The organism is Mesorhizobium sp. M1348, from assembly GCF_040317925.1.
Taxonomy (GTDB): Bacteria; Pseudomonadota; Alphaproteobacteria; order Rhizobiales; family Rhizobiaceae; genus Mesorhizobium.
In genome coordinates this window covers 1-55121 of sequence record NZ_JAMYLH010000024.1, presented here as the reverse complement: position 1 = coordinate 55121, position 55121 = coordinate 1, and the positions used below count along the sequence as shown (strand labels likewise).

Annotated in this window: 58 protein-coding genes (1 of these 58 running past the window's edge); 33 read left to right on the top strand and 25 right to left on the bottom strand. The window is 63.2% G+C overall.

The window, feature by feature from the left end:
* A protein-coding gene (locus NKH13_RS27615; RefSeq protein ID WP_352720701.1) for a polysaccharide deacetylase family protein crosses the window boundary here: on the bottom strand, window positions 1-712 show its 5' portion. 281 nt of this gene lie to the left of the window's left edge; 712 of the gene's 993 nt are visible here — the first part of the coding sequence; it begins with the start codon at window positions 710-712; its stop codon lies beyond the left edge, outside the window.
* Window positions 713-916: 204 nt separating this feature from the next.
* On the opposite strand from NKH13_RS27615, the gene NKH13_RS27610 reads away from it, so the two are divergent.
* A complete protein-coding gene (locus NKH13_RS27610; protein ID WP_023674063.1) occupies window positions 917-1582 on the top strand; it encodes a tetratricopeptide repeat protein in 666 nt (221 codons plus the stop codon).
* A 6-nt stretch (window positions 1583-1588) separates the two neighbouring features.
* A complete protein-coding gene (gene der, locus NKH13_RS27605; RefSeq protein ID WP_352720650.1) occupies window positions 1589-3022 on the top strand; it encodes a ribosome biogenesis GTPase Der in 1434 nt (477 codons plus the stop codon).
* 248 nt (window positions 3023-3270) lie between these two features.
* On the opposite strand, the gene NKH13_RS27600 is transcribed toward der, so the two are convergent.
* The gene (locus NKH13_RS27600; protein WP_352720648.1) at window positions 3271-4026 is read right to left on the bottom strand and encodes an SDR family NAD(P)-dependent oxidoreductase; all 756 of its coding nucleotides are present in this window, start codon (window positions 4024-4026) and stop codon (window positions 3271-3273) included.
* A gap of 188 nt (window positions 4027-4214) precedes the next feature.
* On the opposite strand from NKH13_RS27600, the gene NKH13_RS27595 reads away from it, so the two are divergent.
* The 6 genes from NKH13_RS27595 (at window position 4215) to NKH13_RS27570 (ending at window position 8317) form a co-directional block, all read left to right on the top strand.
* Window positions 4215-4787 (top strand): L,D-transpeptidase, encoded by a 573-nt coding sequence (locus NKH13_RS27595; protein WP_292659955.1) that lies wholly within the window; start codon window positions 4215-4217, stop codon window positions 4785-4787.
* Between the two features lie 199 nt (window positions 4788-4986).
* A complete protein-coding gene (locus tag NKH13_RS27590) occupies window positions 4987-5121 on the top strand; it encodes an ABC transporter (protein WP_292659957.1) in 135 nt (44 codons plus the stop codon).
* 148 nt (window positions 5122-5269) lie between these two features.
* Window positions 5270-5842: a hypothetical protein gene (locus NKH13_RS27585; RefSeq protein ID WP_352720699.1), complete on the top strand. Its 573-nt coding sequence runs from the start codon at window positions 5270-5272 to the stop codon at window positions 5840-5842.
* A 202-nt stretch (window positions 5843-6044) separates the two neighbouring features.
* A complete protein-coding gene (locus NKH13_RS27580) occupies window positions 6045-6632 on the top strand; it encodes a protein-S-isoprenylcysteine O-methyltransferase (RefSeq protein WP_352720697.1) in 588 nt (195 codons plus the stop codon).
* Between the two features lie 18 nt (window positions 6633-6650).
* Complete coding sequence (locus NKH13_RS27575; RefSeq protein ID WP_352720645.1) at window positions 6651-7430, top strand: hypothetical protein; 780 nt, start codon at window positions 6651-6653, stop codon at window positions 7428-7430.
* The gene (locus tag NKH13_RS27570; protein ID WP_352915800.1) at window positions 7427-8317 is read left to right on the top strand and encodes an SDR family NAD(P)-dependent oxidoreductase; all 891 of its coding nucleotides are present in this window, start codon (window positions 7427-7429) and stop codon (window positions 8315-8317) included. The genes NKH13_RS27575 and NKH13_RS27570 overlap by 4 nt, the downstream gene beginning before the upstream one ends.
* Window positions 8318-8768: 451 nt before the next feature.
* On the opposite strand, the gene NKH13_RS27565 is transcribed toward NKH13_RS27570, so the two are convergent.
* Window positions 8769-9686 carry a LysR substrate-binding domain-containing protein gene (locus NKH13_RS27565; protein WP_352915797.1) on the bottom strand — a complete coding sequence of 306 codons (918 nt, stop codon included), beginning with the start codon at window positions 9684-9686 and terminating at the stop codon, window positions 8769-8771.
* A gap of 120 nt (window positions 9687-9806) precedes the next feature.
* Between NKH13_RS27565 and NKH13_RS27560 the strand changes: the two genes are divergently transcribed.
* The 7 genes from NKH13_RS27560 (at window position 9807) to NKH13_RS27530 (ending at window position 15352) form a co-directional block, all read left to right on the top strand.
* Entirely contained in the window at window positions 9807-11126 is a 1320-nt protein-coding gene (locus tag NKH13_RS27560) for an MFS transporter (RefSeq protein ID WP_352720639.1), read from the top strand.
* 107 nt (window positions 11127-11233) lie between these two features.
* Window positions 11234-12418, top strand: a complete 1185-nt coding sequence (locus NKH13_RS27555; RefSeq protein WP_352720637.1) for a cell wall hydrolase — start codon at window positions 11234-11236, stop codon at window positions 12416-12418.
* A gap of 255 nt (window positions 12419-12673) precedes the next feature.
* On the top strand, window positions 12674-13072 hold the full coding sequence (locus NKH13_RS27550; RefSeq protein ID WP_352720635.1) for an AtpZ/AtpI family protein: 399 nt from the start codon (window positions 12674-12676) through the stop codon (window positions 13070-13072).
* Between the two features lie 70 nt (window positions 13073-13142).
* Entirely contained in the window at window positions 13143-13901 is a 759-nt protein-coding gene (locus tag NKH13_RS27545; RefSeq protein WP_352469059.1) for a F0F1 ATP synthase subunit A, read from the top strand.
* A 67-nt stretch (window positions 13902-13968) separates the two neighbouring features.
* Window positions 13969-14193 carry a F0F1 ATP synthase subunit C gene (locus NKH13_RS27540; protein WP_006206606.1) on the top strand — a complete coding sequence of 75 codons (225 nt, stop codon included), beginning with the start codon at window positions 13969-13971 and terminating at the stop codon, window positions 14191-14193.
* Between the two features lie 81 nt (window positions 14194-14274).
* Window positions 14275-14850, top strand: a complete 576-nt coding sequence (locus NKH13_RS27535) for a F0F1 ATP synthase subunit B (RefSeq protein ID WP_352720631.1) — start codon at window positions 14275-14277, stop codon at window positions 14848-14850.
* 10 nt (window positions 14851-14860) lie between these two features.
* A complete protein-coding gene (locus NKH13_RS27530) occupies window positions 14861-15352 on the top strand; it encodes a F0F1 ATP synthase subunit B (protein WP_352915794.1) in 492 nt (163 codons plus the stop codon).
* 247 nt (window positions 15353-15599) lie between these two features.
* On the opposite strand, the gene rnhB is transcribed toward NKH13_RS27530, so the two are convergent.
* Window positions 15600-16295, bottom strand: a complete 696-nt coding sequence (rnhB, locus tag NKH13_RS27525) for a ribonuclease HII (RefSeq protein ID WP_352720629.1) — start codon at window positions 16293-16295, stop codon at window positions 15600-15602.
* Window positions 16296-16463: 168 nt separating this feature from the next.
* Complete coding sequence (locus NKH13_RS27520) at window positions 16464-17618, bottom strand: PA0069 family radical SAM protein (RefSeq protein ID WP_352720627.1); 1155 nt, start codon at window positions 17616-17618, stop codon at window positions 16464-16466.
* 151 nt (window positions 17619-17769) lie between these two features.
* Here NKH13_RS27520 and NKH13_RS27515 point away from each other — a divergent pair, with 151 nt between their 5' ends.
* Both NKH13_RS27515 and NKH13_RS27510 read left to right on the top strand, forming a co-directional pair.
* Window positions 17770-18273 (top strand): glycosyltransferase, encoded by a 504-nt coding sequence (locus tag NKH13_RS27515; protein ID WP_292664385.1) that lies wholly within the window; start codon window positions 17770-17772, stop codon window positions 18271-18273.
* 182 nt (window positions 18274-18455) lie between these two features.
* Window positions 18456-19430, top strand: a complete 975-nt coding sequence (locus NKH13_RS27510) for a phytanoyl-CoA dioxygenase family protein (RefSeq protein WP_352720625.1) — start codon at window positions 18456-18458, stop codon at window positions 19428-19430.
* A 32-nt stretch (window positions 19431-19462) separates the two neighbouring features.
* Here the strand turns inward: NKH13_RS27510 and moaB are convergent, their stop codons facing one another.
* The 6 genes from moaB to NKH13_RS27480 form a co-directional block, all read right to left on the bottom strand.
* Entirely contained in the window at window positions 19463-20005 is a 543-nt protein-coding gene (gene moaB / locus NKH13_RS27505) for a molybdenum cofactor biosynthesis protein B (RefSeq protein ID WP_352720623.1), read from the bottom strand.
* Complete coding sequence (locus NKH13_RS27500; protein ID WP_352720621.1) at window positions 19992-20894, bottom strand: 4-(cytidine 5'-diphospho)-2-C-methyl-D-erythritol kinase; 903 nt, start codon at window positions 20892-20894, stop codon at window positions 19992-19994. The genes moaB and NKH13_RS27500 overlap by 14 nt, the downstream gene beginning before the upstream one ends.
* Before the next feature lie 26 nt (window positions 20895-20920).
* Entirely contained in the window at window positions 20921-21106 is a 186-nt protein-coding gene (locus NKH13_RS27495; protein ID WP_292665400.1) for a hypothetical protein, read from the bottom strand.
* Window positions 21107-21187: 81 nt separating this feature from the next.
* On the bottom strand, window positions 21188-22045 hold the full coding sequence (locus NKH13_RS27490) for a S49 family peptidase (RefSeq protein WP_352456850.1): 858 nt from the start codon (window positions 22043-22045) through the stop codon (window positions 21188-21190).
* Between the two features lie 87 nt (window positions 22046-22132).
* On the bottom strand, window positions 22133-22933 hold the full coding sequence (locus NKH13_RS27485) for a tRNA1(Val) (adenine(37)-N6)-methyltransferase (RefSeq protein ID WP_352720619.1): 801 nt from the start codon (window positions 22931-22933) through the stop codon (window positions 22133-22135).
* Window positions 22933-23157 carry a putative signal transducing protein gene (locus NKH13_RS27480; protein ID WP_023674082.1) on the bottom strand — a complete coding sequence of 75 codons (225 nt, stop codon included), beginning with the start codon at window positions 23155-23157 and terminating at the stop codon, window positions 22933-22935. Before NKH13_RS27480 ends, NKH13_RS27485 begins: the two co-directional genes overlap by 1 nt.
* Window positions 23158-23317: 160 nt before the next feature.
* Here NKH13_RS27480 and NKH13_RS27475 point away from each other — a divergent pair, with 160 nt between their 5' ends.
* Window positions 23318-24334, top strand: a complete 1017-nt coding sequence (locus NKH13_RS27475) for a polyprenyl synthetase family protein (protein WP_352469050.1) — start codon at window positions 23318-23320, stop codon at window positions 24332-24334.
* A 27-nt stretch (window positions 24335-24361) separates the two neighbouring features.
* Here NKH13_RS27475 and NKH13_RS27470 read toward each other — a convergent pair whose 3' ends face one another.
* Window positions 24362-25795, bottom strand: a complete 1434-nt coding sequence (locus NKH13_RS27470; protein WP_352720617.1) for an MFS transporter — start codon at window positions 25793-25795, stop codon at window positions 24362-24364.
* Window positions 25796-25900: 105 nt separating this feature from the next.
* On the opposite strand from NKH13_RS27470, the gene NKH13_RS27465 reads away from it, so the two are divergent.
* The 3 genes from NKH13_RS27465 to NKH13_RS27455 all read left to right on the top strand — a co-directional run bounded on the left by NKH13_RS27465 (window position 25901) and on the right by NKH13_RS27455 (window position 29627).
* A complete protein-coding gene (locus NKH13_RS27465; protein WP_352720615.1) occupies window positions 25901-26506 on the top strand; it encodes a TetR/AcrR family transcriptional regulator in 606 nt (201 codons plus the stop codon).
* Window positions 26507-26716: 210 nt separating this feature from the next.
* Window positions 26717-28495: a tetratricopeptide repeat protein gene (locus NKH13_RS27460; RefSeq protein ID WP_352720695.1), complete on the top strand. Its 1779-nt coding sequence runs from the start codon at window positions 26717-26719 to the stop codon at window positions 28493-28495.
* A gap of 64 nt (window positions 28496-28559) precedes the next feature.
* On the top strand, window positions 28560-29627 hold the full coding sequence (locus NKH13_RS27455) for a glycine--tRNA ligase subunit alpha (RefSeq protein ID WP_352720613.1): 1068 nt from the start codon (window positions 28560-28562) through the stop codon (window positions 29625-29627).
* Here the strand turns inward: NKH13_RS27455 and NKH13_RS27450 are convergent.
* Window positions 29624-29797 (bottom strand): hypothetical protein, encoded by a 174-nt coding sequence (locus NKH13_RS27450; RefSeq protein WP_352720611.1) that lies wholly within the window; start codon window positions 29795-29797, stop codon window positions 29624-29626. The two genes, NKH13_RS27455 and NKH13_RS27450, sit on opposite strands and share 4 nt — an antisense overlap.
* 263 nt (window positions 29798-30060) lie before the next feature.
* Here NKH13_RS27450 and glyS point away from each other — a divergent pair, with 263 nt between their 5' ends.
* On the top strand, window positions 30061-32655 hold the full coding sequence (glyS, locus tag NKH13_RS27445; protein ID WP_352720609.1) for a glycine--tRNA ligase subunit beta: 2595 nt from the start codon (window positions 30061-30063) through the stop codon (window positions 32653-32655).
* Window positions 32656-32787: 132 nt separating this feature from the next.
* Window positions 32788-33090: an ATPase gene (locus NKH13_RS27440; protein ID WP_352720607.1), complete on the top strand. Its 303-nt coding sequence runs from the start codon at window positions 32788-32790 to the stop codon at window positions 33088-33090.
* Between the two features lie 75 nt (window positions 33091-33165).
* Here the strand turns inward: NKH13_RS27440 and NKH13_RS27435 are convergent, their stop codons facing one another.
* A complete protein-coding gene (locus NKH13_RS27435; protein ID WP_352720605.1) occupies window positions 33166-33558 on the bottom strand; it encodes a hypothetical protein in 393 nt (130 codons plus the stop codon).
* Between the two features lie 200 nt (window positions 33559-33758).
* Between NKH13_RS27435 and NKH13_RS27430 the strand changes: the two genes are divergently transcribed.
* The 3 genes from NKH13_RS27430 to NKH13_RS27420 all read left to right on the top strand — a co-directional run bounded on the left by NKH13_RS27430 (window position 33759) and on the right by NKH13_RS27420 (window position 36940).
* Window positions 33759-34748: an L-threonylcarbamoyladenylate synthase gene (locus NKH13_RS27430; RefSeq protein WP_352720603.1), complete on the top strand. Its 990-nt coding sequence runs from the start codon at window positions 33759-33761 to the stop codon at window positions 34746-34748.
* A 9-nt stretch (window positions 34749-34757) separates the two neighbouring features.
* The gene (locus tag NKH13_RS27425; RefSeq protein ID WP_352720601.1) at window positions 34758-36188 is read left to right on the top strand and encodes an FAD-binding oxidoreductase; all 1431 of its coding nucleotides are present in this window, start codon (window positions 34758-34760) and stop codon (window positions 36186-36188) included.
* 185 nt (window positions 36189-36373) lie between these two features.
* Window positions 36374-36940 carry a DUF6101 family protein gene (locus NKH13_RS27420; RefSeq protein ID WP_023674094.1) on the top strand — a complete coding sequence of 189 codons (567 nt, stop codon included), beginning with the start codon at window positions 36374-36376 and terminating at the stop codon, window positions 36938-36940.
* Here the strand turns inward: NKH13_RS27420 and ubiA are convergent, their stop codons facing one another.
* Window positions 36941-37924 carry a 4-hydroxybenzoate octaprenyltransferase gene (gene ubiA, locus NKH13_RS27415; RefSeq protein WP_352720693.1) on the bottom strand — a complete coding sequence of 328 codons (984 nt, stop codon included), beginning with the start codon at window positions 37922-37924 and terminating at the stop codon, window positions 36941-36943.
* Window positions 37925-38079: 155 nt separating this feature from the next.
* Here ubiA and purD point away from each other — a divergent pair, with 155 nt between their 5' ends.
* Window positions 38080-39357 carry a phosphoribosylamine--glycine ligase gene (purD, locus tag NKH13_RS27410; protein ID WP_352720599.1) on the top strand — a complete coding sequence of 426 codons (1278 nt, stop codon included), beginning with the start codon at window positions 38080-38082 and terminating at the stop codon, window positions 39355-39357.
* Between the two features lie 20 nt (window positions 39358-39377).
* Here purD and NKH13_RS27405 read toward each other — a convergent pair whose 3' ends face one another.
* The 3 genes from NKH13_RS27405 to NKH13_RS27395 all read right to left on the bottom strand — a co-directional run bounded on the left by NKH13_RS27405 (window position 39378) and on the right by NKH13_RS27395 (window position 41467).
* The gene (locus tag NKH13_RS27405) at window positions 39378-40484 is read right to left on the bottom strand and encodes a glycoside hydrolase family 25 protein (RefSeq protein ID WP_352720597.1); all 1107 of its coding nucleotides are present in this window, start codon (window positions 40482-40484) and stop codon (window positions 39378-39380) included.
* 195 nt (window positions 40485-40679) lie between these two features.
* A complete protein-coding gene (locus NKH13_RS27400; protein WP_352915785.1) occupies window positions 40680-41183 on the bottom strand; it encodes a GNAT family N-acetyltransferase in 504 nt (167 codons plus the stop codon).
* On the bottom strand, window positions 41180-41467 hold the full coding sequence (locus NKH13_RS27395; protein WP_292664465.1) for a type II toxin-antitoxin system TacA family antitoxin: 288 nt from the start codon (window positions 41465-41467) through the stop codon (window positions 41180-41182). Before NKH13_RS27395 ends, NKH13_RS27400 begins: the two co-directional genes overlap by 4 nt.
* A 223-nt stretch (window positions 41468-41690) precedes the next feature.
* Between NKH13_RS27395 and NKH13_RS27390 the strand changes: the two genes are divergently transcribed.
* Window positions 41691-43454 carry an acyl-CoA dehydrogenase family protein gene (locus tag NKH13_RS27390; RefSeq protein WP_352720593.1) on the top strand — a complete coding sequence of 588 codons (1764 nt, stop codon included), beginning with the start codon at window positions 41691-41693 and terminating at the stop codon, window positions 43452-43454.
* 53 nt (window positions 43455-43507) lie between these two features.
* Window positions 43508-44260 (top strand): crotonase/enoyl-CoA hydratase family protein, encoded by a 753-nt coding sequence (locus NKH13_RS27385; protein ID WP_352720591.1) that lies wholly within the window; start codon window positions 43508-43510, stop codon window positions 44258-44260.
* A gap of 71 nt (window positions 44261-44331) precedes the next feature.
* Here the strand turns inward: NKH13_RS27385 and NKH13_RS27380 are convergent, their stop codons facing one another.
* The 3 genes from NKH13_RS27380 to pdxH form a co-directional block, all read right to left on the bottom strand.
* A complete protein-coding gene (locus NKH13_RS27380; RefSeq protein WP_023674100.1) occupies window positions 44332-44607 on the bottom strand; it encodes a hypothetical protein in 276 nt (91 codons plus the stop codon).
* 133 nt (window positions 44608-44740) lie between these two features.
* The gene (locus NKH13_RS27375; RefSeq protein ID WP_352915782.1) at window positions 44741-44986 is read right to left on the bottom strand and encodes a CopG family ribbon-helix-helix protein; all 246 of its coding nucleotides are present in this window, start codon (window positions 44984-44986) and stop codon (window positions 44741-44743) included.
* Window positions 44987-45155: 169 nt separating this feature from the next.
* On the bottom strand, window positions 45156-45773 hold the full coding sequence (pdxH, locus tag NKH13_RS27370; RefSeq protein ID WP_292663882.1) for a pyridoxamine 5'-phosphate oxidase: 618 nt from the start codon (window positions 45771-45773) through the stop codon (window positions 45156-45158).
* A gap of 39 nt (window positions 45774-45812) precedes the next feature.
* Here pdxH and NKH13_RS27365 point away from each other — a divergent pair, with 39 nt between their 5' ends.
* Both NKH13_RS27365 and NKH13_RS27360 read left to right on the top strand, forming a co-directional pair.
* Window positions 45813-46274, top strand: coding sequence for an RT0821/Lpp0805 family surface protein (locus NKH13_RS27365; protein ID WP_352720589.1), 462 nt, complete (start codon window positions 45813-45815; stop codon window positions 46272-46274).
* A 100-nt stretch (window positions 46275-46374) separates the two neighbouring features.
* Window positions 46375-47301, top strand: a complete 927-nt coding sequence (locus tag NKH13_RS27360) for a DnaJ C-terminal domain-containing protein (protein ID WP_352720587.1) — start codon at window positions 46375-46377, stop codon at window positions 47299-47301.
* A 140-nt stretch (window positions 47302-47441) separates the two neighbouring features.
* Here the strand turns inward: NKH13_RS27360 and NKH13_RS27355 are convergent, their stop codons facing one another.
* From NKH13_RS27355 to NKH13_RS27340, 4 genes are all read right to left on the bottom strand, one after another.
* Window positions 47442-48143 carry an adenylate/guanylate cyclase domain-containing protein gene (locus tag NKH13_RS27355; protein ID WP_352489592.1) on the bottom strand — a complete coding sequence of 234 codons (702 nt, stop codon included), beginning with the start codon at window positions 48141-48143 and terminating at the stop codon, window positions 47442-47444.
* A gap of 167 nt (window positions 48144-48310) precedes the next feature.
* Window positions 48311-49855: a S8 family serine peptidase gene (locus NKH13_RS27350; RefSeq protein WP_352720583.1), complete on the bottom strand. Its 1545-nt coding sequence runs from the start codon at window positions 49853-49855 to the stop codon at window positions 48311-48313.
* A 9-nt stretch (window positions 49856-49864) separates the two neighbouring features.
* A complete protein-coding gene (locus NKH13_RS27345; RefSeq protein WP_352720581.1) occupies window positions 49865-50887 on the bottom strand; it encodes a phosphatase PAP2 family protein in 1023 nt (340 codons plus the stop codon).
* Between the two features lie 83 nt (window positions 50888-50970).
* A complete protein-coding gene (locus NKH13_RS27340; protein ID WP_352915777.1) occupies window positions 50971-52551 on the bottom strand; it encodes a hypothetical protein in 1581 nt (526 codons plus the stop codon).
* A 556-nt stretch (window positions 52552-53107) separates the two neighbouring features.
* Here NKH13_RS27340 and fabI point away from each other — a divergent pair.
* Together fabI and NKH13_RS27330 are read left to right on the top strand one after the other, a co-directional pair.
* Window positions 53108-53926 (top strand): enoyl-ACP reductase FabI, encoded by an 819-nt coding sequence (fabI, locus tag NKH13_RS27335; protein ID WP_031211054.1) that lies wholly within the window; start codon window positions 53108-53110, stop codon window positions 53924-53926.
* A gap of 31 nt (window positions 53927-53957) precedes the next feature.
* Window positions 53958-54545, top strand: coding sequence for a histidine phosphatase family protein (locus NKH13_RS27330; protein WP_352720577.1), 588 nt, complete (start codon window positions 53958-53960; stop codon window positions 54543-54545).
* The last annotated feature ends 576 nt before the right edge of the window (window positions 54546-55121 follow it).

The window sequence follows — 55121 nt, the reverse complement described above, 5'->3', positions numbered from 1 at the left end:
GATTGTAATCCATGGCGATCACCCGCCTTGAGCTCGGCCCTTCCGGAATCTGCGGCAGCGAAAAGCGCGTGACGCCGTTGACGGTCGGCGGCTCGACCGGCCCACGCGAGACGCCGCTTGCGTCGAGTAGGAAGCCGGCCGCGGGCAGCGCCTCGTAGAGCGCCTTGTTTGCCGACAGATAAGGCGCGCGAAACCCGACCACCGATTTGCGGGCGAAATCGCGCCAGCCCTTCGGTTCAGGAGCAATGCCGTTGATCGAATAGGCGTTTTCGAGAATATGCCTGAATGAGCCGAACTCGCTCAGCCAGTCGGCTTTGCTCCAGTCCTTGCCGTCGAAATGGCCGCAGCCATGGCTGCCGATATCGTGGCCTTCGGAGGCGGCGAGGTCGATCTGCTCGAGCCGGTCGGCGACTTCCTGTCTGGAGGCGGCAAAGCCGATATTCGATTTGCCTTCTGTCTTGCCCGGCGCGGTGTATTCCTTGCGTGTCTCGGGCGACAGCAGGAACACGCAGGAGACGAAATAGGTGAAATGCGCACCGGTGCGCTGGGCCAGCGCCCGGCTGCGCTGCCACTGCGAAATGTCCCGGGCACTGTCGAACGAGATGATGATGATCTGCTTCGGTTTTGCCGGCGCCGCCGGCGGGTCGGCAAAAGCCGCGCCGGTTGCAAGCGCGGCAATCGAAAACGCAACAACGCGGGACAAACGGGGCAAAGGCATCTGACCGGATCAAGGAATGTAGAAGCACCGCCTACCGGTGAAATATGGCACGGATACGATCGACCCGTGCGGCCGCCTTTGGCGGCGACTGCCTCGTGAATAGGCGATTTTCCTGCCGAACCCCTTCCATGCCGGCAAAATTTCGCTAAAACGCGGGCTCATCAACCGCCCCGGCCGGGGCATGAATGGTTTTGATCCATGTCGGACGACAGTTTTATCCGCGAAGTCAACGAAGAGATTCGTCGCGACCAGGCGCATGCGCTGTGGGACCGTTTCGGTCCCGCCTTGCTCGTGCTGGCCGTGCTGGTGGTGCTTGGCACTGCTGCTGTCGTCGGCTACCGCTATTGGGACGAGACCCGCGCCAACCGCTCGGGCGATGCTTTTTCGCAGGCGCTCAAGCTCGCCAATGACGGCAAGAACGACGAGGCGCTTGCCGCTCTGGAGGCGTTGGAGAAGGACGGCTACGGCGCCTATCCGCTGCTCGCCCGCATGCGTGCGGCAACCGTCAAGGCGGACAAGGGCGACGTCGACGCCGCCGTCAAGGATTTCGACGAGGTCGCCGCCGACACCAAGATCCCCTCCGGTATTCGCGACATGGCTCGTCTCAGGGCAGCGCTGCTTCTGGTCGACCACGGCTCTTTCGCCGATGTCTCCAGCCGCGTCGAGGCGCTCACCGCCGACACCAACACACTGCGCCATACGGCGCGCGAAGCGCTTGGCCTTGCTGCCTGGAAGGAAGGCAAGGCGGCGGATGCATTGAAGCTGTTCGACCAGATCGCCGCCGATGACGGCGCCCCGCGCAACACGCGCGAGCGGGCGACTTTGATGTCGGAGCTGATCCGCGGCTCGGGCGGTGTATCGTAACAACGGATGACCTTCAAAGTCGCCATCATCGGCCGGCCTAACGTCGGCAAATCGACCCTTTTCAACCGGCTGGTGGGAAGGAAGCTGGCGCTTGTCGACGATACGCCGGGCGTCACCCGCGATCGTCGCGTCCATGCCGCCAAGCTCTACGATCTGCATTTCGACGTCATCGATACCGCCGGCTTCGAGGATGCGGCGGCCTCGACGCTGCCCGGCCGCATGCGCGCCCAGACCGAGATCGCCATCCGCGAGGCCGACCTGATCTTTTTCACAATCGATGCCAAGTCCGGGCTGATGCCCGACGACAAGACCTTCGCCGAGATCGTGCGCAAGTCCGGCAAGCCAGTTGTCGTCGTCGCCAACAAGGCCGAGGCGCGGGGCGCCCAGGGCGGCATGCTGGAGGCCTGGGAGCTCGGCCTTGGCGAGCCGATCCCGGTCTCGGCCGAACACGGCCAGGGCCTGCCTGATTTGCGCGACGCCGTGATCGCGGCACTTGGCGAGGCGCGCGCCTTCGGCGAGGACGAAGAGGCCGGCGAGGAGGAGGTCGCCGCCAGCGAGGTGCTGATCGGCGAGGACATCACCGACCCGGACGCCGAGCCGAGCTATGACGACACCAAGCCGATGCGCATCGCCGTCGTCGGCCGCCCCAATGCCGGCAAGTCGACGCTGATCAACGCGCTGATCGGCGAGGAGCGGCTGTTGACCGGCCCCGAGGCCGGCATCACCCGCGATTCCATCTCGGTCGACTGGGACTGGCATGGCCGCCGGTTGAAACTGTTCGACACCGCCGGCATGCGCCGTAAGGCCAGGATCCACGAAAAGCTGGAAGTGATGTCGGTGCAGGATGGCTTGCGCGCCATCCGCTTTGCCGAGATCGTCATCATCGTGCTCGACGCCACCATTCCCTTCGAGAAGCAGGATCTGCAGATCGCCGACCTGATCATCCGCGAGGGCCGTGCCCCGGTGATCGCCTTCAACAAATGGGACCTTGTTGATCATCCCCAGGAGTTGCTGGCCGAACTGCGCGAAAAAACCGAGCGGCTTCTTCCGCAGGCGCGCGGCATGCAGGCGGTGCCGGTCTCAGCCGAGACCGGGCGCGGTCTCGACAAGCTGATGGATGCGGTGATCAGGACGCATCGCGTTTGGAACAGTCGTGTCTCGACCGGCAAGCTCAACCGCTGGCTGGAAGGCATCCTGGCACATCATCCGCCGCCCGCCGTCGCCGGGCGTCGGCTGAAGATCAAATATGTCACGCAAGCCAAGACGCGGCCGCCGGGCTTCGTCGTCTCCTGCTCACGCCCCGATGCGATGCCGCAATCCTACGTCCGCTATCTCTCGAACAGCCTGCGCGAGGCTTTCGACATGCCCGGCGTGCCGATCCGCATCGCCTTGCGCACCTCGGACAATCCTTTTGCCAGCAGGGCGAAGAAGCGCCACTGACCGCCACGTCTTCTGGGCGCCCGCATCAGGTACGCTCCGCCGGCCGCTCGCGGGCAGCGCCTGCACATTTTCGGGCAGGCGATTCCACCGCCACCTGCAGCAGGATGTCGGCAAGTCGCGCCGCCACCGGGTCTGGCTCGGCCTCCCTTGCGACGCGGGAACAGCGCCATCTCAGGCAGTGTGGGCAGTCCGGCGATCTGCGTCATTGCCCTGACAATAGCCAGCACGAGTGGGGACAGCCACTGCACCTAATGGGCGGTGTAAGCTCCGTCCACCAGATGGTAGCTCCCAGTGATAAAGCTGGCCTGGTCGGACAAGAGGAAGCACACAAGAGCCGCTACTTCTTCCGGTTTCCCGCGCCTGCCCATCGGCTGCAGGCCTGCCATGCGCCGGGTGGCTAATGCCTCCATTTGCTCCGATAAAAGAGGCGTTTCGATCAAGCCGGGGCCGACTACATTGATCCGGATGCCCATCCTCGCATATTCGATCGCCGCAACTTTGGTTAGTCCAACGACTCCGTGTTTCGCTGCCGTGTATGCGGACGCAGTTGGCAAGCCGACGGAACCGAGAACGGAGGACATGTTCACGATGGCGCCTCCGCCTCGATCCAGCATGGCGGCGATTTCGTACTTCATGCTGTAGAAAACGCCATTAAGATTGACGTTTATCAGCTTGTGCCAGTTGTCGAGCGGATAGTCTGCTGTTGCTTTTCGAACGCCGTCGATACCTGCATTGTTTACCGCCATATCCAGTCCGCCGCATTTCTGGACAGTGAACTCGATCAGCTTTTCCACGGCTGCCGCATCCGTGACATCTACCGCAAAGTCGTAGGCCCGGCCTCCTTGCGAGCTTATTTCGGCGGCTTTGCAGTGCGCGGCCTCGGCATCAAGGTCGGCGACAACAACCTCGGCTCCTTCTTGCGCGAGTTGCCGTGAAACAGCCGCCCCTATTCCGGAGCCTGCGCCGGTCACAATCGCGACTTTACCGTGGAAGTCAGGCTTCATCGTCTCTGTCCTATGCCCATTTGACATAACCGAACAGAGGCAGACGGTTATCGCAAGAAGTTTCGCTCCAATTCGCTTGTTAATCCTGTGAATTCATTTTTGCCACCACACAGCGAGACTTGGCCCGCAGGCCTTGGAATGGTAGAGACGAGGGCGGCGGTAGATGACCAGTTTCCTAGCAGGTACAAATGGAAGAACACCACATTGCGCGCCGGGGGCTCGTGCTGGGTAGTCTGGCTCTGATGATCTCCGGATGCACGTCGATTTCATCCGCGTTCGGACCAAGGCGTGGCCTGAATCCTCGTTACCGACGGCAGCATGTGCGGTACGACGGAAACGAGCCGGCCGGAACGATCGTCGTCGATACTTCGCAACGTTTTCTCTATGCCGTCGAGACGGACGGGTGGGCGACGCGCTACGGCGTTGGCGTCGGCGAGCAGGGACTTTCGTTCAAGGGTACAGCGACCGTCGGCCGCAAGGCGGACTGGCCGTCGTGGACACCCACCGCCAGCATGATGCAGCGCAAGCCGCGCCTGGTGCAGTATGCAGGGGGGGTCCCTGGCGGACCAAACAACCCGCTTGGTGCGCGTGCCCTTTATCTCTATCGCGACGGGCGCGACACCCACTTCCGGATACATGGTACAAACGAGCCATGGACGATAGGCACAGCGGTATCGAACGGGTGCATCCGTATGATAAATGACGACGTCATTGACCTCTACGACCGTACTCCTTTGGGCACGACGGTGGTGGTTGTTTGATGGTGGGCAGGCCTGATCTCCGTTGGACGGTGAACCCTGCCAGCACGTCACCGCAAAGGTGCCGCCGACAACCGGGTGCCAACTGTGTCATTTCTGCACTAGGCGTTGGTGTAGATCGCAGCTAACTTCGTGGGGCTGCATATCGTTTTATTTGTGGCGATTCTATAGGCTATTCCGCCCCCGGGGAAAGGATTGCTTGATGAGCAGGATATTGATTGCAATGGTTGCTGTGCTCGCCGTTGCCAGCCTGAGCGGCTGCGCGAACGACTGGATCGGCAAAGGAAAGGGTAAAGCTCCGGCGCCCGCTCCGGTAGAGCAACCAGTGATTAAGTAAGGACCGGCTTGTATGGGGAAGGGGTGCCAAGCCCTTCCCCATACATACGCAGCCGGGGCTTTGGCCGGCTTCATAGCCTAGGGCGCGGTTGGCGGGCATAGGCCGTTATTAAGTCTGTGCTTTGTGAAGTTCGGGAATGGACGCGGCGATGACGCTTGTAAATAGCCGTCTCTTGCTTGTGGCGTTGGTGGCCCTCCCGGCAGCGGCATGTCAGACGAAAGACCTGCCGCCCCAGCCGAATTTCATATCTTATGCCGATGGCGGAGCTGCGCCTCAAAAAAACGACGAGCGGTACTTCATCGAGTTCCGCTCCCGCTACGCCCTAAGCTACGGCCACACCTACGCAGTTTTTGGGCGCGTGGACCGGGCCGGGAGAATGATCGATCCCCAAGTCGCGGGCCTTCACCCGGCTTCGAACAGTGCGGTTCCCTATGTTCTGGGCCATGTCGTGCCGGTGCCAGCCGAAACCGGGTGGAGCGACGGTGATCTGGAAGAACCATACAGATCCGCAAGCTGGCAAATCATACTGACCCGGGCCGAATACGACAAAGTCGTTGCCTACATCCGCAAGCTGCAGGCGAGTTCGCATGTCTGGCAGGCGACGGTCTTGAACTGCAACGGGTTCGTGGCGAACATCGCTCATTCCATGGGATATAAGACTCCCGCCATTCAGCTCCGGCCGCAACAATTCATAACCGAGCTTCGGGAGATGAATACATAACCAAGATTCGAGGGATGAATGGGGACCGAATGCGATCGGTACTGCCCCTCCTGCTTTCGCGTCTGCGGACTAACTCGGAGAGGATCGCTGCGCCTGAAGGTCGGCCGGTGACGAAATCGAGGGCGATGGGTGAAGTGGCCATACCCAGGGGCAGCTGCTACAGTCGCGATCGCAGAAAGGGCGCTGGTGACCTGAAGTGAGCATTGCGGCAGCCTCACTTGGCGAGGTCATTTGGGTGATCGGCATCGTTGCTTGGTACGTGATCCGGTATCCCTTCGAGCGCCGGGCAAGGCGCGTGCGAATTGTAACTGGCTACCGCTCACGTTCAGAGATCGTCGGGCTTGCATCTGCTCTGTTTGGCCTCGCAATCCTGCCTGCCTTCTATGTTGTCACCGGCATGCCCGCAGCGGCTGACCACCCGGCCAGCGCGTGGGCCGTGGCTCTCGGCACAATCATCTTCTGCTCCGCGCTATGGGTTTTTCGCAGGTCCCACAAGGAACTTGGCCGGAACTGGTCGATTACGCTGGAGATCCGCGAACGGCATGAACTCATCTGCGCCGGACCATACGCCTTGGTCCGCCACCCGATGTATACCTCGTTCCTGCTCATGGGCCTCGGCCAGGTCTTTCTGCTGCCGAACTGGATTGCGGGCATATCGGGTTTGATTGGGTTCGCAGTCCTTTTCCTGCTGAGAGTGGACAAGGAAGAGCGTATGATGCTGGAGAATTTCGGCCCGCAATACCGTGCCTATATGGAAAAGACCAAGCGAATACTCCCTTATCTTTATTAGAGATTAGAGGTACGTTTGATGCGAGGCCGAGCCCTCAAGCTTTCCGCGCCCCGGCGCCTTGTTGGCGACCTGATGAGGTTTTCGATCGGCGTGCCACGGGTCGCGGTACAGCGTCAGATGAACCTCGGCCCCCTCGTAACGGCTCGAATGGGGCAGCAGACCAGGCCCTCGTGGACCGCGATCTTCCTGAAAGGATATGCGCTTCTCGCCCTAGAGATGCCGGAACTGCGGCGCGCCTATGTCAAGTTGCCCTGGCCGCAGCTTTACGAGTATCCGGCAAGCGTAGCCTCGATTGCCCACGAGCGCGAATATGATGGCGAGCCGGCGGTTCTGCTGAGCTGCATCAAGCGCCCGGAGCGCTACTCCATCACGGAACTTGAGGGATCCATCCACGCGGCTCGATCACGGCCGATCCTGGAGGTCCCGGAGTTCCGGCGTGCCTTGCGGATGGCAGGTGCGCCCGCGCCAGTCAGGTGGCTGCTTATGTGGCTAGGGTTGAACATCGCCCGGCAAAGGGCAAATTACTTCGGTACCTTCCAACTGTCCGTCTATTCTGGTCTCGGTGCCGAATCACTCAACCCGCTGACACCATTGACCACGCTTCTCAACTACGGTCCGATCGGCAAAGACGGATCGGTGAATGTCCGCATCCACTACGATCACCGGGTCATGGATGGAGCGAACGTTGCACGAGCACTGGAGAGATTCGAAAAGATCCTGAACGGCATTGTCGCCGATGAAGTGATGCTGCTCGATCCAAGTGTTGCCGCTCCTGCAGGACAGAGGAACGCGACATGATTTCGCACTGTGAATTCCGGCCCGCCGTCGTCGTGATTGGCGGCTCGGGTGGAATTGGCCGGGCAATTGCGAGCGTCGCTGCACGGGAGCGCGGTGCGGTTGTGCTGGTTGCCCGCTCGCCCGAGGGTTTGGCCGCTGCGGCGTCTGAGGTTCGGGAGAGGGGTGGCGAGGCATTCACGCTCGAGTTGGATCTCGTGGCAGGCGATGCGCCAACGCGCCTGGAGGGCTTCCTGTCCGCACACGGCCTGGTCTGTGATGTCCTGGTCAACAGCGCCGGCTATGGCCTGCGGGGCGCGACGACGGCGCTGCCTATTGATAGTCAACTCGGCATCATCGATCTCAACATACATTCCCTCACAGAACTGACCCTCCATTTTCTGCCGGGGATGGTGGCGCGCCGACGGGGCGGGGTGCTCAATCTCAGTTCCGTGGCCGGGTTCGTTCCCGGGCCTTATATGGCTCTGTACTTCGCTAGCAAAGCTTTCGTGCGCTTCTTCTCAGAGGCGCTTCACCAGGAATTGCGCCGAACCGGTGTGACGGTCACATGCGTTGCACCAGGCCCGGTGTCGACGGAGTTTCTCGCAAGGTCAGGCGCCAATCAGACGGTGCTCTTCAACATCTTGCCCAAGGTGGATCCGGAGTATGTGGCCGAACGGGCGTGGCGAGGGTTCAAATCCGGTCGTCGCCTCGTCGTACCGGGAATCTCGGCCAAGTTGGCTGCCCTTGCAGCGGCGCTCCTGCCTTCCGCAGCGCTGCTGCCCCTGGTCGGCCGGCTGCAACGCGGCGGCAATGATCAATGTCCTTGCGGTTCAGGTATGAAGTTCAAGAAATGCTGCGGTACCCGCCAGATTCAGCTACGCCGGGGCCCTCGGGGAATTATCCCCTGACCGGGACCAGCACGCCACCGAAAAAGCTCGTTGAAGCAAGAGACCGCTCGCCGATGACTGGCGTTAAGCATGTTGGTAGCATAGAGGCGAGGCTTTCGACATGCCCGGCGTGCCGATCCGCATCGCCTTGCGCACCTCGGACAACCCGTTCGCCGGCAAGGCGAAGAAGCGCCGTTAGATCATCATTCGCGGAACCTTGCGAGACGTCGGCGGGACAGCGCCCCCCTCTGCCCTGCCGGGCATCTCCCCCACTTGGGGGAGATTGGCCGTCCCCTCCGCTTTAGCCAATCTCCAACGCCGAAAGACGGGTGGGACGGCGAAGCTGCTAATCTCCCCCCTCGTGGGGGAGATGTCCGGCAGGACAGAGGGGGGCGCGAGGGATCGCCAGCATTACTGCTTCTTCGACCGACTAAGTCATAGAGCGCCCTGCGGCCCTTTCGGCTCGTCTGCGCTAGGCCGCTTTCCTCAGACCATCCGCGTCGCCACTTCCTGGCAACGCTTCCAGCGCCGCCTGCAGCAGGATGTCGCCAAGCCGCGCCGCTACCGGGTCGGGCTCGGCCTCCTTGCGGTGCAGGAACAGCGCCATCTTGGGCAAGGCGGGCAGCCCGGCGATCTCCGGCGTCATCGCCCTGACCGTGGCCGGCAGGCCGATATCGGTGCGGATCGTCAGTCCGAGCCCCGCGGCGACGGCTGCCCAGATGCCGCCAAGGCTCGGGCTGGAGAAGGCCATCCGCCATGCCAGGCCGGCACGGTCCAGCGTTTCGGTCGCCACACTGCGCAGCAGGCACGGCGCCTCGAGCGCCACCAGCGGTAACGGCTCGCCTTCGCGCAGGCTGGTCTCGATCTGTTTTGCCGGGCCGATCCAGCGCATCTGGACGTCGGCGACATGCCGGCTGTAAGGCAGCGTCGCGCCATTGTGCCAGGCAAGCGCGATATCGAGGTTGCCCGAAATGATCCGTTCGGCGAGCTCATGGCTGCGTGCGATCCTGGCTTCGATCTTGACCTTGGGATGGGCGCGGGCGAAGCGCCCGAGCACCTCGGGCAGCACCGCCTCGCCGAAATCCTCCTGTAGCCCAAGCCGCACCCAACCCTCCAGCTCGACATCGTGGATGGCGGAGGCGGCCTCGTCATTGAGCTCGATCAGCCGCCGCGCATAGCCGAGCATGGTCTCGCCCGCGTCCGTCAGCGCCAGGCCGCGCCCCGATTTGCGGAAGATCGGCGTCGCCGCCTGCTCCTCCAGCTTCCTCAGTTGCGCACTGATTGCCGAGGTCGAGCGGCCGAGCCGGTCGGCTGCCTTGGCGAAGCTGCCCAGCTCCATGCCGGTGACGAAGCTGCGCAGGACGTCGAGATCGAATGTCACGCGTCGCATGGCAATAGTCCTGATATTTGGGACATTTCGTACAAAATTTCCTGATATTCAGTACGAAGCTATGGCGGTAGAGACAGCGCGTCAAGACCGAACGCAACCAGCCCATGCAGGAGCTGAACCATGTCCGCTGTCGCCACAGGACCAGATTGCAAACCGCTTCGCCCAGGCGCCGTTGCCGCCCCGTCGGAAGCGGCGGCGCTTCGAGCCAATCATCGCTGGAAGGTGCTGGGCATCGGCGTCGCCGCCAACACCTGCTTTTCCGCGACCTTCTCCGGCATTCCGGCGACGGCGGTGTTCCTGCGCTCGGGCTATCATCTCTCCAATGGCGAACTCGGCCTGGCGCTTGGCCTTCTCGGCCTGGGCGTGGCGCTGAGCGAATTGCCGTGGGGGCTGCTGACCGATCGCTGGGGCGACCGCCGCGTGCTGCTGACCGGGCTTGGCGCAACCGCGGTTTGGCTGCTTGTCATGGCCGCGCTGGTGGTGCCGTCACCGGCCCATATTCCCGGCGTCGCGCTTCTCGCCGCTGCCCTGCTGGTCACCGGATTGCTCGGCGGCAGCGTCAACGGCTCCAGCGGCCGCGCCATCATGGCCTGGTTCGGCGAAGGCGAGCGCGGCTTTGCCATGAGCATCAGGCAGACGGCGGTGCCGCTTGGCGGCGGGCTTGGCGCGCTCGTGCTGCCATCGCTCGCTTCAGCCCATGGCTTCACGGCGGTCTTCGGACTTCTGGCGGCTGCATCCGCCGTCTCGACCTCGCTCGCCTGGCGCTGGCTGCATCAGCCGCCGGCGCATGACGGCGCGCATTCGAGCAGCACGGCATTGCCGGCCGGCCCGGCGCCGCTGCGCAACCCGGCCGTCTGGCGCATCGCAACAGCCATCGGCCTGCTATGCTTTCCGCAGGTGGCGGTGCTCACCTTTGCTTCCGTCTTCCTGCATGATTTCGCCGGCATGGGCACAGCCGTGATCAGCGCCAGCCTGGCTGCCGTGCAGGTCGGCGCCATGGTCATGCGCGTCTGGAGCGGTCGCTACACCGACCGTCATGGCAATCGCCGGCCGTTCCTGCGTCTGTGCAGCATGCTGAGCGTGGTCGCCTTCACCGTGCTTGCCGCGCTCGTCTTGTTGGCGGCCCAATTCTTGTCAGGCCAAGTGCCGATGCTTTCGCTGGCGATCGTTGCGGTGCTGGTCGTGGCCGGCATCTGCGTCTCCTCCTGGCACGGCGTCGCCTACACCGAGCTTGCGACGCTGGCCGGCGCGAGCCAGGCCGGAACGGCGCTCGGCCTCGCCAACAGTCTGGTCTTCATTGCCTTCTTCCTGGTGCCGATCGCCATTCCCGGGCTTCTCGTGCTCGGCTCGTGGGCAGGCGTCTGGCTGGGTGCGGCTATTTGCGCGCTGATCGCCTGGCCGATCTTTCTTCCGTCAACGGATAGCCGCAAAAGCGCCTGACTTCGACACGAGATGGGAAAACAACGTTCTAAGCTGTTAACGCCCCATCAAGGTTAATGCATCATTGTAGCTCTCCAGTGGGGTCCGTCGCGTTTCTGGAGAGTTCCGTGCATCGACGTGTTTTGACGCGGCTTGTCGCCGCCGCCGGTGAGAAAAAGCGTTCCTTCCTGTCTCCGTTTATTATTGGTCTTGGCATCTGGGTCGGCTTTCCGACGGTCGTTGCCTATCAGGACATGACCAGCCTGGTCTCCGGCCTGGAGGCGCCGAGCGTCCGCTGGAACGCCTATGTCGAGAAATCCGTCGCCGGCTCCGTTCACGCCGCCGAAATGCCCTTCCTCGATTCCAGCAGCACCGGCTCGCTGTCCGGCTCCGGTGTCCAACTGCCCGGCATCGGCACCGTTTCGTTTCGCGGCAAGGGCGGCAGCGCCGGCACGACGCCGGACGAGGAACGCATCATGCGCGCCGACAAGAAGGGCCGCATCATCCAGGTCTCGCCCGTTTCGCCGCCGAAGAACTTCAACGCCGGCTCGATCTTCGAGCGCACCTCTTCGCTGCTCCGCCCAAGCATGGACAGCGGGCTGAGGATGGCCTTCGCCAAGCCCGAGATCAAAGGCAAGGAAATCCAGATCGCCGCCGCCTTCCACACGCGCGTCGACAAGAAGCCGGATCCCGGCGTGCCGGCGATGCTTGCCGCGCTGGTCAACAACGATCATCCCGACGTGCTGGCAACCGCCTATGCCTCGTCGGCTCCCGATTACGCACAGGCGTCGCCTTTCGAGGCCTTGCTGCAGGACGAGGACCCGAACGATGGCCGCTTCATTCCGCCGCTGAGCAAGGGCGATCATTCTTGGATGCAGACGCCGCTGCCGGCGAGCGTCTTTTCCAAACCGGAGCAGGCCTGTCTCGCCAACGGCATCTATTTCGAGGCGCGCGGCGAATCCGTGCGTGGCCAGGCCGCCGTCGCCCAGGTCATCCTCAACCGCGTCCGCAACCCGGCCTATCCGAACTCGATCTGCGGCGTGGTCTACCAGAACGACAATTGGTTCAACCGCTGCCAGTTTTCCTTCGCCTGCGACGGCAGGAAGAAGCGCATCGACAACCCCGCCGCCTACCAGACCGCCCAGGATGTCGCCATGGCCGTCACAGCCGGCAAGATCTTCATTCCGGAAGTCGGCTCGTCGACGCATTATTACGCCAACTACGTCCATCCGGGCTGGGCGAGGACGATGAAGAAAATGACCAGGATCGGCCTGCACATCTTCTACCGCACCTATGGCGGCGGCTGGAGCTGAGTGCTCAGGCAGCCCTTGCATCTTTCGCGGGAGAGCGGCCGATCGAAGACGCATCGCCGCGGGGATTCGGCCACAGCCCGTCGGGGACGGCGTCGGGCACGATGTCGCACCCAGGCAAGCGGCTGATTTATAACGAAAAAATACTTGAGCTTGAACGTCCGCCCGTGGCTTGACGGGCGCGGACCCTCTAACTATGTTGCCGGCGACTTTAAGAAGCGGACGGACGGTGACGGTCTGACCGGGCAGGGGGGTTGCGTGGCCGACAAGAATGGGCCAGACGGAACCGGAAAAACCGGCCGCGGCAAGCAGCATGAAGCCGACATCCGCGACGACGATCTTGAGCGCCGCCGGCGCGACCTTGAAGCATCGCTTGCGACAAGGCGGCCGGATCGGCTCGAGGGGAAAGACGACGCGAAAGCGGGCAGTGTGGCCGGGTACGGCCAGGCGCTCAAGCTGTCCAGCGAGTTCATCGCCGGGATAGTGGTCGGTGCGGCTCTCGGCTGGTTTATCGATCGCGTGGCGGGGACATCGCCATGGGGTCTGATAGTCGGGCTGCTGCTGGGTTTTGGCGCCGGCGTGCTAAATGTCCTGCGTTCAGCCGGGCTTGTGTCGGATTTCGGAACGGGCGACAAACCGCGCGATCCGAAAGAATGAATTGAGGCGCCGCATGCCGGCGCATTGAACAGGATACTGAAGCCGTCTGCGGCTTTGATGGGGATTTAAAGTGGCTGCTGACAAGGTCGATCCGATTCACCAGTTCCAGATCCATCCGATCATTCCGATTCACATCGGCGGCTACGACCTGTCTTTTACCAATTCGGCTCTGTTCATGCTTGCAACAGTTGCTGTCGCAGCGGCGTTTCTCTACCTCAGCACGTCGAGCCGCAGCCTCGTCCCGGGCCGCCTTCAGTCGGTCTCGGAAATGGCCTATGAATTTGTCGGCAATATGCTGAGGGACGCCGCGGGCACGCAAGGCATGAAGTTCTTCCCCTTCGTGTTCTCGCTGTTCATGTTCGTGCTTGTCGCTAACCTGCTTGGCCTGTTCCCGTATTTCTTCACCATCACCAGCCACATCATCGTCACCTTCGGCCTCGCTGCGCTGGTGATCGGAACGGTCGTCGTCTACGGCTTCACCAAGCACGGCCTTGGCTTCCTGAAGCTGTTCGTCCCGCATGGCGTGCCGATCTACCTGCTGCCGCTGGTGGTGCTTATCGAGGTGATTTCCTTCGTCTCGCGTCCGGTCAGCCTCTCGGTTCGCCTGTTCGCCAACATGCTCGCCGGTCACATCACGCTGAAAGTGTTCTCGGGCTTTGTCGTCAGCCTGAGCGCGCTCGGCGCGGTCGGCGTGGCGGGCTCGGTTCTGCCGCTGGCGATGGCCGTGGCGCTGACGGCGCTGGAGCTGCTGGTCGCGTTCCTGCAGGCCTACGTCTTTGCCGTGCTGACCTGCATGTATCTCAACGACGCCCTGCATCCCGGGCACTGACAAGGTTTCCGGCATTGCCGCCGGATCGATTTTGCAACGGAATTTTAGATCCAAAGGAGTTGAACAAATGGACGCAGAAGCAGCAAAGTACATCGGCGCCGGCATCGCATGCCTCGGCATGGGCGGCGCGGGCATCGGCCTCGGCAACATTTTCGGCAGCTATCTGGCGGGCGCGCTGCGCAACCCGTCGGCCGCCGACGGCCAGTTCGGCCGCCTGATTTTCGGCTTCGCCGTGACCGAAGCGCTGGGTATTTTCTCGCTTCTCATCGCGCTTCTCGCCCTGTTCGGCTGAATACTTGTTCGGCTGAACATTGGGAAGAATTGAACAGGCCGGCCGCGATCTTGCGGCGGGCCTGAATTTCGGGGATAGTCCATGTTCGTGACATCTGCCTTTGCGCAAGAGTCCGCGCCCGCCGTCGAAGGCGGCAGCGCCGCCACCGGCGTGCCTGCCGAGGCGCACGGCACGTTCCCGCCATTCAATCCGGCGACGTACCCGTCACAGCTGCTGTGGCTGGCAATCACTTTCGGGCTGTTCTACCTCTTCTTGAAACGGGTAGTGATGCCGCGCGTCGGCGGCATCATCGACGTTCGCAACGACCGCATCACGCAGGATCTCGATCATGCTGCCCGGCTGAAAAGCGAGGCCGATGCCGCCGTTGCCGCCTATGAGCAGGAATTGGCGGAAGCCAAGGGCAAGGCCAATGCGATCGGCCAGCAAGCCAACGATGCGGCCAAGGCGGAAGCCGAAGCTGCCCGCAAGACGATCGAGGCAGCGCTTGACCAGAAGCTTGGCGAGGCCGAGGCGCGTATTTCTTCCATCAAGGCCAATGCCATGAAGGAAGTCGGCACCATCGCCGAGGACACCGCTTCGGCCATCGTCGAGGCGCTTGTCGGCGGCAAGGCCAGCAAGGCCGAAATCGCGGCCGCCGTCAAATCCGTGGCCGGGTGAGGAGCGCATCATGGACGCCACATCTCTCGCGACGCTTTGGGCAACCGTTGCCCTCGTAATCTTCCTCGGCATTGCCATCTACATCAAGGTGCCGGGCATGATCGCCAAGGCGCTCGATGCGCGGGCCGACAAGATCAGCTCCGAGCTCGAGGAAGCGCGCCGGTTGCGCGAAGAGGCCCAGCAGCTGCTCGGCCAATACCAGCGCAAGCGCAAGGAAGCCGAGCAGGAGGCCGCGGCCATCGTCGCCGCCGCCAAGCGCGAAGCCGACATGCTTGCCGCCGAGGCGCACAAGAAGACCGAGGACTATGTCGCCCGGCGTACCGCCTTGGCCGAGCAGAAGATCGGCCAGGCCGAGCGCGAGGCGATCGGCGAAGTGCGCGCCAGCGCCGTCGACATCGCGGTCGAAGCCGCGCGCGCGCTGCTGGCCGGCAAGATCGACGCCAAGGCCGGCGCCGGCCTGTTCAACGCCTCGCTGCAGGATTTGAAGTCGAAGCTGAACTGAACGGCTGCATCAACAAGTCATCGAAAGCCGCCTGAGAAACCTGGCGGCTTTTTTGTTAGCGAAAGCAGAGCGCGTAATCTCCCCCCTCGAGGGGGAGATGGCCGGCAGGCCAGAGGGGGTCGCCGCGCGTGGAGCGCCAGCCATTTCTGTCGTTCAACATGGTGTCGCGCCAGGACGTACCGACCCCCTCTGTCGCCTTCGGCGACATCTCCCCCTCGAGGGGGGAGATTACGCCTGGCCGGATCGCTCAATCCAGGCCCGAAAGGCCCTCTTCCTCCAGCACCTCGGTGCCGCCGAACCGGAACGGCGCGAAGGAGGCGCGGTGCAGCCGCGCCACTGGTCCATGCAGATCGATCGCCGTGCGATGGCGGACAGTGGCGTAGCCCATATGCAACTCGAAGCCGTAATGCACATGATGGCTGCCGCAGCCGCACATCATGCGGTCGCGCATCACCTTGGCGACGATCGAGGCTGCGGCGATCGACTGCGAGCGCTGGTCGCCCTTGATCAGCGCTCTGCCCTCGCAGGGCAGGCCAGGCGGCACGTCGCGGCCGTCGGCCAGCGCCAGCTTCGGCCGGATTGACAGGCCTGCCACGGCACGGCGCATCGCTTCTAGGCTGGCCTTGAGGATGTTGGAGGCATCGATGCCTTCGGCGCTGACCGAGGCCATCGATACGGCGAGCGCGGAGCCGAGGATTTTCAGGAACAGTGCCTCACGCTGCAAATGCGTCAGCCGCTTGGAATCATCGAGGCCGTCGGGGATGTTGGCGGGATCGAGAACCACCGCTGCCGCCACGACCGGCCCGGCGAGCGGGCCGCGGCCGGCCTCGTCCGTTCCCGCCACCGGCCACAGGCCTTCGGCCATCGCCTTCGTCTCGAAGGAGAAGTCGGGTCTCTCGACGATTTCGAAGAGAAGCGGAGAATCGGAACGCGGGCGAGCCATGGTGCGGCGAGGTTCGCATCGGCTCCGATTCTCCGCAAGTCCCTCCGGGTCGGGCGGGGCACCGGACCAGGAGGGGGCTACCGTCTGCAAGCCCGGGGACAGGACAGGCCGGACGGGATTTTTTCGCCTGCTGCCGGCCGTTTCAATCGGCTGGCGCGAGACGCTTTGTCACAGCAGCATCAGCTGCTCGGTTGCCTTGGCAGCAGGGATGAACCGGTCGGTCCTCAGCGAGCGCCGCTCGGCATTGAGGCCGAGCCGTTTGGCAGCGATCTCGAAGCGCCGGCCGATCTGCCAGGCATAGGGGCCGGAGCCTTTCATGCGCTTGCCCCATTCCGAATCGTAGTCCTTGCCGTCGCGCATCGAACGGATCAGCGACATGACATGGCGATAGCGGTCGGGATAGTGGCGCAGCAGCCAGTCCTTGAAGATCGGCGCGACCTCCAGCGGCAGGCGTAGCAGCACATAGCCGGCCTCGCGCGCGCCCGCTGCCTGCGCCGAATCGAGGATGCGCTCCATTTCCGGGTCGGTCAGTCCGGGGATGATCGGCGCGACCATCACCGAGGCCGGAATGCCGGCGTCCGAAAGCTGCCTGATCGCCTCCAGCCGCTTAGTCGGCGTCGACGCGCGTGGCTCCATGGTGCGCGCCAGCATGCGGTCGAGCGTCGTCACCGACAAGGCCACCTTGGCCAGCCCGCGTTCCGCCATGCGCGACAGAATGTCGATGTCACGTGTCACCAGCGCCGATTTGGTGACGATGCCGACCGGATGCCCGCGCGCCTCCAGCACTTCGAGGATCTCGCGCATGATCCGGTATTGCTTCTCGATCGGCTGGTAGGGATCTGTATTGGTGCCGATGGCGATGGTGCGCGGCTGGTAATTATCCCTGGACAATTCCTTGTCGAGCAGCCGCGCCGCATCCGGCTTGGCAAACAGCTTCGATTCGAAATCCAGCCCCGGCGACAGGCCCATGAAGCTGTGCGTCGGCCGCGCGAAACAATAAACGCAGCCATGTTCGCAGCCGCGATAGGGATTGATCGAGCGGTCGAAGGAGATGTCCGGCGATTCGTTGCGCGTGATGATGGTGCGCGGCTTCTCGACCTGTACCTCGGTCTTGAACGGCGGCAGCTCCTCCAGCGAATTCCAGCCATCGTCGAACACATGCCGGCTGACCGGCTCGAAACGGCCAGACGGATTGATGCCCGCCGACCTGCCGCGATTGCGGTCCGGGCGGACGCGCATGCCGCTCTGCTCGATCATCGCATTCGCCATCTCTGCCCTGCCAGCGCCGAAGGCGGCAATGTCGGCACGCACGATCTGTTCCATTTTGGCCCTTTCCCAGGGACTGTCCGCCCGTTGTCGAATCGCTCTGCTCATGAATGTATTCCTATCGCATCGATGAGAACAAAGCAAGAACTTTCTCGCAGCGCGCCGCAAAAACTGGCGCTGCCCACCGCTTTCCGCTATTCGGCTAAACATGCTCAGCGTCCTGATCGAAACCTTGAATGACGAGGAGGGCCTTGCCCGCACGCTCGCCTCGCTGATCGGTGGCGCGGTCGAAGGCGTGGTGCGCGACGTTCTCGTCTGTGACACCGGCTCGACCGATCAGACGCACCGCGTCGCCGAACATGCCGGCTGCCACTATGTCAGCGGCGGCATCGCCGCCGGCATCAGGCAGGCCAAGGGCGACTGGCTGCTTTTGCTAGAACCAGGCGCGCGGCTGGGGGAGGGCTGGATCGACGAGGTCGTCGCCCATACCGCCAGGCAAACCATGGCGGCGCGGTTCTCGCGGGCTCGCGGCAGCCGCGCGCCCTTCCTGTCACGCGTCTTTGCCGGAAATCGCGCTCTCGCCGAAGGCTTGGTGATCAGCAAGCGTCAGGCCGCGGCGCTGTCGAAGAACGCCCGCAGCGCCGAAGCGATCGCCCGCGGCCTGGCGACCAGGAGGCTCCACGCCGAGATCTGGGTCGCGCCGCGGAAGTGACGGCTTACCGTCCCGGTTCAGGGGCCCAAGCAAATTTTCTGGCGGCTCGTCGTTTATTGTGCATTGCACAAAATCTGGCCGGGCGTTACCATTCCCAGCGATATGGGCGAATAGGGTTTGGGGTGTGCCGGAGCGGCGACGGCTAACGTCGATGCTGTTCCCTCGACATTTTGAGGACCCCGATGACCCTTTCAAGCCCTGAAAAGTCCGGCGCTGCAAGCCTCGAGGCGATCGCACGCAACGGCGGTACGCTGCGCCGCATCGCCGCCCGCATTCCGACCTATCTTTCGGACCTTCGCGAGAATCCGGCATGGCTGCCAATGTTCATGCTGGCGCGCACCATGCCGGCGCGGCGCCTGCACTGGCGCGGTGCGAAGCCCGTTCCGCCGGCGCGCAATGTCGGTGAAACGATGTTCGCCGGCGTCGATCGCGATGCCGTCGTTGGCGCGCTGCAAACGGAGGGGCTCTATTCGGGCCTGATGCTGCCGGCCGCCATCCATGAGGAGATCGCCAGCTTCGCCGAGCACACGCCATGCTTCGGCAATTTCGACCGCCGGCTGGAATTCCTGCCCGAAAAACACGCCGATGCCGAAAAGCATTTCGGCCGTCCGCTGCTCAGCGGCCATTATTTCGAGCGGGTCCTCGACTGCAGCGCTGCGGTCGCCGTGCAGCGCGATCCGCTGCTTCTCGACATCGCGGCGCACTATCTCGGCAGTCAGGCCAAGCTGATCACCACCCGCGTCTGGTGGAGCTTTCCGACCGGTGGCGTCTCGGACGCCGACAAGAACATGGCCTCGCTCGGCAAATACCATTTCGACCTCGACGACTGGCGCATGCTGAAGTTCTTTTTCTACCTGGTGCCGGTCGACGCCGACACCGGGCCGCATGTCTATGTCCGCGGCTCCCACAACCGCCGCATCCTGAAGCACCAGCTGACGCTGCTAGTCGGCCATTCGGCGGAAGAGGTGCTGGGCGTCTATGGCGAGCAGAGCCCGGTTACGCTGACCGGGCAGGCCGGCCTCGGCTTTGTCGAGGACCCGTTCGGCTTCCATATGGGCACCGTGCCGACGCGCACGCCGCGGCTGATGATGGAGGTTGGCTTCGGCGTGTCGCCGCCCTCGCGCCGCCGGTTTCACGGTGAGCCGGTCATTCGCTGAAGGGATCAGCCGGCTGACCCCCTTGGCTCGCTTCAGCCGCGCCGCAAATGCTCGTCCAGGCGCGGCATGATCTCGACGAAGTTGCAGGGCATGTGCCGGTAGTCGAGCTGCGGCTTCAAGATGCCGTCCCAGGCGTCCTTGCAGGCGCCCGGCGAGCCCGGCAACACGAAAACAAAGGTGGCATTGACGACGCCGCCGGTTGCCCGGCTCTGGATCGTCGAAGTGCCGATCTTGTCGTAGGAGATGCGGTGGAACACTTCGGAAAAGCCGTCCATGCGCTTTTCGAAGCTCGGCTCCAGCGCTTCCGGCGTCACGTCGCGGCCGGTGAAGCCGGTGCCGCCGGTGGTGATGACGACATCGATCGCTTCGTCCTTCGACCAGCCCAGGACCTTGTCGCGGATCTTGTCGCGGTCGTCGGTGACGATGTCGCGGGCGGCGAGGATATGGCCGGCCTCGGCAATGCGGTCGGCCAGCGTCTGCCCGGATTTGTCGTCGGCGAGGCTGCGCGTATCGGAAACGGTCAGTACCGCGATGCGCACGGGAACGAAGGGGCGGCTCTCGTCAATCCTGGCCATGGGCATCAGCCTCCGATGTCACGCTTCGCGTCGCCGCGACAAACCAGCCTGGATGGCGGCTGCGAATATCGACGGCCGCGCGCTTGGCCACATTGCCGGTCTCGAACAGGCCGAAGCAGGTGGCGCCGGAACCGGACATCCTGGCAAAACCGGCTCCGGCCTTGTTCAGCACGGAAAGCGCCTTGCCGATGGCGGGCTGGATTGCGCGCGCCGCAGGCTCGAGATCGTTGCGGGTGATCTCCAGCCAGTTGCGGATGCTGTGGAAGTCGAGGTTGCGCGGCAGCGGCGGCAGCCCCGCATTGTCGCGGCGGCCAAGCGCCTCGAACACGTCGGCCGTCGAGACGGCAGTGCCGGGATTGGCGAGCACCAGACCCAGCGCCGGGAAACCCGGCACGAGCGTCAGCTCGTCGCCGATGCCGCAGGCGATCAGCGGCTTGGCGGCGAGGCACATCGGCACGTCGGCGCCGAGCGACAGGCCGATCCGCGCCAGTTCGGCATCGCCGACATCAAGTCCCCAGATCTGGACCAGCGCGCGCAGCACAGCCGCCGCATCGCTCGATCCGCCGCCGACGCCGGACGCGACCGGCAGGTTCTTTTCGAGCCTGATGGCGACAGCCGGCGCGTGCTGGGGACCGGCCTCCCGCCGCAGCGCGTCGCGCGCTTTCAGCACCAGGTTACTATCGTCGGCCGGCACCGCGGAGGCGTATTTGCCGGACACCGAAAACCCATCGCTGTCGGCAAGTTCCGTCTCGATGCGGTCGCCGAAGCGCGTGAACACAGCCAGGCTTTCGATCATGTGATAACCGTCGGCGCGCCGGCCGGTGACGTGCAGCGCGAGATTTATCTTGGCATGCGCATGCGACGCCCGAATGCTGGCCCCGGAATTCATTGGCTCGGCCGCGAGGGGGACGACGGTCAATCCTTGGCCAGACGGTATTCGCCGGTCTTCGGATCCTTGACCAGTGTTCCCATGGTGCCGTTGGCCGTCTGCTTTTCGGCCCGACGTACCTTGGCGGTCACCCGCTCGGCTTCCCTGACGAAGGAGCGGTAGCCGAAATAGGCGGCAATGCCGACGACGGCGAAGAAAATGATCTGCGGCATGTCAAACTCCTCCCTCGCAAGGCCGGCAAGGCGGCCGGTCGGGTCGGTTGATGATTTATGCTAGACGTTTTCACCGGCTTTTCAAAGCCCGAAGCGCGCCCACAGCGCGCGCTCTTCCGCCGCATCGATGACGCCGCTTGCCGCGGCGGCGGCGATATCGGGCGCCGAAAAGCTCGAGCCGAACAGGCCGAAGCGGCCGAACAGGCCGCGCGGCGCGGTGATCAGCTTGAGCTGGGTCTTCGGCCCAAAACGGCTCTTCAGCACGCTGCGCATGTCGCCGAGCGCATCGACCAGCCCGAGCTCTAGCCCCTTCTTGGCCGTCCAGAACAGGCCGGTGAACAGGTCGGGATCGTCCTTGAGCTTGCTGCCGCGCCTGTCCTTGACGAGATCGATGAAGGTCTCGTGGACCTCGAGCTGCAGCGCCTTCAGGCGCTCGACGTCTTCCTTCTTTTCCGGCTTGAACGGGTCGAGCACCGCCTTGTTCTGGCCGGCGGTGTGAACGCGGCGCTCGACGCCAATTTTCTTCAACAGCTCCGGAAAGCCGAACGAGGCCGACACCACGCCGATCGAGCCGACGATGGAGGACGGGTCGGCAAAGATCTCGTCGCCGGCGACAGCGATCATGTAGCCGCCAGATGCCGCCACGTCCTCGACGAAAACCAGGACCTTCTTGTTCTTCTCGCTCGCCAGGTCGCGGATGCGCCTGAAGATCAGCCGCGACTGCACCGGCGAGCCCCCTGGCGAATTGATCGAGATGGCGACCGCCGGCGCGTCGAATGAAAACAGCTTTTCGAGAAGGCCGGCGGTGGAAGCGAGCGACAGGCTGGGCCGGAACTGACCGCCGCCGGGCATGATCGTGCCGTGCAGCCGGATGACTGGAATGGTGACGACGGTGGAGCGCCAGGATTTCGGCAGCAGGCGGTTGAAAAGACGTTTCACGAGGGGGCGGTCTCCGGTCGATTTGCTTGAGGCATGTAGGAATTCGCCGGCCAACGGCAATGCCGTCGCCCTGGCAATCAGAATGGATCAGTCTCCGAACAGCGACGCCAGCCCGTTATTGATCAGCTCTGCCCGCTCCGAAGGGCCATTGCCTGAATAGGCATGCAGCATCAGCGGCGGCTGGATCGACAATTTGCCGCGTGCGCCGAGTGCTGCCCGGACGACGATGCGGATCGCCGCCGCTTCCGGGCGAGGGTGGACGGCCAGCATCTCGGGGTCGCCGAAGCGGCCGGCAATGGCATCGAGGATGGCGCCGAGCTGTTCCGGCCGGGCGATGACGGCCAGCCCGCCGCTCGGCCTGACCACCGCGGCCGCGCTGCGGATCCAGCTGTCGAACAGCCCGTCCTCCGAGACATGCGCGGCCTTTCTCAGCGGATCGGGCGTCGCGCGATCCTCTGCGGCATTGAACGGCGGGTTCATGATGACGAAATCGAAGCTGTTGTCCTCGAGGCCGGCGGCCGCTCGCGCCCGGCCCGACAGCGCGACATCGGCGACGAGCACCGAGGCGCGGTCGCTGAGATGCGCATTGCCAGGATGGGCAAGCGTGGTGGTGGCGAAGGCCGCCATTTCCGGGGAACGCTCGACAAGCACGGCCTCGGCAGCGGGGCAGCGCGACAGTACCGCCAGGCCGGCGGCACCGGCACCCGCGCCAAAGTCGGCTAGCCGCCCAGCGAAGGAGGACGGCACGGCAGCCGCCAGCATCATCGCATCCATGCCGGCGCGGTGGCCGGCCTTTCTCGGCTGCACCAGCCAGAAGCGACCGCGATGGAAGGCGTCGACCGTATGAGCCGGCATGTCCGGGACAAGGGCAGCGGGCGACGCGGACATTATTTTTGGCGGATCTCGTTGGCGATGCCGGCATCCGTCAGGATGCGCCGTGCCGCATCGGCCTTGTCTGCGTCCACCATGACACGGCGGGGCAGGATGCCGATCGAGCCGTCGAGCACGCTCATGTTCTGGTCGGCGACGAAACAGCCGATACCGGCATCGCGCATCAGCGATTCGACAAACGAAATGATGACGGCGTCGTTGGTGCGGATGAGCTCTATCATCGGATGAAACTCGCAGTTTGCGGCGTTGATGTAAACGTAGGCGTGATCATGTACCAGAGCCGGCGCGCCAATTCGCCTCTTGCCGCGCCGGTGGGTGACACCCTAGAGTTTGTCCAGGGACCATGTTGCCGTCGTGCATATCGAGGTTGGGAGTTTTGCCGTGGGTGTCGTTCTCAATATTGAAAACGGGAAGCGCGAAGCCGCCTCGATAAAGGACCTCATGGACCTGACCGCGGCCGACATGGGGCGCGTCAACAAATTGATCCTGTCGAAGGCCGGCTCCGATGTCGAGATGATCCCGGAGATTGCCAACCATTTGATCTCATCCGGCGGCAAACGGCTGCGGCCGATGTTGACGCTCGCCGCCGCCCAGATGTTCGGCTATTCCGGCGACGGCCATGTCAAGCTCGCCACATCGGTCGAATTCATGCATACCGCGACACTTCTCCACGACGACGTCGTCGACGAAAGCGGCATGCGGCGCGGCAAGAAGACCGCCCGCATGATCTGGGGCAACCAGGCAAGTGTTCTGGTCGGCGATTTCCTGCTCGGCCAGGCCTTTCGCATGATGGTCGATGTCGGCTCGCTGGAAGCGCTCGACATCCTGTCGAGTGCGGCCTCGGTGATCGCCGAAGGCGAGGTGATGCAGCTTGCCGCCGCCAAAAACCTCGAGACCACCGAGGACGAGCATTTCGCGGTGATCAAGGCCAAGACCGCAGCGCTGTTCTCCGCTGCCGCCGAAGTCGGCCCGGTCATCGCCCAGGCGACGCGCAACGATCGCGCAGCACTCCGCTCCTACGGCATGAATCTCGGCCTTGCCTTCCAGCTGATCGATGACGCGCTGGATTACGGCGGCACCAGCAAGGATCTCGGCAAGAATGTCGGCGACGATTTTCGCGAGGGCAAGGTGACGCTGCCGGTGATCCTCGCCTATCGGCGCGGCACCAAGGCCGAGCGCAGCTTCTGGAAACGCGCCATCGAGGACAATGCCGCCGACGATGCCGGGCTGGAGAAGGCCATCGGCCTGATGCTCCGCCACGGCGCGATTGCCGACACCATCGGGCGCGCCCGCCATTTCGGGGAAATCGCCCGCGACGCGCTGGCGCCGCTCGAAGCGACGCCGCAGAAATCGGCGCTGATCGACGTCATCGATTTCTGCATCAGCCGGGTGAACTGAGAGGCGTCGGCGCCCCCGCGCCTGTTCTCATCGCCCCTTTGCCGGAAGCACCATTGCTGCCAGCAGGCTGACGACGATGCCCGCCGCCGCGAGCCAGAAGGCGACTTGGATGCCGTCGGCGACGGCAATTTTCAAAGCATCGCCTGACAATTCGCCGATTTGGCTGTTCGCAATCGCAATCAGCACGGCCATGCCGATGGCGTTGCCGACATTGAGCGTCGTCGAAGCCATCCCCGAGGCGACGCCTTGCTGGTCATGGGCAACACCGGAAGCGGCGGCAATCCACATTGCGGTCCAGACGATGCCTTGTCCCACGCCGGAGACGATCAGGCCAGGTACCAGGGACAGATAGCTGCTCTCCGCGCTCGCGCCTGATACCATCAATGCTGTGCCGACCGCGCCGACGATCATGCCGCCGACCAGCGTGCTGCGTGTCGAAAAACGCGTTGCCAGACGCTCGCCGGCTTGCGTGCCGGTGGCGATGGCGACCGACGGCACGAGAAAGGCGAGGCCCGTCTGCAAGGCGGTGAAGCCGTGCACGTTCTGCAGCAGCACGGTGAGGAAGTAGGGCAGCGCGCCGAAGGTCGCCATGTAGAGGAAGGTGATCGTCATGCCGGCGACAAGGCTGCGGTTGTGGAACAGGCGCAGCGGCATCAGCGGATCGGCGCTGTTGGCCTCGATCACGGTGAAGGCGATCAGGAAGAATGCCGCCAGTGCCGCGCTGACGATGATTGCGGTCGAGCCCCAGCCATATTCGGGCCCCTGAACCAGGGTGAAGACAAGCAGCGTCGCGCCGGCGGTGACGGTCAGTGCGCCCGGCAGATCGAAGCTGCGCTGCTCGTGCGGCTTGCGATCGCGCGGGATGATGGCGAAAGCCGCGATGATGGCGATCCCAGCCAGCAGCACGTTGACGTAGAAGACCGACGGCCAGCCGAAGGCGCTGGTCAGAAACCCGCCGGCAAGCGAACCGAGCGTCAGGCCGCTGGCGCCTGCGCCGCCCCAGACCGCGAGCGCCCGGTTGCGTTCCGCTCCCTCGGCGAACAGGCGGTTGATCAGCGACAGCGTCGCAGGAAACAGGAACGCGGCGCCGATGCCTTGTACCGCGCGTGCCGCGATGATGATTTCCGGCGACCATGCGAGGCCGCCGACAAGCGACGAAAGCGCGTAGAGCCAGAGCGCGAAGATGAAGACGCGGCGCTGGCCGATCAGGTCGGCAGCCCGGCCGCCGAACAGCAGGAAGCCGCCGGTGAACACGGTATAGGCGCTGACCACCCACTGCAGGGTCTGGCCTGAAAATCCGAGGCCGGCGCCGATCTCCGGCAACGCCACGAACACGATGTTGAGGTCGAGCGAGATGATGAGCTGCGCGAAGGCGAGGAGCGCCAGAGTTGCGCCGTGTTTCGCCCTGCTTGCTCCTTGCGTTATCGCCCCGAGCGGCGCGCCTTGATCGAGTGAACTCATGCCGGTCTCCTTGTCGACAATTATTTAATGATCGACAAAGAATTGAAATTTGCAATCCGAAGTCAAGCGGATTATTTGTTGATCGACAAAAAATTGGAGACCGCCATGGCAGGCAGGCCAAGGGAATTCGACCGCGACCAGGCGCTGGAGAAAGCCCGTGACGCCTTCTGGAGACGCGGCTACGAGGGCACCTCGATGGCCGATCTCGTATCGGCACTTGGTCTCGCATCGGCGCGCATCTATGCCGCCTTCGGCTCGAAGGAGGACCTGTTTCGCGAAGCGGTGGCGCTTTACGAAGCCAATGAGGGCGGCTTCGCCACGCGCGCGCTAGAGGAAGAACCAAATGTCCGGCGCGTCATCGAGCGCATGCTTCGCGACGCCGTCGAAATCTATACGAGGCCGGGTCGGCCGCAGGGCTGCATGGTGGTGACGGCCGCCACCAATTGCGCCGTCGAAAATGACGCCGTGCTGCAATGGCTGGCGGAGCACCGGCTGGCGCGCACCGCATCGATCGTCGAGCGGTTGAAGCAGGCCGTGCGCGATGGCGAATTGAAGCCGGATACCGATGCCGAGGCGCTGGGTGACTATTACGCCACGCTGATGCACGGCCTTTCGGTCCAGGCACGCGACGGCGTGCCGAAAAAGCGGCTGCACGATCTTGTCACCGTCGCCATGCAAGCGCTCGACGCAAGGCTTTCGCAAACGTCCTGAGTTTCAGGGCCGTGACGCCTGTTTCTCATTGCCGGATTGTGGCAATGCGGTCGTGCGACCTCTTTCGGCATGGTTTATTAATTGCTTGACCCGATTGTGAATTCGGGCCGGGTTGAAGCACGACCCCAAAAAGGCCATGCTTTACCTGTAAAGATCGAGTCTACGGCGATCCCGCTGACGCGGAGATGGCGTTTGGCTGAAAGGGATATGATGCGGCAAGGATATGCGCGCTGGCTGACGGGGCTGGCAATCGCGACGGGCATGGCGATCTCGGCTTTGCCGGCGCATGCCAAACAGACCGCCGAGCCGGTCAGGATCACATCCTTCTCGGGAGCCTATCTCGCCGCGCGGATTGCCGAAGGCGACAACGACCTCGACAGCGCCATTTCCTATTACAAGCAGGCGCTTGCGTTCGATCCGAACGATACGGGACTGCAGCAAAGCCTGATGCTGTCGCTGATCGCGCAGGGGCGCTTCGACGAGTCCCTGGTCTATGCCGACAAGCTCAAGGCGGTTCCCGACGTCGAGCGCTTCTCGCGCCTGGCGCTGGCCATCGATTCCTTCCACAAGAAGGATTTCTCCAAGGCCGAATACTGGCTCAAGCTGTCGCTCGAATCCGATCTCGACCGCCTGATCTCCGGCGTCATGACCGGCTGGGCCAAGCAGGGTGCGGGCGACGCCGGCGAGGCCATGGCTTCCATCGACAAGCTGCAGGGCCCCGACTGGTTCAGCCTGTTCAAGTCCTTCCACCGCGCCTTGATTGCCGACGCCTCGGGCCTGCCCGACAGGGCGGATGCGCTCTACACCGCCACCCTGCAGGACACGGCGGCAGGCGGTGCCGCCCCCGAAACATGGATGCGCAGCGCGCAGGCCTATGCCTCTTTCCTCGCCCGCAAAGGCGACAAGGCCAAGGCGCTGTCGGTGCTCGACAAGGCCGAGACGTTTGCGCCCGGCAAGGTCGAGATTGCAGCGCTTCGCGACAAGATCAACAAGGGCGAAAAAAAGATCCAACCCTTCGCTGCCGGCCCGTCGGACGGCGCCTCGGAAATCCTGCTCGATCTCGCCACCGCGCTCAACCGCGGCGGCGGCGAGCCGTTCGTGCGGCTCTATCTGCAATACGCGCTGGCGCTGAGGCCCGACAACGACGCGGCGCTCGTTCAGCTCGCCGCCGTTGCCGAGCAGTTGAAGGACGGCGAGGGCGCCATCGCGCTCTATCGCCGCATTCCGGCCAGTTCGCCGCTGAAGGAGCTTTCGGACCTGCAGCTTGGCCTCAACCTTGCCGATCTCGACCGCAACGACGAGGCGATCGCTCACCTCAAGGCCATCGTCGATGCGCATCCAGACGACATGCGCGCGTATCTGGCGCTCGGCGGCGTCTATTCCTCGAAGGAGGATTTCCGCTCCGCCGCCAATCTTTACGACAAGGCGGTAGAGGTGCTGAAGACGCCGACCGCCGCCAACTGGAACATTTTCTACCAGCGCGGCATCGCCTATGAGCGGCTGAAGGAATGGCCGAAGGCCGAGCCGAATTTCCGCAAGGCGCTGGAGCTCTACCCCGACCAGCCGCAGGTTCTGAACTATCTCGGCTATTCCTGGGTCGACAAGAACATGAACCTCAAGGAAGGCCTCGCGATGATCCAGAAGGCCGTCGACCTGAGGCCGAGCGACGGCTACATCGTCGACTCGCTGGGCTGGGCCTATTACCGCCTTGGCCAGTTCGACGACGCTGTGCGCGAAATGGAACGCGCCGTTTCGTTGAAGCCGGAGGATCCGGTGCTCAACGATCACCTCGGCGACGCCTACTGGCGCGTTGGCCGCAAGCTGGAAGCCACCTTCCAGTGGAACCAGGCCCGCGACCTGAAGCCGGACCCGGATGTGCTTGCCACCTTGCAGCAGAAATTGATGAAGGGCCTGCCGCCGATCGAATCCAACACGGCGCAGGAAACCCCGAACGTAAAGCCCGAGCCGGCGCCCGCGCCGAAGGGGTGACCCCATCGCCTTGACGGTCGCGGAGCGGCACTCTACGAGGTGCCGCATCCCGCCGGAGGCCGCCGTGACCGTTGATATCCCTGCCCACATGCATCCCAGCCGCTCGTTCCAGGGGCTGATCCTGACCTTGCATAATTATTGGGCGGACTATGGCTGCGTCGTCCTTCAGCCTTACGACATGGAAGTCGGCGCCGGCACATTCCATCCGGCAACGACGTTGCGCGCGCTCGGCCCAAAACGCTGGAACGCGGCCTATGTCCAGCCCTCGCGCCGCCCCAAGGACGGCCGCTATGGCGAGAACCCGAACCGGCTGCAGCACTATTACCAATACCAGGTGATCCTGAAGCCCAATCCGCCCAATCTGCAGGAGCTTTACCTCGGCTCGCTGGCCGCGATCGGCATCGATCCGCTGCTGCACGACATCCGCTTCGTCGAGGACGACTGGGAAAGCCCGACGCTGGGCGCCTGGGGGCTGGGCTGGGAGTGCTGGTGCGACGGCATGGAGGTCTCGCAGTTCACCTATTTCCAGCAGGTCTGCGGCATCGAATGCGCACCGGTAGCGGGTGAGCTCACCTACGGGCTGGAACGGCTGGCCATGTATGTGCAGGGCGTCGACAATGTCTACGACCTCAACTTCAACGGCCGCGAAGGCGCCGACAAGGTGACTTATGGCGATGTCTTCCTGCAGGCCGAGCAGGAATATTCGCGCCACAATTTCGAATTTGCCAACACCGCGATGTTGCTGCGCCATTTCGAAGACGCCGAAGCCGAGTGCAAGGCGCTGCTACAAGCCGGCGCGCCCATCTCCCCCCTTGAGGGGGAGACGCCCGCGAAGCGGGCAGAGGGGGTCGCCTCAGAAGGCACCACAAGCCAGGCGTCGAGCACTGCACGGGCGACCCCTCCCGGCCAGACTTTGTCTGGCCACCCTCCCCTCAAGGGGGAGGGATACCACCGCCTGGTATTCCCGGCCTACGACCAGTGCATCAAGGCCAGCCATGTCTTCAACCTGCTCGACGCACGCGGCGTGATTTCGGTCACCGAGCGCCAGAGTTACATCTTGCGGGTGCGCAATCTGGCCAAGGCCTGCGGCGAGGCATTTTTGCTGACTGACGCTGGTGGGCTGGCGGCTTAGCTCCAGGCGATTTCGACGGGAGCGCTGATTTGTAACGCGCCCTGGCCACTGGAGCCGGCCATTGTCCGCAGCGCTTGCCTGACGCCCGGCATCGTGAACGTGCCATGGGCCTGCGCTGCAAAACAGGCGCTTAGCGCGAGGATCTGCAGGAATGTCGATGCCGTTTTCATGGTCGTCCAGCCAATAGCTCTCTGCCTGAGCGTTGGTCGCTTCAGCGCTGCGTTCGGTTCATGGAAATCTTTGATCCAAGGACGGGCGGACCGGCGCGTGTCCGACAGGCGGCTGAATTTTTTCGGAAATCGCCGTTGGACGCCTTGATCTTGCTGGGAAGGGTGACAGCAGCCGACCGAGTTGCTATGCCCCGCTTACCTCCGCCTCGATGGGGGAGGACGCCGCGAAGCGGCGGCTGTTTTTTGTCGCGTGAGCTCTTTCAATGCCTGACCTGCTTCTAGAACTTCGTTCCGAGGAAATCCCCGCGCGCATGCAGCGCAAGGCGGCCGGCGACCTGAAGAAGCTTTTGACGGACGGTCTGGTCGAAGCCGGGCTGACCTATGAGGCTGCGCGCGAATATTGGACGCCGCGCCGGTTGGCGCTCGACATCCGCGGCCTGACCGCCCGCTCGAAGGACATCAGCGAGGAGATCAAGGGGCCCTCGACCAAGGCCCCCGAGCAGGCGGTGCAAGGTTTTCTGCGCAAGGCCGGCCTTGCCTCGATTGCCGAGGCGCATGTTCATTCCGATCCGAAGAAGGGCGACTTCTACGTCGCCCATATTTCCAGGCCGGGCAGACCGGCGGAGCAGATCATCGCCGAGCTGGTGCCGGGCATCATCCGCAACTTCCCCTGGCCGAAATCGATGCGCTGGGGGCCGGCTTCGGCCAAGCCCGGCTCGCTGCGCTGGGTGCGGCCGCTGCAATCGATCCTGTGTACCTTCGGCCCCGAAACCGAGGAGCCGGTGGTGGTCGATTTCGAGATCGACGGCATCCACTCCGGCAACGTCACCTACGGCCACCGTTTTCATGCGCCGGGCGCCATCACGGTGCGCCGCTTCGACGATTATGTCGCGAAGCTGGAGGCAGCCAAGGTCGTGCTCGATGCCGACCGGCGCAAGGAGATCATTCTTGCCGATGCCAGGAATCTTGCCTTCGCCAGCGGGCTCGACCTCGTCGAGGACGAGGGGCTGCTGGAGGAAGTGTCGGGCCTGGTCGAATGGCCCGTCGTGCTGATGGGCGAATTCGAGCAGGATTTTCTGGCCATTCCGGCCGAGGTGATCCGGCTCACCATCCGCGCTAACCAGAAGTGTTTTGTGACGCGGCCGCACGCCGGCGAAGAGCTCTCCAACCGTTTCATACTGACCGCCAATATCGAGGCCAAGGATGGCGGCAAGGAGATTGCCCACGGCAACGGCAAGGTGGTGCGCGCCCGCCTGTCCGACGCGCTCTATTTCTGGAAGACCGACCAGGGCGACCTGCCGGATCTCGACCAGCTGCAGGCATCGACGGAAAAGTTTGGGCTTGATCTCAAAAAGCCGCTCGACCAGCGCATGGCCCGCCTCGACCATCTCAATGTGACGTTTCATGCCAAGCTCGGTACGCAAGGCGAGCGGGTAGAACGGATTGCGCGCTTGGCCGAAGAACTGGCACCAATCGTGGCGCAGTCGATCTCCCCCCTCGAGGGGGAGATGGCCGGTAGGCCAGAGGGGGTCGCTTCGCGTGAAGCGCCGGCATCCTCTGTCCGCGATAGAGCGTCGCGTCAGGACGTGCCGACCCCCTCTGTCGCCTTCGGCGACATCTCCCCCTCAAGGGGGGAGATTACCGCGCTCGCTCGTCGCGCTGCCGTCCTCGCCAAGGCCGACCTCACCACCGAAGTGGTTGGCGAATTCCCGGAACTGCAAGGCGCCATGGGCCGCAAATACGCGCTGCTGCAGGGCGAGCATCCTTCTGTCGCCGCCGCGATCGAGGAACACTACAAGCCGCAGGGACCGTCAGATCGTGTTCCCACCGATCCGGTTTCGATCGCAGTAGCGCTCGCCGACAAGCTGGATACGCTGGTTGGATTCTGGGCGATCGATGAAAAGCCGACCGGATCGAAGGACCCCTATGCGCTGAGGAGGGCGGCGCTGGGCGTGGTCAGGATCTTGGTTGAGAACGGCGTGAACATTTCGCTTCTCCGTTCGATGATGTCTCCGATAGTAGCGGCATATATGAAATTCCAACGTGACGGATCGCAGCCTTACCTTGAGGCCGCAGATCGACTGACGTCAGCTGGTCTTGCTACAACAACTTACAGAGCTGAAGTTTATGACCGCCTTGTAGGGCTGTCTGGAAAAGAGGCCTTCGCCGAAAAGACGCCTGAGATGGCGTGGCGCTTGAGTCACGACCTCCTCTCCTTCTTCCACGACCGCTTGAAAGTCTACCTCCGCGACCAGGGCGCGCGGCATGATCTGATCGACGCGGTGCTGGCGGCAGGTTCGCGCCCGATCTCCCCCCTCGTGGGGGAGATGTCGGCGCAGCCGACAGAGGGGGGCGCTGTCCCGCCGGCCTCTCGGCGCGAGGCACCCCCCTCTGCCCTGCCGGGCATCTCCCCCTCAAGGGGGGAGATTGGCCAAAACGACGACCTGCTGCAAATCGTCCGCCGGGTCGAAGCACTCGGCTCCTTCCTCGACACCGAGGACGGCAGGAACCTGCTTGCCGGCACCAAGCGCGCCGCCAACATCGTGGCTGCCGAAGAGAAGAAGGCGACGGCGATTGCAAGCAGCGTTGAGCCGGCTCTGTTCCGGGAGGACGCAGAAAAAATACTGTTCGCGGCGGTGAATCAGGCCGAGAGGCAAGCCGGCGAAGCAATTCAAAACGAAGACTTTTCCGCCGCCATGCTGGCGCTTAGCCTGTTGCGCGAGCCGGTTGATTCATTTTTTGAGAAAGTCCTCGTAAACGATGAGGACCAGGCGGTGCGCGCCAATCGCCTGGCATTGCTCGCCCGCATCCGCGCGGCGACCGACCGGGTCGCGGACTTCTCGAAGATAGCCGGCTGACATCGGCGAAAAAATCATCGCTTACCGGCCATTCGAGCCGGCTTACAGTCATACGCCGATGATCTGTGCGTGGCAAAAGGAACGTGTTCCCAACCCACGGAGGCTTCCATGAATTCCGCTCACGACATCGAAGTGACAGAAGAGACCGAGACGCTTGAACCCACCTCCGAAACGACGCTCGACGAGGCCGCTGCCGCCGCCATCGAGGCTGCCGATCTGTCGGATGACGAGGACGGCGACGATGAAGACACCGACAAGGAAGCTACTGAAGACGATAAGTCGGCTACCCTCTCCGACGACGACGACGACGATGACAACGAGGAAGAGGAAGACGACGAGGACAGCGTGAAGGCCGAAAGCGCCGTCGGCGAAAAAGACGCTGACGGCGACGAATCGGACGACGCCGACGATACGGACGAAGAAGAAGCGGCCTGAGACTTCACGCCGCTTCAGTCAGTAAACCAGGGCGGCGCTTTCGCGCGGCCCTGGTTTCCGGCGCTGCTTCAGGCGCTATTTCGGCTGGTCGGGAGCTGCTAGCGGCGCCGGCTGCGGCGCTACGGGCTCGGGGGTTTTGCTGGCGACCTTTGGGTCGGCTTTGCTGTCCGCGGCGGGCGCGGCAGCGGTGGCCTGCGCGGCTTTGGGCGCGGGCGTTGCAAAGGCGTCGCCGACGATACCGCCGCGAATGATCATCGGGCTTCCGGTGAAGCCATGACTCGGCTGGCTCGGGATTGCCGCGACCTTTTCATCGGTGACGGTTTCATTGACGTTGGGCGATTTCTCGCCGAGCGCGACGATCGACGGTGTTTTCGCGCGCTCGACAGCGCCCACCGCACCAACCACAGAAGGCGCCCCCGTCGTCTGCCCAAGAAAAACCAGTGACGAGGCCTGTGCCGTGCCGGCCATAAACGCCAGACCAAGCGCTCCAACGATACGCATCGAAAGCATCATAATTCCCCTTGCCCAACAAGACGGCACCCTAGCCGAGGGCAATTGATGCCGGCTTGCGGGGAAACATCGCATTTTAGCGATTTATCATTCGCCAACCCTGGGCTTGCTCGCCCGGCCTCGCCGTATTAGGCACCCGCATCCGTGAGGTGACGACAGTGGCTGAAATTCGTGCCGTCGGCGAGGCGATGGAAAGGGCGTTGGCGCTGCTCGAGAGCGGCGATGTCGTCGCCATACCGACCGAGACCGTCTATGGGCTGGCCGGCGACGCGACCAATGGCGTTGCCGTGGCCCGCATCTTCGAAGCCAAGGGCCGCCCGCGTTTCAACCCGCTGATCGCCCATATAGCCGATCCGGCGATGGCTGAGCGTATCGCGCTGTTCGATCCGCTGTCGGAAAGATTGGCGCAGATATTCTGGCCGGGGCCGCTGACGCTGGTGCTGCCGCAACGGCCCGGCAACGGCATTCATCCGCTGGTCACCGCAGGGCTGGACACCATCGCGCTGCGCATGCCGAAAGGCTTTGGCGGCGAGCTGATCGCCAGGTTCGGCCGCGCGCTTGCGGCGCCCAGTGCCAATTCCTCGGGCAGGATCAGCGCTACGACGGCGGAAGCCGTGGCCGCCGACCTCGGCCCCAGGATCAAGCTTGTGGTCGATGGCGGCGCGACGCCGGTCGGGCTGGAATCGACCATCCTCAAGGTCGAAGCTGGAAAGCTGCGGCTGCTGCGGCCGGGCGGCATTGCCGCCGAAGAGATCGAAGCGGTCGCCGGGACAAAGTTGCTGCGCGGCGCTTCGGTCATCGAGGCGCCCGGGATGCTCGCCTCGCACTATGCACCAGGTGCGGCGGTGCGGCTCAATGCTGCGGAGGTCGCACCGGGCGAAGCCTTGCTGGCCTTCGGTGGCCGCCGTGCCGAAGGCTGGCGCGATGCAGCCGCACTGCGTAACCTGTCGGAGACCGGCGACCTGCGCGAGGCGGCAAGCAATCTCTTCGCCCATCTGCAGGATCTCGATCGCAGCGGCGCCAAAACCATCGCCGTCGAGCCGATCCCGTTCGACGGCCTGGGCGAGGCGATCAATGACCGGCTTTCGCGCGCCGCCGCCCCGCGTGACAAGATCGCCCCTCGTGACAAGATGGATTGGGCACCATAGTTTCCACCTATGAACGACATTTCCCCCGACCTCGACCCCGCCGTCGTCGCGCGCTTTGCGACAATCGTCGGTGACAAATATGCGCTGCGCGATCAGCAGGACATCGCGCCTTACCTCGCCGAGCGGCGCGGACTTTGGCATGGCAGGACGGCTCTGGTGCTGAGGCCGGGGACCGTCGAGGAGGTCAGCCGCATCATGCGGCTGGCGAGCGAAACGGGCACGCCGATTGTACCGCAAAGCGGCAACACCGGGCTGGTCGGCGCCCAGGTGCCGGACGCGTCCGGCCGCGAGATCGTGCTGTCGCTGTCGCGGCTAAACCGCATCCGCGAGATCGATACCCTGTCCAACACGGTGACGGTCGAAACCGGCGTCATCCTGCAGACGCTGCAGGAAGCGGCCGATGCCGCCGACCGGCTGTTTCCGCTGTCGCTTGCCGCGCAAGGCTCCTGCCAGATCGGCGGCAATCTCTCTTCCAACGCCGGTGGCACCGGCGTGCTTGCCTACGGCAATGCGCGCGAACTCTGCCTCGGCGTCGAAGTGGTGCTGCCGACCGGCGAAGTGTTCGACGATCTGCGCAAGCTGAAGAAGGACAATACCGGTTATGATCTGAAGGACCTGTTCGTCGGCGCCGAGGGTACGCTCGGCATCATCACCGCCGCCGTGCTCAAGCTTTTCCCCAAGCCCAAGGGGCGCGAGGTGGCGTTTGCCGGCCTGTCATCGCCGGAGGCGGCACTGTCGCTGTTCAGCCTGGCGATGGACCGTGCAGGGGCAGCGCTCACCGCCTTCGAGCTGATCGGCCAAAGGCCCTACGACTTCACGCTACGCCACGCACAAGGCGTAGTGCGGCTGCTGGCCGGCGATTGGCCGTGGTATGTGCTGATGCAGATCTCGTCGGGCCGCTCGGCCGAGGATGCACGGGCGCTGATCGAGGAGGTGCTGGAGGCAGGCCTCGAGCAAGGGATCGTCGGCGATGCGGTGATCGCGGCAAGCATGGCCCAGGGCGACGCGTTCTGGAATTTCCGCGAGGTGCTGCCCGAGGCGCAGAAACCGGAAGGTGCCTCGATCAAGCACGACATCTCGGTGCCGGTGGCGTCGATCCCGCCCTTCATCGAAAAGGCCGCCGGCGCCGTGCAATCGGTCAGTCCCGGCGCACGCGTCGTCTGCTTCGGCCACATGGGCGACGGCAATCTGCACTACAACATCTCCCGGCCGGTCGACGGCGATGACGAGGCGTTTCTCGGCCTTTACCACGTCATGAACAAGGCCGTGCACGACGTCGTGCGCTCGTTTCACGGCTCGATCTCGGCCGAGCACGGCATCGGCCAGTTGAAGCGGGACGAATTGATCGCGACGGCGCCGACAATGGCGATCGAGCTGATGCGCAGGGTGAAGGCCGCGTTCGACCCGGCCGGCATCATGAATCCGGGTAAGGTTATCTGATCCTTTCGCCGGCCTGCGCCGGTTCGCATTCCGATAACCATCCGCCCCGGATCAGCAAAATTTAACCGACTTTCTTAAGCGCGAGGATAAGAAGCTCGCGCTAATGTTTCTCCACAACGAGGCTGGGAAAACCGGCCCGGAGAACCGGAAACACCGGCTCTCAGGAGAAACAGGAAAGGCACGATATGAACACTGGACTGAAGCCAGTCTGGGCCGGCCGCAATATGCGTCTCGACCCATTCCGCCTGCCGCAGGTGGTGAGTTACGCCACGCGCGACGACTATGGCGACGTCACCTTCACCATCGACCAGCGCGGCGCGGTTATCCGCCGCACGCTGGAGATGAGTGGCGTGCCGGCGATCATCGCTCTGCCCGCCAACGCGTTTCGCGGCGTCGCCGCCCGCGCCATGGAGGATCCGGATGGCAATGTCACAGTGACGCTCGAGCTTCTGCACAACGACCCGATGCTGTCGGTGCCGCTGCTGGTGGCCGACGATCTCGACGACGTCGCCGCCGACTGGCGCGCCTGGGCCGATGCCTACCGCCTGCCGATGCTGCTGATCGAAGCCGACGGCATTGCCCGTACGCTCGAAGAATCGCTCGGCGCCGCCATCAAGGCGCTGCCGGCGCAGGACCGCCGCAAGGGCCGCGTCTCGACCATGCGCCGTCCGCGCTTCCTCGCCCGCCGCCGCGCCGGCGACCTCGGCCTCAGGCTGGTCATCGGAGGCGAGGAGCTTATTTCGCGGGAGTAGCTAAACCAGCGGCTTCAGCGCCACCCAAGCCGCGCCGCCGATCAGGCCGAGGAAGATCAGCCAGCCGACCTGGTTGTTCGATCTGAACAGCCTCAGGCACTGGTCCGGATCGTCGATGTCGAGCACGGCGATCTGCCGCGCCATATGCGCGCCGGCGGCGATCAGCCCAGCCAGCGCCGGCACGGGTGCCTGCGCCGAGGCAAAGGCAATGGCGAAGCAGACCAGCGCTCCGCCATAAAGCCCGGCCAGCCAGGCCTTGGTATTGTCGCCGAACAGGCGCGCCGTCGAGCGCACGCCGACGATGGCGTCGTCTTCCTTGTCCTGATGCGCATAGATCGTGTCGTAGCCGATCACCCACAGGATCGAGCCGATATAGAGCATGATTGCCGGTCCATCGAGATCGCCGAACTCGACCGCCCATCCCATCAGCGCTCCCCAGGAAAAGGCAAGTCCGAGAACGAGTTGCGGCCAATTGGTGTACCGCTTCATGAATGGGTAGACGGCGACGATGACCAGCGAGCCGATGCCGAGCGAGATGGCGAAGCTGTTGAACTGCAAAAGCACGGCAAGGCCGACCAGTGCCTGTACGACAACAAACATCCAGGCCTGCCGGCGCGTGACCTTGCCGGCCGGCAGCGGCCGCGAGCGCGTGCGTTCCACCTGGTTGTCGATGTCCTCGTCGACCAAATCATTGTAGGTGCAGCCGGCGCCACGCATGGCGAACGCGCCGAGAAAAAACAGCAGCAGATACCACGGCGACGGCAGCAGCGAGAGCAGCGGATCCGCCGGACGCGGATAGGCGCTCGCCGCAAGGGCAGCCGACCACCAGCATGGCCACAGCAGCAATTGCCAGCCGATCGGCCGGTCCCACCGGGCAAGCTGCGCATAGGGCCACAACCCCCGCGGCAGCGCGCGATAGACCCAGTGGCCGCTCGGCGCATCGGCGACGCGGCCCTGGGCCGCTTTCGACTGGACGGTTTCCATTTTGCTGGAGTGGCAGCAGAGGCGAATGCCGTCAAGCGTCAAGCAGGCCGGATCCGCTCGCGGCGCGGAATCGCCGCCGCGGCAGCCAAATGTCTTGACCCGCCGCCCGGGGCGCAATAGCGCAGTCCTGATCGGAACGGGCAAGGAATCCAGGCATGCGTGTTTTGCTGATCGGCTCCGGCGGACGAGAACATGCGCTGGCCTGGAAGATGGCGGCGTCGCCGCTGCTGACCAAACTCTACGCGGCGCCCGGCAATCCGGGCATCGGCGGCGAAGCCGAGCTGGTGAGGCTCGATGTTTCGGATCATGCAGCGGTGGTCCGGTTTTGCCGCGAGAAAGAAATAGATCTCGTCGTGGTCGGCCCGGAAGGGCCGCTGGTTGCCGGCATTGCCGACGACCTTCGCGCCGAGGGCATCCGCGTCTTCGGCCCCTCAAAGGCAGCGGCGCGGCTGGAAGGCTCGAAGGGTTTTACCAAAGACCTCTGCGCCAGATACGGCATCCCGACCGCCGCCTATGGCCGCTTCGGCGATCTGGGTTCGGCCAAGGCCTATGTCGAGAAGACGGGTGCGCCGATCGTCATTAAGGCCGACGGTCTTGCTGCCGGCAAGGGTGTCACCGTCGCCATGACGCTTGACGAGGCGCTGGCCGCGCTGGACGCCTGTTTCGACGGCTCCTTCGGCCAGGCCGGCGCCGAAGTGGTGGTCGAAGAGTTTCTCAGCGGCGAGGAGGCAAGCTTCTTCTGCCTCTGCGACGGAACCACCGCGCTGCCCTTCGGCACCGCGCAGGACCACAAGCGCCTCAGTGACGGCGACACCGGCCCGAACACCGGCGGCATGGGCGCCTATTCGCCGGCGCCGGTGATGACGCCGGAGATGATCGACCGAACCATGCGCGAGATCGTCGAGCCGACCATGCGCGGCATGGCTGAAACAGGCGTACCGTTTTCCGGCGTGCTGTTCGCCGGACTGATGATATCGGACAAGGGCCCGAAGCTGATCGAATACAACACCCGTTTCGGCGACCCGGAATGCCAGGTGCTGATGATGCGGCTGAAGGACGATCTCCTGGTCCTGCTCAACGCCGCCGCCGACGGCCAGCTGGCACACACCTCGGTGCGCTGGCGCGACGAGGCGGCGCTCACCGTGGTGATGGCAGCCAGGGGTTATCCCGGCACGCCGGAAAAGGGCTCGGTCATTCGCGGCGTCGAGGCGGCAGCAGGTGGCGGCGTCGAGATATTTCATGCCGGCACCGCCATCAACGGCGGCGCACTCGTCGCCAATGGCGGTCGCGTGCTCAACATCACGGCGACAGGCCGAACCGTCGGCGAGGCGCAGAAGAAGGCCTACGCCGCGCTCGACCGGATCGACTGGCCGCAAGGCTTTTGCCGCCGCGACATTGGCTGGCTGGCAGTGGCGCGCGAGCAGTCGAACTGACGTTTAAGGCGGCCTCGACCTCAACGCAGGCGGTTGTCGAATTCGGTCGAGACAGTGCTGACCGTATCGGCGGTGGGGGCAATTGCAGACACCGAGGCGGCACGCTTTTTTTCGTTTCGCGTCCAGGCGACATATTCGGCAATCCCGCGCGGAAGGCTCGGCACCGTCTTGGCCGCAGGCATTTGAAAGCCGCTGCTGAATTTGGCCAAGCGCGTTCTAAATACCGCGACCAGTTGCTCGAGGCTCGGGGGTGCTGCCACGGTGGCGTAGGTCATGGCAGTGCCGGCGAGCCCCGCCTCGCGTGAGAGCGGCACCGGTATCGAGGCGAGATAATCCGGCTGCACGTCGATCAGGCCGCCGAACGGCCACTGCGCGCGCAATTCCGTGGCGCTCATCGGCGCGACGCTGACGTCGATATCGTTGGGTGTGCCTGCGACCCGATAGGGACAGCGGAACCGGCCGCAATTTGCTCGCGCCGAAAACTGCCAGAGCGCATAACCCTGCCAGTTGCCCATTGGAAAATGCACGCCGATGTCTGGCTTGTAGCGCGCATACCACAGCGGCAGCCGGGACAGGAGCGGGTATTTATACTTGTTGTCGGCGATATGCCTGGCTGTCGTGCCGTTGGTGTAGAGCACTGGAAAGCGGCCAACCCGACGATGCACATGGCGCACGAATTCCTCGGCATCCTCGAGCGACATCCATTGGGTGGGATCATCGTCCTCGATGTCGAGGGCAAGCAGGTCATCCGGCCCGGGTTTCACGAAATTGATGAAATTATTGGCCTGTCCCACGGGGTTGCCGGGGCGGGCGAGATGATAGGCACCCCATTTCAGGCCCAGCGCCTTGGCCACCACCTTGCGCGTCTGGAACAGTTCCTGTGCCATCGCATGGCGCTTCCAAAGCGTCTTGCACAGCCGCATCTCGGTCTCGTCGCCGAAACAGAAATAGGGTGGCGGCATTCCGTCGGAAGCTTTGTTGATGAAACCGACAAGACGCTTGTCGGCGGCTAGCCGGGTCCAGTCGATGGAATTGTATTCGTAGGCATCGACGACCAGCGCCCGGTCCGCATCCTTCCACGGTTCGGAGAAATCCGAGGCCCTTGTCGGCGCCGGCGCCAGCGTCATCGTGGCCGCGACAAGGAGAAGCGCTAAGCGGATAAGAGGGTGCGCCGGCGTTTTCAAACAGCAGGTCCTTGCTGGCCAAAGCCCAATCCTGAGCCGCCATGGTTAAGGAAATGCTTCGGGTGCCGAGTGGGCGAGTTGGAGCGCTGGCGAAGCGACCCTTGGTGCTCCTCAAGAGCAAAGCGATGGTTGCGATTGTCAGCCAAATAGCTTCAACGCTGTTGCTATGGGCAGGAACAGTGATAGCGGGCGGCTCTGAAATGAGGTGAAGCCATGTTTGCGATAAAACGCCACCGCCTGGTCATCCGTTGCATCGACAATCAATGCGAAGGCTGCCGGGGATGCGCTAACGCTGTGTCTTAGCGCATCCACGATCAGCGCCGACCCGATCCGCTGCCCCTGGTATCGGGCATCGACGGCCAGCCTACCGACCAATATCGCAGGCAGGACTGGGTAGCGTGGTAGATGTCTTGTCTGTTCGTCAGGCAAGGACGCGATTGGTATGCTCGACGCCGCCAAAGTGTAATATCCGGCGATCGCGCCGCCATTGCGATCCACGGCAACGAAGCAATTGCAAACTCGGCGTTTGACATCTTGGCTGGCTTGCTCCCGGATGTAGCGGTCGAGCGCCGGTACCCCGCAGCTGAAAGCCTTGCGATCATGCAATCCGCCGAGCGGTTCGATAATGACGGCGAAAGTCACCGGGTTTCGACGACCAGCCGTTTGTGGGCGTCGGCAGCTTTGCGCAGTGCTTCATTGGGCTCGGGCGGATTGAGAATTGCCTCCATCATGGCGCGCTGATCCTCGACGGAAATACGCATGATGGTGGTGTTCTCGATGGTACGCTGAGCCGCCTCTTGAGCGGCAGCGACCACGAAGTCGCTGACGCTACGGCCCTGGATTTCGGCGGCGCGTTTCACCACGTCCAGAATATCCGGCGAAATACGAGCTTCGAGACGAGCGGTACGGGTCTGTTGGTTCGGCATTATCGTCACCCCTGATGGACGACTTGTACGGGAAATAGCCGTACAGATCAAGTGCGTGGTGCGACTTTGCGTAATTTCGCAGGCGAGCCAGCAACTGCAAAATCTGCGTGACAAAAGTTGACGTTTACGTAAAAAGAAGATGGGCAGGGAATTCCAAAAGCAGATGGTTTTGCATCGGCACGGGTCTTAAGTTGATCCGCTGGACTGAGGAGGAGCGAGCGCGATGTATCGGGCACCGGTCGAGGAAATCGCCTTCACCCTGAAGCATGTCGCTGGCTTGAAGGCGGCGCTCGATGCCGGCACCTTTGGCGAACTCGGCGAGGACCTCGTCGACGCCATTCTGGCCGAAGCTGGCCGTTTCGCCAGCGAGGAGGTGGCGCCGCTCTACAAGGTCGGCGACCAGCACGGCGCAGTGCTCAACGGCGCTGCCGTCACTACCCCGCCCGGCTGGAAGGAACTTTATCGCCGCTGGATCGGCGGCGGCTGGAATGCGCTGTCCGCGCCGGAAGCTTATGGCGGCCAGGCGCTTCCGGCCATGCTCGGCGTCGCCGCGCTCGAAATGTGGAACTCCGCCTCGATGGCGTTCGGCATCGCCCCGACGCTGACCATGGGCGCGGTCGAAGCACTCGACAAGCATGGCTCGCAGGCACTCAAGGCCAAATATCTGGAAAAGCTGGTCTCCGGCGAATGGATGGGCACCATGAACCTGACCGAGCCGCAGGCAGGCTCGGACCTGAATGCCTTGCGAACCCGCGCCGAACCGGCCGGCGACGGCACCTACCGCATCTTCGGGCAAAAGATATTCATCACCTATGGCGAGCACGATTTCACCGACAACATCATCCATCTGGTGCTGGCGCGGCTGCCGGACGCGCCGCCCGGCACGCGCGGCCTGTCGCTGTTCCTGGTGCCGAAATTCCTGGTCGGCGACGACGGCGCGCTGGGCGCACGCAACGACGTCTTCTGCTCGGGGCTGGAGCACAAACTGGGCATCCACGCTTCGCCGACCTGCACCATGATCTATGGCGACGGCTTCGAAGGCAGCAGGCCCGGCGCGATCGGCTGGCTGGTCGGCGAGGAGAACAAGGGCCTCGCCTGCATGTTCACCATGATGAACAATGCGCGCCTTGCCGTCGGCATGCAGGGCGTGGCGGTCGCCGAGGCGGCGATGCAGAAGGCGCTCGCCTATGCAAACGACCGCCGGCAAGGCAAGGCGGCGAGCTATCGCGGTGCCGGCATGGCGCCGATCGTGCATCACCCCGACATCCAGCGCAGTCTTCTGACCATGAAGGCGCTGACCCAGATTGCCCGCGCCATCTGCTATTCCTGCGCCCACGCCATCGATCTTGCGTCGCACAGCGAAGATGCAAAGCACTGGCAGGAGCGCGCCAATCTGTTGACCCCGCTGGCCAAGGCCTTTTCGACCGATGTCGGCGTCGAGGTCGCCTCGCTTGGGCTGCAGGTGCATGGCGGCATGGGGTTCATCGAGGAGACAGGGGCCGCAGCGCTTTATCGCGACGCGCGCATCGCGCCCATTTACGAAGGCACCAATGGCATCCAGGCGATCGATCTGGTGACGCGCAAGCTGCCGCTCGGCGGCGGCCGGCATGTGCATGGCTACATCGCCGAACTCAAGGCCGCCGCCAATGCGGTGCGAGCGTCGAACCTTGAAGGCTTCGGCCGCACCGCCGATCGCCTCGACCAGGCGCTCGACGACCTGTCACAGGCGAGCCGTTTCCTGCAAGACCTGCAGGCCGAAGGCCGTTCGGACGAGGCGCTGGCCGGCGCCACACCTTATCTCAGGCTGATCTCGCTTGCCGCTGGCGGGGCCTATCTGGCGTGCGGCGCGCTTGCCGACCAAAACCGCATCGCGCTGTGCCGCTTCTTCGCCGAGAACCTGCTTGGCGAGGTGGGCGCGCTGAAGGAGCGCGTCATCGGCGGCGCCGACAGCCTTGCCGTTGCCGGCAAGGCGCTGATTTCAGTCTGACGTTCGCACGCGCCGAAATTCACAAAGGCCCGAAATTCACAAAGGACGAATCCGTGACAGACCACATCCTCGTCGAGCGCCAGGGCGCCATCCAGATCATCCGCATCAACCGTCCGGACAAGAAGAACGCCCTGACCCGCGCCATGTACGCGACGATGTCGGCGGCTCTTGCCGGCGGCGACGCCGATCCGGCGATCCGTGTTCATGTCTTTCTCGGCGTGCCCGGTGCCTTCTCGTCCGGCAACGACCTTGCCGATTTCATGGTCGTCGCCTCGGGCGGCGAAGGCGGTTCCGAGGTCTGGGATTTCCTGATGGCGCTGGCCAAGGTGGAAAAGCCGATGGTTTCCGGCGTCGACGGCATTGCGGTCGGTATCGGCACCACGCTCAACCTGCATTGCGACCTGACCTTCGCCACGCCGCGCACAATATTCCGGACGCCCTTCGTCGATCTCGGCCTTGTGCCGGAGGCCGGTTCGAGCCTGCTCGCGCCGCAGATCCTCGGCCGCCAAGGCGCCTTCGCGCTGCTTGGCCTCGGCGAGGGCTTTTCGGCCGAGCGGGCGAAGGCCGCCGGGCTGATCTACGAGGTGGTCGAGGAGGGGGAACTCGAAGCATCGGTGTTGGCGGCGGCGGGCCAGATCGCCGCCAAGCCGCCGCAAGCGCTGAAGATAGCGCGCGACCTGATGCGCGGCTCGCGCGACGCCCTTGTCGAGCGCATCGGCCAGGAAAGCCAGCATTTCCGCGAGCGGCTCAAATCCGACGAGGCCCGCGCAGCCTTGACGGCCTTCATGACCAGGAAAAAGGCCTAGACCTTCTGGCCTTGTCTCGCATCGTGGACCCGCCGGCAACAACCGGCGGGTTTCTTGCCACGATCTCTTTGTCACATCGCCATTTTTTTACATTCGGCCTGGGCCTTTGCCGAAGACGTGTCGATCATGAATGTCTTGCCTTTGGCGTCGGTCATCAACATCATGCAATGCTTGATCGGTTTCGCCATTTTCATCATTTCGGCGCTCATCTTCGCGTCGGGCATCATAGTGCCCATATGCCCATCGGGCATGATCGCCATGACCTCCCCACCCTTCATCACCGTCATTGTCCCCATCGCGTCCTCCGCAAAGGCTTGCGAAGCGAAAAGGCAGGCAAGACCGGCCATCGTGACCAACCTGAGTGAATGCATTGCTTCCTCCTGAATTTGCGCCAGCGGCGCGTTGAGCCCTTTCCTGGTTCGTTGCGGCAAGCTGGAACGTTTCACGCACACGAGATCGTGATAGTGGGAATTGGGTGGCTTATGCCTGGCGGGTGGACTTTACGTATTTCCCGACAACCGCCTTCACCTCGCCGGCACTGGCAAAATCGCCGCGCGAGGCGTCAGCCAATCCTGCCTCGACCTCGGCGAGTTGCCATTCTTCACTGGCTACAAAATCCTCGATGGCCTGCGCAGCCACATAGGAGCACGAGCGGTCGAGCTTTTCTGCAAGCTGGCCTAACCTGTCTGCAGTTTCGTCTGGAACGCGCACGGTAAAAGCGGTCATGGTCACATTCTTCTGGTTCACTATGATGAGTGTGAACCAAAGTGGTTCGTCAAGAACCACTCAACCGTCACCGGTGCTCGGTCGCGATCCGGATGCCGAGCCCGATCAGCACCATTCCAGTCACGCCCTCGATGCCGCGGCGGATCGGCGGCCGGCGCGGCATCGTTTTCTACGGATAAAGCCTCACCTTGTCCCAGCCGCCCTCGGCGTTGCGCGAAAAGACGACACGGTCGTGCAGCCGGAACGGACGGTCGTGCCAGAACTCGATGGTCTGCGGCACGATGCGGAAGCCCGACCAGTGTTTTGGCCGCGGAATGTCGCCGATCGCGTGGCGCGCCGTATATTCGGCAACCGCCTTTTCCAGCGCGAAGCGGCTTTCCAGCGGCCGCGACTGTTTGGAGGCCCAGGCGCCGATGCGGCTGCCGCGCGGGCGGGTCGCGTAATAGGCATCGGCTTCGGCGTCGGTGACGATCTCCACCGGGCCGCGCGCCCGCACCTGCCGGCGCAGAGATTTCCAGTGGAAGCACATCGCCGCTTTCATGCTGCCCAGGATCTCGCGGCCCTTGGCGCTCTCGAAATTCGTGTAGAAGACGAAGCCGCCCTCATCGAAGCCCTTGAGCAGCACCATGCGCACGTTCGGCATGCCCTCGGCATCGACCGTCGCCAGCGCCACGCTGTTGGGGTCGTTGATCTCGCTCTTCGTCGCGTCGTCGAGCCACGCCGCAAAAAGCCGGAACGGCTCCGCCGCCTCGGTAAAGTCACCGCTTGTTAACCCGGTTTCGCTCATAGTTTTCCCAAATTTGTCGCCGGCTGGGGAGATTGCCGATTGTCGCGTATCGCGCAAGCTTTTGACAGTGGGCAATGGAGCGTTATCGCTTCGGCCAGCGCCAAAGCCATGATCGTGATAATCGTCCTGCCGCTTGTCGCCTGTGGCGGTGGCGGCTTCAGCCTGGAACAGGCGGAGGTCGACCGCTCGGTGCTGACCTCGAGCACGCCGGCCTCGGTCACGCCGCTCGATCAGGACCGCGCTTCCGACCAGGCCACGATCCGCAACGCCGTGTCCTCCGCCGACGTCGAGCAACTGGCCGGGCAGGCCGTTCCCTGGGCGAATGCCGACACCGGCTCACGCGGCTCCATCACCGAGCTCGCAGAATTCAGAGCTAACGGCGAGACATGCCGTCGCTTCACAGCGTCGCGCGAAAGCTTCGACGGCGTCGCGCTGTTCAAAGGCGAAGTATGCCTGGTCGGTGGCAGCGCCTGGCGAATGCAGGACTTCAAGGCGCTCTGATTTTCCTTCGCCGATGTGGCGGTAACCCACTGGAATTTCTTCCTATGCAAGCGCATATAGGAGGCGATCATGGTTCCACTCCTTCTCCAGGGCAGTAAGCATGCGCGACCCCTATGAGGTGCTGGGCGTTGCCAAGAACGCATCGGCCAAGGACATAAAATCGGCGTACCGGAAGCTCGCCAAGAAGTATCATCCGGACCAGAACCCGGATCCCAAGGCAAAGGAGCGTTTTGCCGCCGCCAACCAGGCTTACGAGATCGTCGGCGACGAGAAGAACCGGGCGGCTTTCGATCGCGGTGAGATCGATGCCGAAGGCAAACCGCGGTTCCAGGGGTTCGAAGGCGCGACTGGCGGCGCCGATCCTTTCGCCGGTTTCCGCCGGCAGCAAGGGCCGGGCGGCGCGCATTTCGAATTCCGCACGGGCCGTCCCGGCGGTGATCCGTTCGACGGCAACAGCGACATCTTCAGCCAGATCTTCGGCGATGCTTTCACCCAGCAGCGCGGCGCCGGCACGGGCGGCCGCCGTCAGGCCTCGACCGCCGCCGATCTGAACGTGACGCTGGACGTCACCATCGAGGAAGCCGCCACCGCGGAGAAGGTGACGGCGATGTTCCCCGACGGCCGCAAGATGGCGGTCAAGCTGCCGGCCTATGTCGAGGACGGCCAGACCATCCGCCTGAAAGGCCAGGGTGAGCAAGGGCCGGGGCAGCCGGGCGATGCACTGGTCAAGATCCGCTTTCGCCGGCACCCTCGCTACCGCGTCGAGGGCCGCGACCTGCATGTCGACCTGCCGGTGGAACTGGCCGATGCGGTGCATGGCGCCAAGGTGGCGGTCGAAACCCCGACCGGCAGGATTGCGGTCAATGTCCCCCCTTGGTCGAGCTCGGACAAGGTTCTGCGGCTGAAGGGCAGGGGCCTGCCGGAAAAGGCCGGCGGTCACGGCGACCTCTACGCGCATGTGCGGCTGATGCTGCCGGAAGGCGGCGACACCGAGCTCGAGGCGCTGATGCGCCGGCGAAAGGGCTGACGGTCGAAAAGGCCAGCGCTTGATACCGCGTGCGAAAAGCGGGCATGAGTGGTTTCATGCCGTCGATTATCGACAGGAAACGAGCAACCAGCGCCAGGAGCCGCTATTTGGCCGAAGTAGGTTCAACGTCAGCTAACGCCTCAAAGGCCGACATTTGCACGCGCCATAGTTCTGCTTCGCGAACACGGCCGACGCCAGTCGACCGACTGGCGATGAGCCAGTTCGGCGGGGGTTAGCCGCACAAGCTTGTAGGGGTCGATCGATGCAGTCGCCAGGCCAGCAAGGTGGAGGGTCGCACCGCTGACCATCACCAGCGCGTCGACGCCTGCGCCATTCTCCCTCTTGCCAGCCTGCTCGACGTGGCGGGCGAAATTTACCTCCGAGCCGACCAGAAAAGAGAAATCCCACTGGCGATCGTTGACGAACATCACCTCGCCGGAGTGTAGGCCGATCCTGATGCGGCGCGACAGGGAGCCCATTGAGCGCTTCCAAGCGTTGCCGAGCGAGATTTCCGGTACCAGTTCCGCGACGGCGGCCAGCGCCTTTAGCGCCGTTTCGCTGGGCGTCATTTCGCTCCCCAGCCAGAGAGCTAGCACGCCGTCGCCTGTAAAGTTTTGGACGATCCCCCCTTGGGCCACCACGACCTGGCGGGTCAACGTGAAGTGCTCGATCATGAACCGCGTGGTTTCGACCAGGCCAAGCGCGCTCGCCAAGCCGGTCGAGTCCTCCACGTCGGTAAACATGATCGTGGCGATGGCGCGCTGGAATTTCGTTTCACCCATGCCGAATGACGGGAGCACGCGGTCAGTCTGTGAATTCGTATAGGCAGTGATCGGATGCATTGGAGTCCGGTCCCCGAGCGGTTTCAAACGTCGCTCGAATATGACTGGACGGCGTAGGCGGATCGTAAGCCCGCCGTGGCGGGCACGTCAGAATTACGTCAGAAATCCATTCGGGCCCTGCTTTAGCGGCTTGCAGCCGACCTTTTTAGTCAAATTCGGCGGGACCCTCAGCTCAGCAACTTACGGAGGTCAAGCAGCCCCGCTCCAAACTGCTGATCGAACGAAGGCACCCTTCTCTCGCAATTAGGGCTGTCCGGTAGAATCGGAACGTCAGCTTTTTCAAGCCAAGCCCATGAAACCTCCTTTGCGCCCGACTGGCTCATCTTCGCCTTAACCTCTATGCCGTTGAGCGGCCTACCGGTGGAGCGATGTTTCGACTGCAACAAAGCGGCTGCTCCCGCGACGATGGCCGAGGCTGCAGATGTTCCGCCAAATACCGTGTAGAGCCCGGCGCGGTCTCTGCTTTCGACGCCCGGTGGCTGGATCCCTTCCAGCTGTCCGCCGGAATAGCCGTGGTGGCCCGGGATGTCGGTGGTGAGCACGCCCTGTGGCGCGTATTCAACCTGGGGGAGCTTCTCGTAGATCTCGAAATTGTGGTCACGTGAACGCGGCGACTCCCTGTCCAGTCGTATTTGGCAGCGCGTAAACACCTCCTGGTCGTCGGACGGCGCGGAAATGGTGACGGAATTGTCGGTCGGATCGCCGCTGTAGTTGGAATATGCTGAACGTCTCGCCAGATAGGTGGCGGCCGCCACCGCAACCACGCCGTTGCTTTCGCCCGCCTTGCTCGCCGGGTAAATCAGATGGTCGTAGCCATTGTTGCCGGCTGCGCAGATGATGGGGATTTCCTCGCTGATCGCCTCGAAAACCTTCTCGAAATAATCCCAAATTGGCTTTGCCTGTTCGACCGAAGTATATCTGCTGTCGCCATATCCAGAATAGGAACGGTGCGCTCGCCATGGATCGGGTACTTCCCGGGGAAAGTGTATGACTGAAACCTTCTGGTCGCGGGCATAGAGGAACGCCAGAATGAGCTGCGCTGCGTCGGGCCGTGCTGAAATCTCGATCGGCAGGAGTTCAGCGCCTGGGGCGACCCCCCAATAAGGTATTGCGCCTTCACCGTTGCTAAATTGCCTCAACTTCGCGGGCGAGGCCGCAGGGGCGCCGACCATCAGCCCAGCGCAGGCGGTCCCGTGCGCTGAGTAGCGCATACGCGAGGTCTCAGCAGTCTCCTGAATTACGCCGCGCCCATCTTTCAGTGCTCGAAGCAGCGATTTCTGAACCTCGACTTCCTGCGCATTGTTTCTCGATTTGATCAGGCCTGCCGCCCATGCCCAGGTATCGTCGCTCACAAAGCTCTTGCTCTGCTTTTTTTCCGGCCCTCGCAAGACGGGCGGTTGCTTGGGTGTGACGTAACTCAACCCGAAAGGGTGAGCGGCGAAGCTGACCGCAGCGCGGATACGAGGCTCGAGATTGGGATGGCTTGAGTTCACCCCCGTATCGATCTGGGCAATGACCTCGCCGTAACCGGGCTTGTCAGTACCCAACAAATCCCAGGCGTCGGCCTCCAGCAGGTATGCGGCCTCGTGCGGCAACCGCGCTTCAGGGATGCGCGGACGATCACGTAAGGCGCCGATTGCGATCAGGTGCCACAGGTAGTGATACCAGTCATAACAAAGATGGCCTTCGCCCTTCTTGATGTCGTCCGTCATGGCACCTACCTACCATTCGCTCTGGGCGCGTCGGATCGTTTCATCCATCGCGTCCACCAAATACGGAGAAATGCGCGCAGCCAGTTCCTCGCCGGCATCGGTGTCGCTGGCGTAGTGCAGCCCGGCCCATTCCCTATTCTCGGCCACCCGGCGGGCGCGCTCATAAAGCGCGGTTACGCCGGCGTGCTCGGGCAACATCCGTTGCAGAACGTTCGCCACCGCAAATGACTGAAATGAATGGTTGGACGGGTAGGAAGCGTGCGAAGGAACCGGAAGCGCCGGCCGCAGCCTCGGCTCAATGATGTTGGGCCGTGGCCGATTGAATCGATCTTTGTAGTTGAGCCCGATCTCCTCCGTGAGTTCAAGGATCGCAACAATCAATGCGCATGTCCCCTCGAAGCCCGCGAGAGTGTCTATTCCGAGCGGTGCCGTGTAGTCCAAAATCCCGAACGATGCCTGGCGGACGATCTCCTCGCGCCGCAGCGGGTCACCTTCCCTCCTCTTCTGCAGATCGATAAGCGCTTCTGTCTCCCTGAGGCTCTCTGAAGGTCCGGGCGGGGGATCGATAAGAATGTCCTCCCAGATCGCGCCGAGATATTTGTTGGCGACGCTTAGTCCGATCCTGTGCAAGGCGCGCTTGTCATGCCACGCCGGCAAAGCCTCCTCGCCAGTTTCGAAAGCCGTTTGCCCCCTGCCGCGTCCCCGTCCTCGTCCGCGCCCTCTGCCCCTGCCTCGACCTCGACCTGCGCTCGGCCCCGCCCGGAAGGCTGGCGAAAGGCGCATGACACCCTCCACAGGGTCATCAGAAATCGTTATCACGATCTGCTCTTCTTGAATCGACAGAAGGCTGCTCTTGGTCATCATAGACACGAAAGGATGCAGTTTTTCGCCGCCTTTATTTTTGATGTATTCCTCAAGAGATTTTTCAGGTTTTGCGTCACCCAATATCAGTGGATATTGCCTTATGTCCGATCCACTGACTAAGAAGCGGGCGTTAAACAACTTGTTATTAAGATCAATTATCGACATCATGTCCACCCTCAACTAAAGCTTCTAATTCGATCCGCGCCAAACTGGTGGTCGGAGCCTCGACGTGACGCCTGCGGTGCGCAACGCTAGGGTGCGTACCTTGGCAGCGTTATCCGCGACAGCCCGCTCTTGATAACCGAAACTCCGAGTACGCCTGCAATTGGATAATTCTCCTCTGAAAGCAGCTCGAGCGAGAAATCCGGCTCCCAGGCGCGCAAGCGTTCGACAGTTCGAACTGCTTCCACAGTCTGCCCCAGATGCCCGTGGCAGGCAGCCGAGTATCTCAAAGCGGGTAGGTATGTGGGTTGCTGCGCAAGGACACGCTCGCCGTGACGTATCCCCTCCTCGAAGCGCCCGTTCAGAGTTGCCAAGATGCAGCACGTGGTATCGATGCAGTAACGATACAGGGGAGGCCCGCCCAGTGCACGTGCGCGCATCGCATCCTCATAGCCACGCGTCACCTCGCCGAGATAGCCGAGCGTCAAGGCACGCATGTCCCAGCAAATGGCTTGTAGCGGGTTAGCGGCTATCGCTCGATCGGCGAGTTCCAGTGCCTGTGCGTATTCACGAAAGACGAACGAATGGGCATGAGCGGCCAACGCCAGGGTGATAGGATTGAAGGGGGCCACTTCGACGGCGCGACTGGCGCATTCCCGAACCTGATCGTGAAAGGTGTCCGAGCGGCCGACCCGTCTCTCGCCAAAGCGGGTGACAAACACAAACAGCTGCCACCCCAGATACGTGCTACGCGGGTCGAGCTCATATGCTTCAGCGAGCATGCGCTCCGCCGAATCTAGGTCCGTATCGCGCATGCGGAATACCTGTCGCAGCGCTGTCAATGCAAGCCGAGACGCCCGGTGTCGGGGCTCGTCGCGGATGGACTTAGGATCGAGAACGAATTCGAGGATCGAAAATACGATCTGATTGACCAACGACATCAGCTTCAGGCTCGTCGGGCCAGTCAGGTCGGCCAGCTCGAGAAAATCCGTATGCGACCACAAGAGCCGGCTGTCACCGGGCGCAATCAATGCAAATGTCAGGCCCACGCTGTCGCCCATCACCGTTGCCCTGGTTTGCAACAGCCAGTCTGGTAGCGCAGTGTCAGGCGCTTGGGTCAGCGGTCCCTGCGCTTGAAAATCCACGACGTCGACCACTTCGAAATTCAGGATCGATCGAACCACCAGATCCAGGACGAGGTCGCTGACGGCCCTGTTAGCGGAGCCCTCCGTCCACCTGGCATCGCGAAGCAGGCCCAAGCATAGCCGCGACGAATTCAGAAGTGAGGCGCTTCGCTGTCCGGACAACTGATCTGCCGCGGCAACAGGAGAGACGTTTGCTGTCACTGTGCGTGGCCGGGGCCATTGGCTTCTTTGCTCACGAAGCCAATCCTCGAACTCTGGATCGCGAATATCGAGGCCCTCAAGCAGATCACGCGTGGCAGAGCCTTCGGGCGGATCGTTCAAATCGATGCCGATCGAAGCGACGTCGAGTCGAACCACATCACGATCGGTCGAGATTAGATCAAGGCCGGCGCTGCGGAGCGACTTCCGAACCTCGGACAGTTCCTGCCGCAAGCTTGCTGCACCCTGCTCCTCGCCGCGAGTGCTCCAGAGCTTGCTTTGCAGCCATTTTCGGCTCCGCGTACCGTTGGGTGCCAGAGCGAGCATGGCCAAGAGCGCTTTAGACCGTCTGCCATGCGGCGTGACGTCCGCGCCGTCCGCGCTCTCAATCGCGAATGGCCCAATCAATCTAAGGAAAGGATGGCCATCCGAGTACACTAGCGGCCCCTCGCGTCCCCGTACGCTAATATATCATCCACTAATATAAGTCTATCTGTAATTCTCGGCTTCCGTAAGGTCAAACCTACACGTGGCAAAGGATTCGAGACGGGATTTCTGCTGTGACGGAAGGACTCGGTAGCGACACCAGCGGTCGTTCGATGTAAGCGGTCCCATTGTCTGAGTTGGGTCATGAGCGTGACTTCGGCCACGGGCCAAAGGGTCATCTTCGGCCGTGCCACACCGATACCAAGTGTCCGATCTTTCCACTGGCCCACGACTGCAAGGTCAACGTGCTACAGCATTCTTTGCGCGTCCAAAGGATGCGCGGCTCTGTAGACCAGCGGCTTTGTCCCCCGAACTGTCCGCTTTGAACGCTTGAAGGGGCACTGTGGCTGTGCGATAGGCACTCCACAACGTAGAGAACCTTGCGGAGAGCGCTGACATGGCGGGTGGACGGGGCCTTATGGCCGGCAAGCGCGGCCTTATCCTTGGCATCGCCAACAATCGCTCGATCGCTTACGGCATCGCCAAGGCCTGTGTCGACCACGGCGCCGAGATCGCGCTGACCTATCAGGGCGAGGCGTTCAAGAAACGCGTCGAGCCGCTTGCGGCCGAACTGGGCGCGCATGTCGCCGGCCATTGCGACGTGACCGACCCGGCCAGCCTCGATGCGGTGTTCGCCGATATCGCCAGCCATTGGGGCAAGCTCGATTTCCTCGTCCACGCCATCGCCTTTTCCGACAAGGACGAGCTGACCGGTCGCTATGTCGAGACGACGCGCGACAATTTCCTGCGTACCATGGATATTTCGGTCTATTCCTTCACGACCATCGCCAAACGTGCCGAGGCGCTGATGACCGACGGCGGCTCGCTGCTGACGCTGACCTATTACGGCGCGGAAAAGGTAATGCCGCACTACAACGTCATGGGTGTCGCCAAGGCGGCGCTCGAAGCCAGCGTGCGCTATCTGGCCGTCGATCTCGGCGCCAAGAAGATCCGTGTCAACGCGATCTCCGCCGGCCCGATCAAGACGCTTGCCGCATCCGGCATCGGCGACTTCCGCTACATCCTGAAGTGGAACGAATACAATTCGCCGTTGAAGCAGACGGTCACGCAGGAGGAAGTTGGCGATTCCGGCGTCTATTTCCTGTCCGACCTTTCGCGCGGCGTCACCGGCGAGATCCATCATGTCGATTCCGGCTATCATGTCGTCGGCATGAAGGCGGTCGACGCGCCGGATATTTCGACGGTCAAGGACTGACGCCACCGCCTGATCTCTTCCGGAAGACCTGATGTACCCGCTCGTCTATATCGTGCGCCACGGCCAGACGGCGTGGAACGCCGAGGCCCGGCTGCAGGGGCAGGCCGATACCGACCTCAACGAGCTTGGCCGCGAGCAGGCTAGCCGCAACGGGCGTAGGCTGGCCGACCTCATCGACAAGCCCGAAGATTTCGACTTTGTTGCCAGCCCAATGCGGCGCACGCGCGAGACGATGGAGCGCCTGCGCGCGGCGATGAAGCTCGATCCGCATGCCTATCGTACCGAGCCGCTGCTCGTAGAATTGAGCTTTGGCGACTGGCAGGGTTTCACCTTTGCCGAACTCGAGGCGAACAATCCCGGTTCAACCAGGCAACGCCGCCTCGACAAATGGAATTTCCAGCCGCCCGGCGAGGGCGCCGAAAGCTATCAGATGCTGCTCGAACGGGTGAAGCCGTGGTTCGACGCGCTCGATCGCCAGACGGTCTGCGTGACCCATGGCGGCGTCATGCGCGCGCTGTTCCGCTTCGTGCTGGGGATGTCCGAACAAGATGCGGTCAGCATGGAAGTGCCGCAGGACCGCGTGCTCAGGCTGGACGGCCGGCGCCTGGAGTGGCTTTGAGGGGTCAAACTCTCAACGATCAGCCCCTTCTCAGGCATTGAAGGCAGTCGGGACGATGCAAGGTGACCCGACTTCCAGATGGCGAGCCGCGAATAGCCGCTTCGCGCCTAAAGTCGGACATTTAAGCGCAATTAGGGACTGCCAGAAAGCAGACGTTGCGCACGAATCCGGCTATCAAATTGCGTAACATTGGGTATGGAAAGAGCGTCCACAACGCCGAGCGCGAAGGCGCTGTTCAGCCTTGCAGCAAGGAGTGCGATCCATCGCGTTTCGGCAGCATTGTCCAGTGCGGGAAGCCGATCAGTCCTGAGAGCCTTAGCCGTGTGATCATGGCCATCATTGACAAGCCGTCCCTGAACAGCCGAGACCTGTCCAGTCATGGCGCGAGTCGCGGCGTGTTACCTCGCAGCGGGCACAGTGTATTTACCTGCGAAGACCTCTTCTCCGAGATACACCCCGCCGAAAGGGACCGGTCCGGTCTGCCTTTACGGAGACGACGTGGGCGGCAGGCCCAGCCCGGCACAGAGAATGCGATCCGCTAGCGGCACCGCCCGGCCCAGCAAGCTAAGAACCGCT

What these genes read in the sequence shown, in the direction of transcription:
- NKH13_RS27610 (WP_023674063.1), top strand. Translation starts at nt 917, where the DNA reads ATGTCGGACGACAGTTTTATCCGCGAAGTCAACGAAGAGATTCGTCGC.
- der (WP_352720650.1), top strand. Translation starts at nt 1,589, where the DNA reads ATGACCTTCAAAGTCGCCATCATCGGCCGGCCTAACGTCGGCAAATCG.
- NKH13_RS27600 (WP_352720648.1), bottom strand. Translation starts at nt 4,026, where the DNA reads ATGAAGCCTGACTTCCACGGTAAAGTCGCGATTGTGACCGGCGCAGGC.
- NKH13_RS27595 (WP_292659955.1), top strand. Translation starts at nt 4,215, where the DNA reads ATGGAAGAACACCACATTGCGCGCCGGGGGCTCGTGCTGGGTAGTCTG.
- NKH13_RS27590 (WP_292659957.1), top strand. Translation starts at nt 4,987, where the DNA reads ATGAGCAGGATATTGATTGCAATGGTTGCTGTGCTCGCCGTTGCCAGC.
- NKH13_RS27585 (WP_352720699.1), top strand. Translation starts at nt 5,270, where the DNA reads ATGACGCTTGTAAATAGCCGTCTCTTGCTTGTGGCGTTGGTGGCCCTC.
- NKH13_RS27575 (WP_352720645.1), top strand. Translation starts at nt 6,651, where the DNA reads ATGCGAGGCCGAGCCCTCAAGCTTTCCGCGCCCCGGCGCCTTGTTGGC.
- NKH13_RS27570 (WP_352915800.1), top strand. Translation starts at nt 7,427, where the DNA reads ATGATTTCGCACTGTGAATTCCGGCCCGCCGTCGTCGTGATTGGCGGC.
- NKH13_RS27565 (WP_352915797.1), bottom strand. Translation starts at nt 9,686, where the DNA reads ATGCGACGCGTGACATTCGATCTCGACGTCCTGCGCAGCTTCGTCACC.
- NKH13_RS27560 (WP_352720639.1), top strand. Translation starts at nt 9,807, where the DNA reads ATGTCCGCTGTCGCCACAGGACCAGATTGCAAACCGCTTCGCCCAGGC.
- NKH13_RS27540 (WP_006206606.1), top strand. Translation starts at nt 13,969, where the DNA reads ATGGACGCAGAAGCAGCAAAGTACATCGGCGCCGGCATCGCATGCCTC.
- NKH13_RS27535 (WP_352720631.1), top strand. Translation starts at nt 14,275, where the DNA reads ATGTTCGTGACATCTGCCTTTGCGCAAGAGTCCGCGCCCGCCGTCGAA.
- NKH13_RS27530 (WP_352915794.1), top strand. Translation starts at nt 14,861, where the DNA reads ATGGACGCCACATCTCTCGCGACGCTTTGGGCAACCGTTGCCCTCGTA.
- rnhB (WP_352720629.1), bottom strand. Translation starts at nt 16,295, where the DNA reads ATGGCTCGCCCGCGTTCCGATTCTCCGCTTCTCTTCGAAATCGTCGAG.
- NKH13_RS27520 (WP_352720627.1), bottom strand. Translation starts at nt 17,618, where the DNA reads ATGGAACAGATCGTGCGTGCCGACATTGCCGCCTTCGGCGCTGGCAGG.
- NKH13_RS27515 (WP_292664385.1), top strand. Translation starts at nt 17,770, where the DNA reads ATGCTCAGCGTCCTGATCGAAACCTTGAATGACGAGGAGGGCCTTGCC.
- NKH13_RS27510 (WP_352720625.1), top strand. Translation starts at nt 18,456, where the DNA reads ATGACCCTTTCAAGCCCTGAAAAGTCCGGCGCTGCAAGCCTCGAGGCG.
- moaB (WP_352720623.1), bottom strand. Translation starts at nt 20,005, where the DNA reads ATGGCCAGGATTGACGAGAGCCGCCCCTTCGTTCCCGTGCGCATCGCG.
- NKH13_RS27500 (WP_352720621.1), bottom strand. Translation starts at nt 20,894, where the DNA reads ATGAATTCCGGGGCCAGCATTCGGGCGTCGCATGCGCATGCCAAGATA.
- NKH13_RS27495 (WP_292665400.1), bottom strand. Translation starts at nt 21,106, where the DNA reads ATGCCGCAGATCATTTTCTTCGCCGTCGTCGGCATTGCCGCCTATTTC.
- NKH13_RS27485 (WP_352720619.1), bottom strand. Translation starts at nt 22,933, where the DNA reads ATGTCCGCGTCGCCCGCTGCCCTTGTCCCGGACATGCCGGCTCATACG.
- NKH13_RS27480 (WP_023674082.1), bottom strand. Translation starts at nt 23,157, where the DNA reads ATGATAGAGCTCATCCGCACCAACGACGCCGTCATCATTTCGTTTGTC.
- NKH13_RS27470 (WP_352720617.1), bottom strand. Translation starts at nt 25,795, where the DNA reads ATGAGTTCACTCGATCAAGGCGCGCCGCTCGGGGCGATAACGCAAGGA.
- NKH13_RS27465 (WP_352720615.1), top strand. Translation starts at nt 25,901, where the DNA reads ATGGCAGGCAGGCCAAGGGAATTCGACCGCGACCAGGCGCTGGAGAAA.
- NKH13_RS27460 (WP_352720695.1), top strand. Translation starts at nt 26,717, where the DNA reads ATGCGGCAAGGATATGCGCGCTGGCTGACGGGGCTGGCAATCGCGACG.
- NKH13_RS27450 (WP_352720611.1), bottom strand. Translation starts at nt 29,797, where the DNA reads ATGAAAACGGCATCGACATTCCTGCAGATCCTCGCGCTAAGCGCCTGT.
- glyS (WP_352720609.1), top strand. Translation starts at nt 30,061, where the DNA reads ATGCCTGACCTGCTTCTAGAACTTCGTTCCGAGGAAATCCCCGCGCGC.
- NKH13_RS27435 (WP_352720605.1), bottom strand. Translation starts at nt 33,558, where the DNA reads ATGGCCGGCACGGCACAGGCCTCGTCACTGGTTTTTCTTGGGCAGACG.
- NKH13_RS27425 (WP_352720601.1), top strand. Translation starts at nt 34,758, where the DNA reads ATGAACGACATTTCCCCCGACCTCGACCCCGCCGTCGTCGCGCGCTTT.
- NKH13_RS27420 (WP_023674094.1), top strand. Translation starts at nt 36,374, where the DNA reads ATGAACACTGGACTGAAGCCAGTCTGGGCCGGCCGCAATATGCGTCTC.
- ubiA (WP_352720693.1), bottom strand. Translation starts at nt 37,924, where the DNA reads ATGGAAACCGTCCAGTCGAAAGCGGCCCAGGGCCGCGTCGCCGATGCG.
- purD (WP_352720599.1), top strand. Translation starts at nt 38,080, where the DNA reads ATGCGTGTTTTGCTGATCGGCTCCGGCGGACGAGAACATGCGCTGGCC.
- NKH13_RS27405 (WP_352720597.1), bottom strand. Translation starts at nt 40,484, where the DNA reads ATGACGCTGGCGCCGGCGCCGACAAGGGCCTCGGATTTCTCCGAACCG.
- NKH13_RS27395 (WP_292664465.1), bottom strand. Translation starts at nt 41,467, where the DNA reads ATGCCGAACCAACAGACCCGTACCGCTCGTCTCGAAGCTCGTATTTCG.
- NKH13_RS27390 (WP_352720593.1), top strand. Translation starts at nt 41,691, where the DNA reads ATGTATCGGGCACCGGTCGAGGAAATCGCCTTCACCCTGAAGCATGTC.
- NKH13_RS27380 (WP_023674100.1), bottom strand. Translation starts at nt 44,607, where the DNA reads ATGGCCGGTCTTGCCTGCCTTTTCGCTTCGCAAGCCTTTGCGGAGGAC.
- NKH13_RS27375 (WP_352915782.1), bottom strand. Translation starts at nt 44,986, where the DNA reads ATGACCGCTTTTACCGTGCGCGTTCCAGACGAAACTGCAGACAGGTTA.
- pdxH (WP_292663882.1), bottom strand. Translation starts at nt 45,773, where the DNA reads ATGAGCGAAACCGGGTTAACAAGCGGTGACTTTACCGAGGCGGCGGAG.
- NKH13_RS27360 (WP_352720587.1), top strand. Translation starts at nt 46,375, where the DNA reads ATGCGCGACCCCTATGAGGTGCTGGGCGTTGCCAAGAACGCATCGGCC.
- NKH13_RS27355 (WP_352489592.1), bottom strand. Translation starts at nt 48,143, where the DNA reads ATGCATCCGATCACTGCCTATACGAATTCACAGACTGACCGCGTGCTC.
- NKH13_RS27350 (WP_352720583.1), bottom strand. Translation starts at nt 49,855, where the DNA reads ATGACGGACGACATCAAGAAGGGCGAAGGCCATCTTTGTTATGACTGG.
- NKH13_RS27345 (WP_352720581.1), bottom strand. Translation starts at nt 50,887, where the DNA reads ATGATGTCGATAATTGATCTTAATAACAAGTTGTTTAACGCCCGCTTC.
- NKH13_RS27340 (WP_352915777.1), bottom strand. Translation starts at nt 52,551, where the DNA reads ATGCTCGCTCTGGCACCCAACGGTACGCGGAGCCGAAAATGGCTGCAA.
- fabI (WP_031211054.1), top strand. Translation starts at nt 53,108, where the DNA reads ATGGCGGGTGGACGGGGCCTTATGGCCGGCAAGCGCGGCCTTATCCTT.
- NKH13_RS27330 (WP_352720577.1), top strand. Translation starts at nt 53,958, where the DNA reads ATGTACCCGCTCGTCTATATCGTGCGCCACGGCCAGACGGCGTGGAAC.